This is a genomic window from Pseudoduganella flava, from assembly GCF_007830495.1.
Taxonomy (GTDB): domain Bacteria; phylum Pseudomonadota; class Gammaproteobacteria; order Burkholderiales; family Burkholderiaceae_D; genus Rugamonas; species Rugamonas flava.
In genome coordinates this window covers 1-57,671 of sequence record NZ_VLKW01000010.1, presented here as the reverse complement: position 1 = coordinate 57,671, position 57,671 = coordinate 1, and the positions used below count along the sequence as shown (strand labels likewise).

Sequence of the window (57,671 nt, the reverse complement as noted above, 5' to 3'; positions counted from 1 at the left end):
CGACCCGGCATGGGATGCGGACGCGATCGTCGCGGCACTCGACGGTACCGGTGCCGTGCTGCGCGGGATCCTGGTCACGCATGGCCACCCGGACCATACGGACCTGGCCGGGCCGCTGGCGCAACGGTACGCCTGCCCGATCTGGATGCCGCGGCGCGAGATCGCGGCGTTCAAGTACGCGGCACCGCAGCTGGTGCCGGTCGACGGCGCGCCGTGGTCCGTCGGTGCCTTGCGCATCGAACCGATCATCACACCCGGCCATACGCCCGGCTGCACGTGCTACCTGATCGGCGACGCGCTGTTCACGGGCGACGTGCTGTTTGCCGAGGGCTGCGGCATCTGCCCGGACGAGCAGGCGGCACACCAGATGTTCGACAGCCTGGAAAGGCTGAAGGCGCGGCTGGCGCCGCACACGCGGATATTCCCGGGCCATACGTACGGGCTGCCGCCCGGACAACGCTTCGACCACGTCATGCAACACAACATGTACCTGCACTTCCCCGACCGCGACGCATTTGCGGCTTTTCGGCTGCGCAAGGGCCAGAGCATGCGGCAGCTGCTGGCCTTCCGCTGAGCGGCCACCCTTAACCCGACGGAGAACAAAGTGAGCATAGTAGGAATCGAAGCGATGAATTTCTTTGCCGGCACGGCCTTCCTCGACGTGCGCAAGCTGGCCACTCACCGCGGCCTCGACATGAGCCGGTTCGAGAACCTGCTGATGCGCGAAAAGACGGTGGCGCTGCCGTACGAAGACCCGATCTCGTTTGCCGTCAATGCCGCGAAGCCGCTGGTCGACGCGCTGAGCGCGGACGAAAGAGACCGGATCGAGATGGTGATCACGTGCACCGAGTCGGCATTCGACTTCGGCAAGTCGATGAGCACCTATTGCCACGACCTGCTGGGATTGAACCGCAACTGCCGCCTGTTCGAACTGAAGAACGCCTGCTACTCGGGGGTGGCCGGTTTGCAGATGGCGATCAACTTCGTGCTGGCGCAGACGTCGCCCGGCGCCAAGGCGCTGGTGATCGCCACCGACGTGTCGCGCTTCATGGTCGAGGAAGGCGGCGACGCGCTGTCCGCCGACTGGTCTTTCGCGGAGCCCAGCAGCGGCTCGGGTGCCGTCGCGATGCTCGTCAGCGACCGGCCGCACGTGTTCCAGATCGACGTGGGCGCGAACGGCTACTACGGCTACGAAGTGATGGATACGTGCCGGCCGTCCGCCGATGGCGATGCGGGCGACACGGACCTGTCGCTGCTGTCCTACCTGAACTGCTGCGAGAACGCGTGGCTGGAATACGCCAAGCGCGTCGACGGCGCCGATTTCGTCAACACGTTCGCTTACCTGGCCTACCACACGCCGTTCGGCGGCATGGTCAAGGGTGCGCACCGCAATATGATGCGCAAGCTGGTGAAGGCCACGCCGCGCGACGTGGAGGCGGACTTCGAGCGGCGCGTCACGCCGGGCCTCGTGCATTGCCAGCGCGTGGGCAACATCATGGGCGCCACGGCCGCGCTGTCGCTGGCAAGCACGATCGACAACGGCAACTTCGAAACGCCGCAGCGGGTGGGCGTGTTCTCGTACGGGTCCGGCTGCTGCTCGGAATTCTTCAGCGGCATCGTGCGCAAGGAAGGCCAGGAGCGCCTGCGCGCACTGCGTGCCGCCGAGCTGCTGGACCGGCGCTATGAACTGTCGATGCAGCAGTACGACCAATTGCTGGAAAAGAGCCGCGCGCTGCGCTTCGGCACCCGCAACACGGTGCCGGACGCCGACTTCATTCCCGAAGCGCGCACGGTGCTCGGCCGGCCCACCCTTGTGCTCAAGCAGATCAAGGAATTCCACCGGGAGTACGAATGGCTATGAGCATGAACTACGACACGCTGCGCGTGCGGCTGGATGACGACATCCTGTTCCTGCAGATGCACCGCCCGCAGGCGGCCAACGCGATCGACGACACGCTGGTGCGCGAGATCGGCGCTGCGCTGCATGGTGCCGAGGGCGCCGCCAAGGTCGTCGTGCTGGAAGGCTTGCCGGAGGTGTTTTGCAACGGCGCCGATTTCAACGAGATCGGCGCACGGCTCGAGCGCGGCGCACCGCCGCAGGATCCCGGCCCGCTGTACGACCTGTGGCACCGGCTGGCCACCGGGCCGTTCGTCAGCGTCGCGCACGTGCGCGGCCGCGCAAACGCCGGCGGCATCGGTTTCGTCGCCGCATGCGACGTGGTGCTGTGCGACAGCAAGGCCACGTTCAGCCTGTCCGAGCTGCTGTTCGGCGTGATGCCTGCGTGCGTGCTGCCGTTCCTGGCGCGGCGCATCGGCCCGGCGCGCGCCAACATGATGACCTTGATGACGCAGCCTATCGGCGCGGCTCAGGCACTGGATTGGGGCCTGGTCGACGGATGCGAGGAAAACAGCGACAACCTGTTGCGCAAGCAACTGTTGCGGCTGCGACGCCTGGGCGCCGATGGCGTGGCGCGCTACAAGCGCTATGCGGCGAGCCTGGACGACACGCTGCGCCATGCGCGTCCGCTGGCCCTGCAGGCGAACCTGGAAGTGTTTTCCGACCCGGCCAATCTTGCGAAGATCGCGCGCTACGCCCGCACCGGCAAGTTCCCGTGGGAGGCTGATTGATGACCGAGCCGATCGTCGACGTCGCCACGCTGGAGCCGGGCATCGTGCAGGTGCGCATGCAGGACCGCGCCAACAAGAACACGTTTACCGAGGAGTTGATCGCGGGCTTGACGGCCGCATTCGCCGGCATCCGCGAGCGGGCCGACTGCAAGGTCGTGATCCTGACGGGCTACGACCATTATTTTTCCAGCGGCGGCACGCAGGCCGGCCTGCGCGACCTGTTCGAGGGCCGCTACCAGTTCAGCGACAAGGACCTGTACAGCCTCGCGCTGAATTGCCCGGTGCCGGTGGTGGCCGCGATGGGCGGGCACGGCATCGGCGGCGGGTTCGTGCTGGGCATGTTCGCGGATGTGATCGTGCTGGGCCGCGAGAGCGTCTACACGGCGAACTTCATGAAATACGGCTTCACGCCGGGCATGGGCTCGACGTTGATCCTGCCGAATAAGCTCGGCTTCGCGCTGGCCGAGGAAATGATGCTGACGGCTGCCACCTACCGCGGCGAGGAGTTGCAGCGGCGCGGCGTGCCGTTTGCCGTGGTACCGCGCGACGCGGTGGCCGGCCACGCGCTGGAGCTGGCGCGCACGCTGGCCGAAAAGCCCCGCGTGTCGCTGATGACGTTGAAGGACCACCTGGTGGCGCCGCTGCGCGCGGAACTGGCCCGCCACGTGGGGCAGGAGCTGGCCATGCACGCAGTCACGTTCCACCAGCGCGAAGTGAGGGAGCGCATCGACACCGTATTCGGGCAATGACCGCCTGGATCAAGCACAACACCGTACAACACTTACCTGAAGGAGAACCTATCGTGAGTATCACCGTGAGCACCGACGACATCGTGGAGATCATTGCCCGCCACGCGCGCGAAGTCATTCCGCGCCTGGAGACGCATGCGTTCAAGCCGACCGATTCGCTGAAGTCGCTGGGCGCCAACTCGATCGACCGGGCCGACATCATCATGATGACGCTGGAAACGCTGGCGTTGAACATCCCGCTGATCCACATGGCGAAGGCGGAAAACATCGCCGACCTGGCGCGGATCATCCATGAAAAAGCCTGACATCGTCATCAGCGGCATCGGCGTGACGGCGGCGATCGGCCAGGGCCGGGACGCCTTCACGGCGGCGCTGCTGGCCGGCGAGCACCGCTTCGGCGTGATGCGCCGGCCTGGCCGCCAGCGTCCCGCCCCGGCCGAGGGCGACGCACCGTTTATCGGCGCGGAGATCGGCGAGCTGGCGCTGCCGCCGGACGTGCCGCGAGCGCTGCTGCGCACCGCATCGCTGTCCGGCCAGGCCGCGCTGGCAACCTTGCACGAGGCCTGGCAGGACGCGGCGCTGGCACAGGTGGCGCCGGAGCGGATCGGGCTCGTGATCGGCGGCTCGAACGTGCAGCAGCGCGAGCTGGTACAGCTGCACGACGCTTACCGGGGCCGCGAGCAGTACCTGCGGCCGACCTACGGCATGTCGTTCATGGACAGCGATCTGTGCGGCCTCTGCAGCGAAGTGTTCGGCATTCGCGGCTTTGCCTGCACGGTCGGCGGCGCGTCCGCCAGCGGCCAGGTGGCCGTGCTGGAAGCGATTGCCGCCGTCGAATCGGGGCGGGTGGATGTGTGCATCGCCATTGGCGCGCTGATGGACCTGTCGTACTGGGAGTGCCAGGGCTTCCGTTCGCTGGGCGCGATGGGCTCGAGCCATTTTGCCGACGAGCCGGCCCGCGCCAGCCGGCCGTTCGATGCGGGGCGCGACGGCTTCATCTTCGGCGAGGCCTGCGGCGCGCTGGTGATCGAACGGCAGGGGACGGCGCAGCGCGGCACGCACGGGCCGTATGCCCGGCTGGCCGGGTGGGCGATGACATTGGACGGCAACCGCAATCCGAATCCGTCAGTGGACGGCGAAGTCGGCGCCGTGCGGCGGGCGTTGCAGATGGCTGGCGTGTCGCCGTCGCGCATCGACTACGTGAACCCGCACGGCACCGGCTCGAACATCGGCGACACCACGGAGCTGGCCAGCCTGCGCCGCTGCGAACTGGATCACGCGTGGCTGAACACGACGAAGTCGATCGTCGGCCACGGCTTGTCGGCGGCGGGCGCCGTCGAACTGATCGCCGTCGCGCTGCAGATGAAGGAAGGGCAACTGCACCCCTGCCGCAACCTGGACGAACCGATCGACGACACGCTGCGCTGGGTCGGCCCGCAAGCGGTGGAACACCGCATCGATCACGCACTGAACCTCAGCATGGGCTTCGGCGGCATCAACACGGCCGTCTGCCTGCAACGGATCTGACAACCAATATATGGAGTGGCAAACATGAAGATTTACATGTTCCCCGGCCAGGGTTCGCAGGAAAAGCAAATGGGCGGCGACCTGTTCGACGCCTACCGGGAACTGACGGACAAGGCGGACGCGATCCTGGGCTATTCGATCAGGGAGCTGTGCCTGGAAGACCCGCGCGACGAGTTGGGCAAGACCCAGTTCACGCAGCCGGCGCTGTACGTCGTCAACGCATTGTCGTATTACCGCAAGCTGGAAGAGGCCGGGCGGGCACCGGACTTCGTGGCGGGCCACAGCCTGGGCGAGTTCAATGCGCTGCTGGCGGCGGGCTGCTTCGATTTCGAGACGGGCCTGAAGCTCGTGCGCCGGCGCGGCGAGATGATGGCGCAGGTGACGAACGGCGCGATGGCAGCCGTCGTCAACGCCAGCAAGGAAGAGATCGAGCAGATCCTCGTCGAGAACCGGCTGACGAACCTGACCATGGCGAACCACAATACGCCGGTGCAGGTCGTGCTGTCCGGCCTGGAGGAAGAGATCGCGCGGGCCGAACCGTTCTTCACGCAGGGGAAGATGCGCTATTACCCGCTGGCGACCAGTGGTGCGTTCCACTCCGCGTTCATGAAGGACGCGATGCACAGCTTCGAGGACTATCTGGCCCAGTTCGAATTCGCGGCGCCGCGCATTCCCGTGATCGCCAACGTGACCGCGCGGCCCTACAGCGCCGACGCGATCCTCGGCACGCTGGCCGCGCAGATCGCGAGCCCGGTGCGCTGGTGCGAGACCGTGCAGTACCTGATGGCGGTCGCCGCGCGCCGCGGCCAGGCGGCGGACTTCGAGGAGGTGGGCCACGGCGACGTGCTGACCCGGCTTTACTACACGATCAAACAGCTGACGCCGCAGGACGCCGTCGACGCGCTGGCGGCGCGGATCGCGGCGGAGGAGCCGGCTGGCGAGGCCGCGAAGCCGCGCAGCGCCCACGACAAGGTCAGCGCATGGAACCGCCAGCACCCGGTGAGCACGCGCTGCAAATCGGCCATCGTGGCGGGCGTCCTGGAGACGCGCACCGCGGCCATGGTGCTGTTCGGCCACCGCGCCGCCGTCTACATGAAAGGCTACAACGGCTACTTCGACCTGGATGAATTGACGCCCGCATGAACGGGCGCGCTGGACGCTGGAGGAGATACCGGCAAACCGGCGCCGGCGCTGGGCCGGGACCACCAACTCACTGCATCGCACGAGGTGAATCATGAGCACTGCTAACTACCACGTCTTCGGCCTGGGGGCCGGCACCGACGACCTGTATTACATCGGCTGGATGGACAAGTCGCCCGACCACGAACAGGAAAAGATCTACTCCGACCTGGCGGACGACAGCCACGGCGACATCGCGCGCTGGGTGCGGCAAGCCCGCGACACCGGCAAGATCGACATCTTCGAGATCGAGACGGCCGGCACGCCGGAAGAGGCGCGCGACTCCGCGCTGTTCTGGTGCGGCTACTACCGCTCGCTCGGCCTGCAGGTGGTCACCGACCGCTGCTGAACACCGGCGCGGCACCGCTACGCCTATCAATCAGGAGTTCGCAATGAACGCCAAGACTGTTTTCATGTTTTCGGGGCAGGGTTCGCAGTACTACCAGATGGGCCGGCAACTCTACGCGGAGCATCCCGTGTTCCGGCACTGGATGGACGACCTCGACGAGCGCGCATACCGCATCGCCGGCCGCCGCGTGATCGAAGCGATCTACGGTTCCGGCAAGGGAGAGGTGTTCGACGAGACGGCGCTGACACATCCCGCCATCTTCATGGTGGAATACGCGCTGGCGCAATGCCTGATCGACGAGGGCGAGCACCCCGATCTGCTGCTGGGCGCGAGCCTCGGCTCATTCGCCGCGGCGGCCGTGGGCGGCTACCTGGGCGTGGAGGAAGCGCTGTCCGCCGTGCTGGCCCAGGTCGCGGCATTCGAGGGCGCCTGCGCGCCAGGCGGCATGATCGCCGTGCTGGCCGATCCAGCGCTGTACGACGAGGACTTCCTGCGCCGGCACAGCGAGATGGCCGGCGTGAACTTCGGCGCGCATTTCGCCGTCTCGGCACCGGCGGCGAGCCTGAACGTGATCGAGGGGGAACTGAAGCAGCGCGGAATCGCCCACCAGCGGCTGGCCGTCGGTTACGCGTATCACTCGCGCTGGATCGACGCGGCCCGCAGCGCCTTCCTGGCCCACCCGGTGAGCTGTGGCCGCGGCCTGCTGCCGTTCGTCTGCTGCGAGCAGGTGGCAACGCTGAACCGTCTGCCGGACGACTTCTTCTGGCGCGTGGTGCGGCGGCCGATCCGGTTCCGCGACGCGATCGCGCACCTGGAAAAGACAGGCACGTACCGCTACCTCGACGTGGGCCCGGCCGGCACCCTGGCCACCTTCGTCAAGTACGCGATGCCGCCTGCATCGGAATCGACTTCGCACGCCGTGCTTACGCCGTACGGCCAGGACCGGAAGAACCTCGCGGCGGTGGCGGCGGCACGCAGGCCCGTCGTGCGCATGCCGGCATACGCGGCGGCCTAGACGCCGAACAGATCGCCTTCAGTACCGGGCACCGCGGTCCATACCGTCACGGCGGGGACCGCGGTGTTTTTACGTTCAGCGCACAGCGCAAGCAGATAGCCGGGCGCCGGCCGCAGCTGCCACAGGCACCAGCGCTGTGGATCGTCGCCCAGTTCCGGGTCGATCTCCAGCCGCACCTCATCGTCCTGCGGGAAATGGATGGTGAAGCGCTCGAGCGGCAGCGACAGCCCCATGCCGCGCGCCTTGATGTAGGCTTCCTTGAACGTCCAGTATTCGAAGAAGCGTTCGTGGCGCAGCGCCGGCGGCACGGCTTCGAGCGCCGCCACCTCCGCCGCGGAGAAGAAGCGCCGGGCGATGCCTTCCGACGAATGGCGCGCCGTGACGTTTTCCACGTCAATGCCCAACGCCCGCTCGCGCGTCACCGCCAGCGCGATCAACCCTCCCGTATGCGATATGTTGAAGGCCAGGCCGGCACATTCCGGCTCGGCATTGGCGATGCGCGGCTGGCCGAATGGCGTGTCCTCGAACCGCCACTGGTCCGGCGCGACTGGAGCGTAGCGCGACAGCGTGCCGCGCACCAGGGCACGCGTGACGAGGTAGCGCATCCGGTCGTCGGCGAAATGGAAGCGCTGCTCCTTGTCGCGTTCCGCCGGGCTCAGTACCGCGCGCAACCGTGGCTGGTCCGTGAACTGGCGGTAGTGGGCGAGCCAGATGTCGATGCCCGGCGTGGCCGGTGCGTCGAACGAGTGGCTGCGCCGTGTGCAGAGGTTGGAGGTCATTGCGGTAGCGGATACGCGACGGATTGTGCATCCGAAGGCTAGCACACGCCGCACGTGTGAGCGGTGACATGCGGCACGTACGGGCTGTGCTTACAATGCGACAGATGTCATTGAAATATCGTATTGTTGAGCATGGCCGAAAATTCGTATTCCTCACCACCGACCGCGGCGCCGCCTGAGGCGCCGGGCACTCCCGACGCGCGCACCGAGCTTCCCGCGGATGCGCCGGCCGCGGGGCGGGCCGGTGCGCCGCCGGCGATGTTCCGGAAACTGGTGCTGTGGGCCGGTGGCGGGGCTGCGGCGCTGGGGGTGATCGTTGCCGTGATGCTGGGTGTGCAGTTCATCAGCAGTGAGCGGTCGATTCATCGGATCGAACGGGCGGCGGTGCGGCCTGTTGTGCCGGCGGCGGTGCCAGCCCCGTTGCCGGCTCCCGTGGACCCGACTGTCGGCGTTGCGGCGGCGAGTGCCCCGGCAGCGCAGGCCGCGGCGCAGCCGGTGGCTGGCGCTGAAGCAGCGACCGGTGTGCCGGCTACCGCAGGTCGGCTTGCGGCAGCTCCGGAACCTGCCGCGCCGGAGGTGGCGCCTGCGGCGCCGCCGACGGCCGAACCGGCCAAGGCGTCCGCACGGAAGACCAGTGCGGCGAAGCGTGCGAAGAAGAGGGCACGTTCCGAGGGCGACACGTTCAAGCGCTGCCCGCCGCTGGGCAAGCCGGGCGCCGTGATGTGCCGCTGGCATATCTGCAACGGCGGCGCGGGGAAGGAGAGGGCGTGCCAGCCGTATCTGGAGAGGACGCCGTGATCGGCTGTGCGGCTCGCACGCAAAGCCTACGTATTGATCTCGTCGAGCAGCCACTGTACGGAGCGGCCCTCGTATAGCGGCAGCCGCTCGCCTTTGTTCAGGTACACGCTCACCCGAATATCTGGTTTTGTGAGCCATCTGCCGGTCGTTGGCGCCCGGGTGTCGCTTTCCGCCACCGTCATATCCCAAACGCTGAAACCGATCGGCGGCGGTGGTAGAGCTGCATTTGGAGCGGAGAAGCGGTAGCCTGCTTCCTCTTCGGGAACTATGCCGTCCAGGTAGCGGTCATCCCGCCACAGCAAGCGCCATGTCGTTTCAACGTCGATACCCTCCTCGGCGGTTTCGACGTATATCTTCGGCGCTCCCGAACCTTCGTGGAGATAGTTCATTGCCCCGACTACTTGGAACGGCGGCTGTAGCTTGGGCTTTCGGAATAGCACATCGAGCAACGATGGCTTTGGTCCTGCGACGGGCTCCCAGATGCCGGAACAGGGCACATAGAGGCCCGACCACACGAATATGCTGTCGGAGGGCTCCGGCACCGGCGCCAGTTGTGCCGGGAACGGCACGGTTTCAAGCTCTCCCTTCAGCCAGTTCCCGTATGGCAGCCGGGCAGAATCGTTGCCGAATCTCTCCTCAAGGAGGCTGATGCCACACTCTCCCCACGCCTGTGCTGCTGAATTCACACCATCGCAAAATTCCGGCCAAAGAGGCGTGTGGTTGTTTATGCCGTTCTCGCCGATTCTGATGCGTTCGAGCATCTGCATCCAGTGCGAAAGTACCTGTCCGGCAAAGAAAAACTCGCCGCTCTCGCTGAACCGGAATACGCGTCTATCGCCCTTGGCAAGGCGATCAACGCACGTTTTGAAATGCGCGAGGTACTTCTGTAAACGGGCGTACTCCAGTTGCGGCAGCGAAGTTTCGTTACCCCAGCCCTTCTCATCGGCCAGCTGGGCGCTCTTCAGTACGACGTTTACCCAAGCTTCGTAGTATGCGAGGACGCGCCGCCATGCTGTGACAGAGCTGTTGCGCTTGAGCCAGTAAAAGATCTGCCGTCGTTCCAACTCGGAAGGCAGCATGTTCTGAGCGGGGGCTTCATTGCGAGGTTTTTTCATCGCCGAAAATTATCTCGATGCTGTTGATCTGGCGAATTGCCGAAGCATGATAGAACGTACCCATCAACGACGTGTGTCGACGGAGACCTTCAACCAGATCTGGTCGAGATGCCGCTTGAACGTTGCGTTCGCTGGCTGTAACAAGGCCTTGTCATACCGGTGTTCCCCGCCAAACGGCTCCTCTCCAGGCAAACGTACGGTCGACTCGCCACGAATCGCCAGCTTCGTGGCGCCGTCGCGCAGGATCACCTTGACGGTCGATGGCTCGATACCGCCGCCGCAAAACAAGCGGTACGGCACCGTGACCTCGGCCCTCCCGTCGCCGTTCAGATCCGTGAAGGAAACCGCTGCCGTGAAGAAGTCGGCCGCTGCGTCGAGGCCAGGGCAGTCGACGCTGTCGCGTATCGTCCATGTGGTCGTCCAACCACCTTCGCGGCGGTCGTAATAATATGCGACAAGGTCGATGTGTTCGATGCGGGGGGACTTCGGACGAGAAGGGGATAGGTCGGCGTTTCGAGTCAGGACCAGCAGATGCTCGCCGCGCTTATCCATGATACGCAGAGCGCCTATCACGGGGAAGTGCATCGCTATCCCCCGTGCCGCTAGATAAGGTGTGTCCACCAATTCGGGACGAAGCCCCGGTGTATCGGCGCGACTGTCAGTTGCGACTGCAGCCAGCACGGCGATCGCGAGCAGAAGAATCCAATTCATCAGCTACATCGTATCAGACACGTAACGTTGTCACCAATAGGACAGGCGGCTGGTTGAACTTTACTTCACGATCTCCTAGCGACTATCTCATGGCAAATGCGTATTACTAGGCCTGATCGAGGTCCCACTGCCATATCGCTAAGCCATAACGTGAATCGAGGCGCGGCATGATCGTGCCCTTGGCAAAGAATGCTCGAGATCCTGGCTTTGCAGGCGTGAAGTAATACCCCGAAACCGGACACGCTTCTCCTCCCGGTACTCGTATGGCGTCGGGCGCCTGAGCAACTTTCGAGTCTATCTCTTCGTATTCACCTTCTATTACTTCCACATAGTACCAAGCGCAGTCGACCTCAGCGTCCACATTCCGAGCTATTAAAGAAGGGGCGAGGTCGGCATCCTGCAACGACTCCTCCAAGAACGGGTCCTCCGTTAGAAGGCGGTCTCTCTTGTGGGTGCGCGCAAATTGCAGCATCTTGCCTTTATCTATCCAGAGGTCCGCTCGCCCAACCTCAGTCAGTGCATCCAAGCCAAGGCGGTTGAACGTGGAGCCCAATAGCAGCTTGCCACACGGACTGCCGTGCCACGCAAACTGTAATGTCGCGTTCTGATCACTATCAGACACATACACCCCGGTGCGCGGCGGCATCGTGCCGGTTTTCGCTTTGACATCGAAGCGTATTCTGTACTTGGGAATGCGATTGAAGCTTTCTTTGAATTGTGACCAAGCACACGTTAGGGAAAAGTCGCTCCACCCGTTTGTAGTTGAATACTTGTCCAAGGTTTGATCAATATAACGAGCATAGCTAGCCACGTTCTCAACCAAACTGTCGACCTCCAATTCCTCGTCGGGTGTGGTCCAGTTCATAGAGAATTCTGAACGAGCCCGGTCAAACTGGTTAAATCCCGTTATATTGAATTTCTCAAAGGCACGCTCGGCAATCTGGCGGCGAGTTGTGAGCTGCAGGTCTTTTAAAAAAGGCCATGCGTTGTTTGTCCAATTTTCGGACGTGTCGCGGCTTCCCCAGCGCGGGCTCTTGAGATGCCGATCCCGTCCTTGGGTTGCCGCCAGATCAAGGATGCTCTCGACATGTACGGCTAGCTCATCCATTGCATTCTGCATACCTTTTAAGAAGTCGAGTGAGGCGAAGTGATAGAGCAGAGTGGCCTGAATAGCCTGCCAGCGGGAAAGTTCAAGTTCCATTGTGACATTGGATAAAGCTGGCATATGGCGCCACCACAGTCGTCAATTTACGGTCTCAATCCCGATCCGTGCGACCCTTTGAGAACGCGAACCCGCTATCTACTCCAGAAGCATTCTCCTGCGTGAAACGACGCAGCTCCTTTGCCCTTCGCGCGGTGAGATCCAAGATACAGCTATCGTGCGCCACACCAGCGCACACACCATTATCGCAATTCGCTTCCACTTCCTCAGTCTCACACTGCTCGTCACGCCACATTATCCACTCGCGTTGAGCCTTCTGCAGGGACTTTCTGTCGATCAACTTCAGTTGCTGAAAAAGACGACGATACTCCTCATTCAATATTGCGTCAGATTTCATGAACTGGCGATACCCACCACAGCGGGATAGAGGCGTTTTATTGAGGTCGCAGTTCTGATCATCGCTACGACTTAGTATGACGCAACCGTCGGAGCACTGTCCATCTTCCGATGCAGCAGAGGTGCCGAGTATTATATAACAATACAAGGTGAAGGCAGCACGAATTCGAATTCTACGCATAGGGTGATAGAGCACAGTGGCCTGAATAGCGTGCGAGCGAGAAAGCTCAAATTCCGTTGCCACGATCAGTATCCGAATTTAGTAGTGTGCCCGGGGAGTCAGCTGCATCTAAAACCGCAGATACTTGCTAACTCTGTCGCCCAAACTAGAGCTCGAAGATGTTCATCGCGTAAGCTACTCAGGGGCCACAGGATCTTTATAACCGGTATCAATGTGAACGCCTCGTATGGACAGTTGTCGCTCAATGTTCTTGCGTTTTACTGCAAGTTCGTCTAGCTCCGCTTGCAATAAAGTCTTCCACTCTCCACGATGGAGCGGATCGACGAAGCCTCTGAAATAGTTAACATCGGAAGTAAGTTCATAGGTTATAAGGTAGATGTCTAAGCCGGCAGGATCCCCACTTTTGGACTGACGCTTGAAGCTAACCTTGAGAAACGCACGGTCTCCGTGCAGTTCCCAAATCGTGAGGTCCTCAAGCTGGAGCCATTCATCGAGCGTGGGCACGTAGTCAGCGTCAAGCGTCGTGAATTTCCCCGACTCAGCCTTGTACATCAACATTTCCCTTCCGCGGAGCCTGGGTGCGCCAAAGGGAATAGTTGGCGCCCAACCGGCCTTTCTCAGCTTCGCAAGTGCAGAAAAGAGGTAGTCACGCGCTCCCAGATGCGATATCCCGTTGGGACCGCTAATGCCACTGATCACATTTATTGTCGCTATGCCTTCGTTCTGGAAAGCCTCATCCTGGGCAGCCGAAAGATGAAGAACATTGTCAACTTCCAGAGTCGTTGATCCCGCATTGATCTTGACGGCACCTTTTTTGCCGGACGGCCACTGCACATTGTAGAAGGTGACCCCGACCGGTTGCCGTAATGCCTTTACCAGCTCAGAATAGCGGGACTTGAAGGTGTCGCCACTCTCGCGAAGGTTAAATTCGACTTTATTTCCCTGTTTCATCGGTGTCTGCATACTATTCGAATAGTCGCACCCTAAGAGTTGCGATCCGATCGTTAAGATAAGAAGAGCTGAGCAGAGACGAAAGAAACTCATCTGTCTGAAACGTCCCTTGCTTTTTGTATGTGCCAGCGTCCAGGGCATTGCCCACGATTTTCTGCGTCAGAGCCGGGGTATCCTTAAAGAGCAATAAGGCGCCTAAATAAGCTTATAGGAACCTATTGAGTCTTCAGGGATACTATAAGATGCGACTTTTCGTCGAAATTCGCGTAGATGGTAACGTTTATCCGTTCATCGACACTCGAAGCAACCCACGAGGCATATTTCCTTGATCGAGAGCCGTCGGGAGTGACGCTCAGTACTACAGTGCATGCCGCACCTGGAGAAATGAGGCCTGATGCGCAGGTATTTTCTTTCAATTCAATGCCTGAGTTTGACCCATCAACTTTTTCCCAGTCGCGCAACTGAACGTGTCGATTTCCTGTATTTCTCACTGAGTACCTCAACAGTTGCTGTCGGTCGCCGCTCGTGCTTTTACTCGAAACTTGGTTGCGTGTTATTTCTTGAATTTCCAACCACGGCATAAGAACCGTGCCTTTTACCAGCCTTCCAGATAGCAGATCGAGGTCGAGCGGATAATCCGATTTTGGATCCTCCGGCGTAAGCACCGTGTCCGTGGAGAACGGGCCGGGCCCAAATTTTGACGGTAAGACGCCCATTTTTATTTCGTACTCGGAAGTGTCTGGGCATCGCGGTTGAATTTTCTCAGCCTCAATGCAAAGGCTGAGTGAGCACGGGTATGTGACAGTCAAGCGGCTTGGAGACAATATTAGGTGATAGAGGTTTTCAGCTGGCACATACTCTTCCGCGCCGTGATCACCAGTTTTGTCGATACGTCCTAAATCAATATCTCCACTGATGGGAGCTCCCTGCGCGGTCGTCCAAATGGCGGCAGGTTGCTTCTGCTTCTTTATCAGGGCGCAGGCCAGCACCGGCGCACCCCGACCGGGTTGAGCCGCAATCGTAGGTGCGGATACTGCCGCTGCCACTAGAAGAAGTGGGGCGCAAGAATTTCGAAAGATGCGTTTATTCATAGCTGATTCATGAAGCGGTCCCACGCTTCGATCATTTTCTCGACAGTGAATCCACGCGTCTGGATCCAGGCTGCGAGGAGTTGTAATCGCAGGTAGGCCGCGTCACGGAGCAGGATCGTCTATTGCCCTCGGTAAATCGATCTACGCACGTTTTGAAACGTGCCAGATTTCTCCAAATCGAACGCCTCAGTATGATTAAACGCTTTTCTTTTACTGAGTGTGGTCCCACTGCCAAATTGTCGCGCCGTAGGCTCCGCCCACTTCAGGCATGATCTCACCTGCCGCGAACATCCGTCGCGACCCGGGCTGTGCCGGGGTGAAATAATAGCCAGAGGTCGGACACGGAGACCCAGCTACCACGCGCGGGCCTTCAAACGAGCTGGGCTCATGCTCGTCCTCATCCAGGGAGACCATTTCGCCGTGTATCTGCTCAACAAAAATCCACTTGCAAGGGCGCGTCGTAAATGCGTTGCGCGCGACGAGGCTCGGCGCCAAGTCGGGGTCTTCGACGCTATCTTCAAACAGCGGATCCGCTAGCAACCGCGGATCGTTCATGCGTTTCTGGACGAACTCATACATACGTTCTTCGTCAACCCAAAGCGAGTTGCGACCAACCTCTGCAAGCGCCTCCAAGCCGAGATCGTTCAACGTGTTCGATTCGAGAAGCACACCGGCGGGTTTTCCAACCCAGCAGAATTGCGGAGCGCCGTTTGGATCATCAATAGGCAGGTAGACGCCAGTCCGCACTGGCGTCTGGCCAGTTGCAGCCGTAATGTCTGCACGCAGCCGCAGCGCAGGCGCAGATCTGAGCACCTCGGGGAAAGCCTTACCAGCCATAGCAAGCCCGAAATCATCCCAACGACCAGCGACTTCGTGCTGACTCATTGTGTTGTCGATGTAACCTGCGTATTGGACGATTTTATCGAAACGGGTTTCGAAGTCAGCCTGCTCATCGGGTGTCATCCAGCCTAGCGACAGCTCGGCAAGTCCGCGAGCACATTGGTTTGCGTCAGTGATCGAGTATGCTTCATACGACCGCTTGGCTATATCTCTTGCAACGGAGAGCTCGAAGTCAGCCAGCAACGGCCAACCATTATTCGCCCAGTTGCCGGACGTGTTGCGTGCACCCCAGCGAGCGTCTGTTAACACGCTGTCACGGGCCTGAAGTTTGGCTAAGTCAAGTGTTGGATCGACGAAAGCCATGAGCTCATGGAGATTTTTCTGCAATCCTCTCAGGTAATCGAGCGAGGCAAAATGATAAAGAAGAGTAACTTGCCTTTTTTGAGCCTGAGTAAGTTCGATAGGGATATTCTGCATATGATTCTCTTTAATCTGCCAACTTTGTTGTCTGTCCAGGGAGTGCTGGCAGACCGATACGATCTACGAGTCCTGCGCCGTCGAAATCTTCATATCGCCAGCCTGTTTCAAACGGGCCGCTAATGTTAGGGTGATTGATGCTCTCCCGTATGCTGACATAACGTGCTTGCTCATCTTTTGGGAGCTTATAATACTCTCCCTGACTGATGGCGCCTTCCAGCCGATTCTTCTTTCCGCCATTGAGTTTATAGAACCGCATAGTATCATTGCGGGCGTCGCTATAGTCCAGTTTGAAGATAATTTGTTCCCAGCCACCCTCCAGATGACGGTCGGGTAAACTCTTCTTAAACTGGCTCGACGCCTTGCCGCGCCATACCTTCAACGTCTCGCCAGGTTTGACGTCGTATACCACGAACTGTCCGTTAACGTTCCAGTCTGGCCAGACAGCGAGGTGCCGGCGCCAAGCGGCGCGCGGATTCTCTGCAGCCTTCAAAGCATTGAAAACCTCCTCTGTCACCCAGCAATCGCTCATCGCCCGGCTATTGGGCGAAAGGATACGGTATAGCCGAGCAGGCCCCGAAATTTCTCCTTTCAGAATATTTGCAAACGACTCAATATTGTTTTGATTGAGTGGTGGCCATCCCTTGGCGACTTGTTTGGCGACGTAGTCTTTATAGCGATCGTATTTCAGCGCAGGATAATTTCCAGTTTTTCCTTTGCTCATCCATTCCGGGAGAGGGTTTGGCTCCCCCATCAACCTGACCGCAGCCGCTTCTGGAAGAGTGCCGCGGAAGTGAACGTTCTTGACATTTACGATGCCCGGCATGTTCTCGAGCGCTGCACGGTCTAGCCTCAATGCAATCCGATCGAAGATATCAAAGAGAGGCTTTAACTGGTCAGCAAGGTAATCATTGGCTGCCAAGCGAACTTTCTGAACATCTTCAAGATACCCGCGCGCCTTCTTTCCGATTAGGGGAACATACGCCACCTTATCGACCATTCCCTCCAGGACCTTGATACCTCGATCGAATGCGTTTAGCAGAGCCGCGACGTTAATCCGGCCACGTATGGATCTGATCTCTTTCGCCAGCCAGTTGAAGACGTCGTCGATTTTGTGCAGCCTCAGGTATTTCTGCACGTCCCGACGGCGCAGGAACGTAATCACCCAAGTCATCGCCAAGTCAACGGCTTTGAGGATCGCAGCCCCACCCATCCGGCGTACGAATGCAAAGAAGATCTTGAGCACGCCTTTGACCAGGGAGCCCACAAATGGGAACAGACCGATCAAAGTCAAACCTAACGAGACCCACGCCCAGCCGTCTGTAACGTCCTTGCGAAGTTTGACACAGTTTGCGATGAGATCCCTTGCGTCGCAAACTTGGTCAACCAACGGTATCATCGAAATTGCTGCGTCCATCACTAATTGACCAGTGGAACGGTCTTCGTTGAAGTCGCCCTGTATTGCTTCCCAGAACCATTCAAAGGGGTTTGTGCTCGGATCGTCTGCTTTCTTTTGGTCGTTTGTTAACCACGCCAGTGCATCCCGCATCTGCGTAGTGTTGATCTCAGCCATGGAGCCCCTTGCGTTTTTGTCCCTCAACCATTTGCTAAATCCTCAAAAGGCGCCGCCGGTTTTTCGCTTTCCGGAGTGCGCGGCTTGTAAATCACCTTCGTTACACGCTTGCGTTCGACATTGTCGTGATGAGCCTGGCCTTGGTCGTCGAGCTTACCGTTAAGGACGCGGCCGCCCTCAAAGTGAATTTCATACTCGGCTGCGGCAATGCCCTCACCGACATACGGGTCGAGATAGTGCAGGGCGATCCAGTTCTGTTCAGTCGTCAGTTGACCTGGTAACGAGCGGAGGTTGGCGGTTTTGCGCGCGGCTCCATCAAACACATGCTGCCCACCCTTGACACTAAACTCCCCCGGGCAAGCAAACGTAATATCCCCACCCTCGAGCGTCACAGAGGACTGCCCCGCCTGCAGCACAATCTTCTGATTGGCCTTAATCTCGATGGAATCCGACACGGAAACCACACTGACCGACTTGTCAGCCAAAATCTCCAGCTGATCCGTATGCGCCTGCACCGACACCGGCCCCTGCGCCGCGATCGCCTGGATCCCGCCGGCGTGCGTGAAGAACGACGCGGCGTTGGCGGCGACGGTGGACACCGTGGCACCGGCCGCGACGTGCACATCCCCTTGCGCGATCCATTGCAACTGCTGGCCGGCGAACAGCACAGTCGACGCCTGCGTCGCCCAGTTGATGATCGAAGGAGCGTCCATCACGACCAGCGGCGCGCCGAATTTTTCCACTGGCTGCTCCGCATCGAGTTCGCGCGAACCATCCTGCGCCTTCTGCGCCGCATGACCATTGACGTCGCCGTCGAACTTGCCCTTGTCCTCCGGATCGAGCAGGGCGATCGTGTCCGCATGCGCCTTCAACGCTTCGGCGCTGGACAGCGCGTGCTGGTTCACCGCCGCTTCGCCGATCGTCTTCGCCAGCTCGTGCGCCGATTTCAGTGACCCCAGCGCTTCGGCCGCGTCCATCTGGGTGGAGACGGCGCCGGCCCGGGCGGTCGTCGTCAGCAGCACGCCGTCGCCGCCGCGCACCACGGCCCAGGCGTCCGTGCGCAGCTCGAAGCCGCTGCCACGGTACGATCCGCGCCGCGCGGTGCCGGGCGTCTGGGCGATCAGGTAGCCCAGGTTCAGCTGCGTTGCGGCCGCGCTGGTGGCCAGGCGCATGCGCACTTGGCCGCGCGTGTCGTCAAGCTGCCACTGGTTGTAGCCGGCGCCGTCGAATGCGTTGGTGTGGATGCCGGACAGCGTGCCGGGGTGGTTCGCCTGCGAGTCGACGCCGGCTGTGAACGGCGGCAGGTCGCTGCCCGTGTACAGCTGCGCGACGACGATCGGGCGGTCGATGTCGCCTTCGATGAAGTCCACCAGCACTTCGGTGCCGATGCGCGGCGTGAACTGGCTGCCCCAGTTCGGGCCGGCCAGCGCTTCGGCCACGCGCACCCACGTGCCGGACCGTTCGTCGCCAGGCGCGTTGCCTTCTTCGTCCGTGTCGTGTGTCAGCCCGCCCGGGTTGGCGCCGGTGCCGCGCTGCCACGCGAACTGGATCTTGACTTGATGGTCGCGCGTCGTCGTCGCGACAGCGTCCGGCAGGCCCACCACCAGCGCCGTCTGCGGGCCGGGGGCCGTGACCGGCTGCGGCGCGGCGATTGCGCGCGGCACGATCGCCACGGCGTCGCGGATGCAGGCGAAGCGGTTGCGGTAGGTGCCGTTTTCCACGCCGTCGCGGTGCGTGCGGATCTGCGCCGTGAAGTTATTGCGGGCGTCGTGCTCCACCCACAGTACCGTGAAGCCGTTCTGGCCTTCCGGGTAGCGGTCGTGCTGCGCCAGGTGGAAGCCGTGGCCGGGCGCCAGCCGGCGCACCGCGCCGGCGCCGTCGAACAGCTTGTTGTCCTGCTCCAGCGCCTGCAGCATCAGGCGGCTGTGCAGGTCGGGCGTGGCGCCGTTCTCGAAGCCGCTGGCGATGCGTTCGCCGCTGCCGTCGTGGATGGCCAGGGTCGGTACTTCGCCCAGGTCGAGCGACGATTGCTGTTCGGACGCCGGCGCGAGCAGTTGCGCCGGGTCCCAGCTGCTGATCGTCACCGCGTTCGGGGCGATGCGCCGCTGCGCGCCGAATTGGTCGATCGCGTCGTCCGTGTCCGTCGCGCGCATGCCGTGGAAGCGCAGCGTGGCGTCGTCCGGCATCTCGGGAATGCGTGCCTGGCTGTCGAAGATCACGAGCTTGTGGCGCGCCTGGCCGTCCTGGCTGTCGTCGTCCGGCTGGGCGTGTTCGAAGCGCCACGACAGGCCTTCCGAGGCCAGCAGGCGCGTGACGAATTCCAGGTCACTTTCGCGATACTGCGTGCAGACGGCGCGCGGCGCCAGCTCCTGCGTCACGTCGAATTCGAAGCGCACCTGCGGGTAGTCCGACAGCAGCTCCGTCACGATCTGGCGCGCGTCCTTGTCCTGGAAGACGTAGCTGTCGCGGCGCAAGGCCAACAGGGCGAGCGCCGGTTCCAGCTTCAGGCGATAGCGGGCCACGCCGCCGTCGGCGCCCAGCCAGGCCGCCTGCGTGCACAGGCCGTGCCATGCGCGGCGGCTGCCGTCCGGCTGCTGCAGCGTGACGGTCAGCTCTTCGCCGATGAACGCGGACAGGTCCAGGTCCGTCGACACGGACAGCGCATCGACGTCGAACGCGAACAGCTCATTGACACCCTCGCGGCCGGTGAACCGTTCGGCCATCAGCGCTTCGGGCAGCGCCGTGTCCTGCACGCTTGCCAGCGTGATCAGGCGAGCATGCTGCGACAGGCCGGTGCCGAAGAGTTGCGCCGCCGAAGGGAACGGCAACGACGCGCCCATCAAGGCAGCGTGATCGTCAGGTTGGCCGCGCGGGGCGCCATCTTGACGACGTCGTTATAGGCGTTGATGCGCTGCTCCGTCGTGTGGCCCAGCGACGTGCGCAGGCCGATGAAGCCCAGCACGCAGATCAGGCCGAACACGGAATACAGCGCCCACAGCGGCACGTCGCTGCGCAGCTTGTGGCGGATCTGGTCGGGGCGCTCCGCATGCGGGGCGAAGCCGCCGCGTTTGCCCTTCATGTGGGCGATCTCGTCGCCGAGGCGCGACGTCAGGTAGTTCAGCTTTTCCGAGCCTTCCAGGATGTAGCGGCCCTGGAAGCCAAGCAGCAGGCACATATGGAACACTTCCAGCGCCTGCACGTGCACGCTGCCGCGGGCGCGCAGCTGTTCCAGGCGGTTGAAGAAGTTCTCGCCGGCCAGCTGGTCGCCGAACATCAGCAGTTGCAGCGGGCGGCGTTCCCACGCGTCGCGGATCGGGAAGTCCGAGCGCAGGATGATTTCGTCGACGGCCGCGCAGAATGCGTACTTCGCCGCGTCCACGTCGTCGGGCGATGCGTTCTGCTTCTTGGCGTTGCGGCCGAAATCGTCCAGGAACTGGGCCAGCTTGCGGGCGAATGCCGCATCGTCCTGCGGCACGCTGCCGTTCTTCAGCATGAACAGCGCATAGAAGCCGTCGTACATCAGGTCCAGCAGGGTCTGCGGCGCGGTCGGCGCGGCGGGGGCGGCATTGCCCATCAGCGAAGGGGCGGCGGCGTTACTCATTTCGGGTCACTCATCTGGAATGGATAGTTTTACTGCGCGGTGTTTACTGTGTCACTGCCACGAGGTCCAGCTTCACGGCCGGCATATTGCCCGGCACGTAGATGGAGATCGATTGCGCCTGCAGCATGCGCTCGTACATCTGGCCTTTCGCCTCGACGGAGAAGTACAGCGCATCCGGGCGCACCGGCACGGCGGCCGGCACCTGCGGCGCATGCGCCAGGCGCACGCCCGGCATCGCCGACAGCACGAATTTCTCGACGTCGTCCGGGGCGCCGACCTTGAAGCGCAGCGGCACCACGTCCAGCAGCTCGGTCGCCGGCAGGTCGGCGGAAACGGCCAGGTAGAACGTCGTGCGTTCGTCGATCTTCTGCGAGTCCAGCATGCCGTGGTGGTACGACGGCTTCACTTCGCGCAGCGCGATCGCGAAGTACTTCGACGAGATCACCGTGTCGAGCAGCTCGCGGATGATCTGGTGCAGCGTCGCGAACGCGGGACCGGGATCGGCGTGCTGGTAGACGGGCAGGTCGGCCAGTGTCCAGCTCTTCGAGAACGTCATCAGGCTGCCCGCCAGCGACAGCAGCTGTTCGTACAGCCGCTCCGGGTGCAGGGCAGGGTGGTGGAAGTAATGCGCCAGCGCGGCGGATGCGGTGCTGGCCGTGTGCAGCAGCCAGAACGACGACATGTCGCCGGAGCGGAATTCGATCACGTGCTTGCTCGGTTCGCGGTGGTGGCCGTACAGCGCGCTGACCTTCGCCTGCAGCGCGTCGAGCAGGCGGCGCAACTGCTGGAACAGCAACGGCGCGCTCTTGATCGTCAGGCTGGGCGGCACGAACGCGGCATCGAGCTCGAAGCCGCCCGTCGCCGCGCGGCGCAGCCGCATCAGCGGGAAATGCACGTACGAGTCAAGCGGCTCGGCGTCCGACACCAAGCGTACCGTCTTGCGCAAATACGCAAGCTGAGCTGGCGCAGCTTGCGTGTACAGATCCGGCGTATCCTGGTTGTTTTGCTGGTAACGCACGGCGCTGCCGGCTTCGCCGAAGTTGGCACCGAACGGCTTGAACGCGGGCAGGGCGACGTGGAACGTCACCGCCTGCGCCGACTGGGGCAACTGCGACAGGTCGATGGTGTCGGGCAGCTCGTCGGCGCCGGGCGCGTTATACAGCTCGCCGTCCGGGAAGCGCACGCCCAGTTCCAGCAGGCGCAGCGTGTTGTTCGCCAGCGCGTCGCGGTCCACCTGCAGCGTGCTGACGCCCCAGGCGTAGGGGTGCAGCAAGCCGACGTTGCGGTGCAGCCGCTCCTCGTGGTACCGATCCTGCTGCTGGAAATGCTGGGGGCGCAGGAACAAGCCTTCGCCCCATAAGATTTTGCTGCTCATGCTGTGTACATCCTCGTCAGTCTTGCGTGCTGCCAGTCATCAAATGGCAGAAGAGTAACATTTCTTCGGGATACATTGCACGCACTTCAGGAGAACTTCGGGAGAATGTGGCCGATGTCGTGACAATTCGTGAGATTTAGCTTCTTCGGCAAGTCACTTAATACCCGCGCACAATTCAGTAACAAATTGAATGCATGCAATAATGTAGATCTGATATTATTCTGCTTGCCGAGTTTATTATAGTATAAGCATCATCTTTAACACCAGTTTGAGGACAGCATGACCTTGGTAATTCCGTTTGGCCGTATGGGCCGGTTTGTGGGCGCCGCCGTTTGCGCCGTTTCTTTGAGCGCCTGCACCACGACCCCGCCGGTCGTGCAAAAGCCCGCCGTGCCGTCGATGGAGGAGTTCCTGGCCAATGCGAGCCAGGCCAGCACCAGCGGCCAGAAGGAGCAGGCGGTCGCGCTGTGGAAGCAGGCTGCCGAAGCCTATCCATCCGATAAAACCCCGTGGAGCAATATCGCGCAAACCCGTTACGACGCCGGCCAGTATGGCGAAGCGATCGTCAACGCCCAGGAAGTGCTGGTGCGCGATCCGAACGACCGCCTGGCCAACAGCATCATCGCGATCAGCGGCCTGCGTCTCTCCACCCGTGCACTGGCCGATCTGAGCCGCCAGAACAACCTGTCCGGTTCGATCCGCACCGAGTCGCAGGATCTGGCGAAGCTGCTCCGTGAGAGCCTGGGCGAGCAGGTGCTGGTTCCGCCCGCGCCGGCTGCCAACACGACGCCGGCGAAAGCCACCGCGGCCAAGGGCCGCAAAGGCAAGAAAGCCGACTCCGGTTCGGCCGCGGATCCATTCGGCGCACTGAAATAAGCCCGTTCCAACCCACAGGGGACTCATATGTCTAAAAACTCCAGCGTTCAGAAAAAGCTCCAGAAAATCCGCCCGCCACGCGTGCAAATGACTTACGACGTGGAAATAGGTGATGCCATAGAGAATAAAGAGTTGCCTATGGTAGTAGGTGTGGTCGGCGATTTCGGTGGCAATTCCGACGTGCCGCAAAAACGCCTGAAGGAACGGAGTTTCGTCGGCGTCGATCGGGATAATTTCGACGAAGTGATGAAAGGCGTGGCGCCGCGCGCGTCTTATCGCGTGAAAAACGAATTGTCGGCCGAAGGCGGCGAATTCGCCGTGGACCTGACCTTCCGCTCGATGGACGATTTCCGCCCCGAGGCGGTGGTGCAGCAAATCGAGCCGCTGCAAAAGCTGCTGGAAGCGCGTACCCGCCTGGCGGACCTGCGCAACAAGCTGGCCGGCAACGACAAACTGGAAGACCTGCTCAACGACGTGTTGAACAGCACTGAGAAATTGGCCGAACTGGGCCAGCAAGCAACGAAAGAATGACCATGAGCACCCAACCGAATGCCGCCGGGGCCGCAGCGAGCGCGACCCATACCGAAACGGGCCTGCTGGACCAGATCGTCGAGCAGAGCAAGGTTGCCAAGTCGAGCGCGGAGCATGCCCGCGCCAAGGACCTGATCTCGGAACTGGTGAACCAGGTGATGGAAGGCACGGTCGTCGTGTCGAACAATCTGGCCGCGACGATCGATGCGCGCGTGGCCGAACTGGATCGCCTGATTTCCGCGCAGCTGTCGGCCGTGATGCACGCGCCCGAATTCCAGAAGCTGGAGGGCAGCTGGACGGGCCTGAACTACCTGGTGCGTAACACGTCCACCGGCCCGAACCTGAAGGTCAAGATGCTCAACGCGACCAAGCGCGAGCTCGTGAAGGACTTCCAGAGCGCCATCGAGTTCGACCAGAGCACGATGTTCAAGAAGGTCTACGAAGAGGAATTCGGCACCTTCGGCGGTGCGCCGTTCGGCGCGCTGCTGGGCGACTTCGAGATCACCCGCCAGCCGGAAGACATGTACTTCATCGAGCAGATGTCGCACGTGGCGGCGGCCGCGCACGCGCCGTTCATCACGTCGGCGTCGCCCGAGCTGTTCGGCCTGGAGAGCTTCTCCGACCTGGGCAAGCCGCGCGACCTGTCGAAAGTGTTCGACACCGTTGAATACGCGAAGTGGAAGTCGTTCCGCGAGTCCGAGGATTCGCGCTACGTGGGCCTGACCCTGCCGCGCTTCCTGGGCCGCCTGCCGTTCAACCCGGCCGATGGCGCCACGACGGAAGGCTTCAACTTCGTCGAGGACGTGGACGGTACCGACCACCAGAAATACCTGTGGTGTAACGCGGCCTACGCGTTCGGCACCAAGCTGACGAAGGCGTTCGAGGACTACGGCTGGTGCGCCGCGATTCGCGGCGTCGAAGGCGGTGGCCTGGTCGAGGACCTGCCGACCCACACCTTCAAGACGGACGAAGGCGAAGTCGCCCTGAAGTGCCCGACCGAGATCGCGATCACGGACCGGCGCGAGAAGGAACTGTCGGACCTGGGCTTCATCTCGCTGGTGCATTGCAAGAACACGGATTACGCAGCCTTCTTCGGTGCCCAGTCGGCGCAGAAGGCGCGCAAGTACAACAACGATGCGGCGAACGCGAACGCTGTGCTGTCCGCGCAGCTGCAGTACATCTTCGCCGTGTCGCGGATCGCGCATTACATGAAGGCCATGATGCGCGACAAGATCGGCAGCTTCGCCGCCGCGTCGAACGTGGAGGACTTCCTGAACCGCTGGCTGACGCAGTACGTCCTGTTGGACGACAACGCCAGCCAGGAACAGAAGGCCCAGTTCCCGCTGCGCGAGGCTTCCGTGCAGGTAACGGAGGTGCCGGACCGGCCAGGCGTGTACCGCGCCGTGTCGTTCCTGCGCCCCCATTTCCAGCTCGACGAGCTGTCTGTTTCACTCCGGCTGGTCGCGGAGCTCCCGGCATCGACCAAATCCTGATGCAAAACGTAGTCTATCAATAATACTGAAAGGAACAACATGGCAATCGACGTCTATCTGCAAATCGATGGTATCAAAGGCGAATCGGCCGATACCTCCCACAAGGACTGGATCGAGTGCAAGAGCGTCCAGTGGGAAGTTCTGCAGCCGAAGTCGGCCACCGCCTCCACCGGCGGCGGCCACACGGCGGAGCGCACGGAACACAAGGACATCGTGATCTCGAAGCTGGCCGACCTGGCTACGCCGGTTCTGCTGCAAACCTGCTCGTCCGGTAAAACGATTCCGAAGGCGAAGTTCGAATTCCTGCGCGCCGACGGCCAGGGCGAACGCGTGAAGTACTTCGAAATCGAACTGGAAAACGTGCTGATCTCCAGCGTGTCCCCGTCCGTCGAACCGGGCAACATCCTGACCGAGGATGTGGCGATCAAGTACTCGAAAGTGAAGTGGAAGTATACGCAGCAGAAGGTCGGCGGCGGCACCGGCGGTAACACGTCGGGCGGCTGGGACCTGTCCGCCAACAAGGTCGCCTAAGGCGCCTTGTCGGGATACCGATGAAAGGGTTCACGCCGGGACTGTTCGACCGGCTGATGGAAAGCCCGGGCCACGGCCCGGGTGGCGGCACGGTGCCGCGCGTGTCGCTCGAGGAGATGAAGGACTCGGTGGCACGCGATCTCGAGGCGCTGCTGAACACCCGCCTCGTCCTGCCGGAAGGACTGCTGAAACGGTATCCCGAATGTGCGCGCTCGATCGTGACGTATGGCCTGAACGATTTCGCCGGGCTGTCGCTGTCGAGCGCGGACGATCGCGCGTTCATCTGCCGCTGTCTCGAGCAGGCGATCGCGCGCCATGAACCACGCCTGCGCAATGTGCAGGCACGGCTCGAGCTGCGCGACGATACCGTCAACCGGCTCAATTTCGCGATAACGGCGCTGCTGGTGCTCAGCGAAGCCCACGAGCCGGTCAATTTCGACGCAGTCTTGCAGCCGTCCAGCCTGCACTACACGATAAGCAAGGCGCGCCGCGCGGCGGCGCCAGGAGCCTGAGTTGGACCAGTTGTTACCGTATTACGAGCAGGAGCTCGGATTCCTGCGCCGCTACGCGCGCGAATTCTCCGAGCGTTATCCGAAGATCGCCGGCCGGCTGCTGATCGGCGGCGAGGTGTGCGAAGACCCGCACATCGAACGCATGATCGAATCGTTTGCGCTCCTCAATTCGCGCATCGCGAAGCGCCTGGACGACGATTACCCCGAATTCACCGAAGCCCTCTTCGAGGTGCTGTACCCGCATTACCTGCGGCCGTTCCCGTCATGCTCGATCGCGCGGATGGACTTTTCCGCGGCGGCCGCGCAGCTGACGGCCGCCAGCGAAATCGGCCGCGGCACGCAGCTGACGGCGCGCCCCGTGCGCGGCGCCGTCTGCACGTTCCGCACGGCGTATCCCGTCACCGTGGCGCCGGTCGCGCTGTCGCAGGCTGTCTTCTCGCCGATCATCGACGCGCCGGAGGCGGTGCGCCCGCCGCCGCAGGCCACGTCCGCGATCAGTATCAAGCTGGCCAGCACGTCGGCCCAGGTCACGCTGGCGCAGCTGCGCCTGCCCCGGCTGCGCGTGTTCATCGACGGCGAAGCGTCGTTCTGCGCCGCGCTGCGCGATGCGCTGTTCATGCGCGGCGTGTGCGCCTACGTGGAAGCGGATGGCGATGGCCGCTGGGTGCCGTTGCCACGCATTCCCGTCACCCCCGCCGGCTTCGGCGAGGACGAGTCGCTGATCGATTTCCCGGCCCGTTCGCATGCCGCGTACCGGCTGCTGACGGAATATTTCTGCTTCCCGGAGAAGTTCAACTTCTTCGATATCGATATGGCCGCGCTGACCGCGGCGCTGCCGTCCGGCTGCCGCACGATCACGTTGCACCTGGCCCTGTCGGGCCTGCGCACGGATTCGAACATGGCGCGCATCCTCGGCATGCTGTCGGCGAACAACCTGCTGCTGGGCTGCACGCCGGTGGTCAACCTGTTCCGCCAGCGCGGCGAACCGATCCGGCTGACGCACGCTTCCGCGAGCTACCCGGTGCTGGCCGATGCGCGCCGCGCGTTCGCGTACGAGGTGCAGGCGATCGACTCGGTGCGCCTCGTGCGGCAGACGCCGCAGGGCGAATCGATCGTCGAATTCCGGCCGTTCTATTCGCTGCGCCACGGCCAGGCGCCGGACAAGAACGGCCATTACTGGATCATGCGCCGCGACGGACTGCTGGCCGAGCGCAGCCCCGGCTACGAAACCCAGATCTCGCTGGTCGACATCGACTTCGACCCGGCCGAGGTGGAGACGGATACGCTGAGCCTCGAGCTGACGTGCACCAACCGCGACCTGCCGGCATCGCTCAGCTACGGCGTACGCGGCGGCGACCTGTTCCTGGAAGGCGGCTCGAGTGTGCGCAGCATTAACTTCCTGCGCAAGCCGACGGCGTCGCACCGCTTCGAGCGGGGCCGCGGCGCGCACTGGCGGCTGATCTCGCACCTGTCGCTGAACCACCTGTCGCTGTCCGGCGCCGGCGTCGACGCATTCCGAGAGATGCTGGCGATGTACGACCTGCCGCGTTCCCCCACGTCGCAGCGCCAGATCGGCGGCATCGTGGCGGTGGCGCACAAGCCGGCGACGACGTGGTTGCCCGGCAATCCGTTTGCCTGCCTGGTGCGCGGCATCGAGGTGCGCCTGACGATCGAGGTGGAAGCGTTCGTCGGCAGCGGGATCGATGCGTTCGCCCACATCGTCGAACGCTTCCTGGGCCTGTACGTGCATGCCAACAGCTTCACGCAGCTCGTGATCGTATCGAACAAGACCGGAGAGGAGCTGCTGCGATGCACGCCACGAAGCGGCGATTTGAGCCTGCTGTAATCGAGCGGCTGTTCGCCGAGCCGTACCGCTTCCAGTACTTCCAGGCCGTGCGCATGCTGGAGCTGTGGCTGCGGCGGCGCGGCGTGCCGGAAGAGGGCGCGATCGCGAACTACGTGCGCTTCCAGAACTCGATGTCGCTGGCGTTCCCCCCCAGCGAGATCGAAGCGCTGGTAGCGGAGCCGCGCAACGTGGCGCCGACGGCGGCCACGCTGGCGGCCGCGCTGCAGTCCACCGAGCTGCGCTACGTGCGCCTGACGCCCGCGTTCATGGGCTTCCTCGGCAGCAGCGGCGCGCTGCCGGCGCACTACACGGAGCGCATCGCCGCGCATGCGCTGTACGAGAAGGACGACGGCCCGCGCGCCTTCCTGGACGCGTTCTCGAACCGCTCGCTGGCGCTGTTCTACGAAGCGTGGCGCAAGTACCGGCTGGAGCTGAAGTATCACGGCGCCGGCAAGGACGCCTTCCTGCCGTTGCTGCTGTCGCTGGCCGGCACCGGCCACGAATCGCTGCGCCGGCGCCTGTCCGACCATGGCGAGGGCGTGCTGGACGAGTCGATCGCGTATTTCGCGACGGCGATGGCGCACCGCCCCGCATCGGCCGTGCAGATCGGCCGCGTGCTGGCCGAATATTTTGGTCAGCCGATCCGCGTCGAGCAATTCGTCGGCTGCTGGTACGACGTGCCGGATGCGCAGCAGACCGTGCTCGGTATGGGCAATTCGGTGCTGGGCGGCGGCGCGATGGCCGGTGCGCGGGTGTGGCAGCGCGACCTGCGCGTGCGCCTCGTGATCGGCCCGCTGGATCTGGCGGCCTATGAATCGTTCCTGCCGGGTGGGCGCGCTGCGCGGGCACTGGCCAGCATGGTGACGATGTTTACCGGGGTGTCGCTGGAATACGAAGTGCAGCTGGTGCTGCGCGCGGCCGACGTGCACGGGATGACGCTCGATGCACAGCGCACCGGCGGCCGGCTGGGCTGGGACAGTTTCGTCGTGGCGGGCGCGCAGGACCAGGATCGCGCCGACGTGCGCTACGCCATCCACGCGGTTTGACGCAATTTTAGAAAATAAGGGATCACAGAGATGAGCATCAACCTGAAAACGCTGATCGGCAAGCTGAACGACACCAGCCGCGCCGCCGCCACGCGCGCTGCCGGCATCTGTGTGTCGATGGGCCAGTTCGAGGTGGACATCGAGCACCTGTTCCTGGCGCTGCTGGAGCAGCCGTCCAGCGACTTCGCCGTCGTCGCGCGCCAGTGCGGCGTCAGCACGGACATGCTGGTGGCGGACCTGCAGGCCGAGGTGGCCAAGTTCAAGAACGGCAATACGCGCACGCCCGTGTTCTCGGAGCGGCTGCCGAAGCTGTTCGAACACGCGTGGCTGCTGGCGTCGCTGGATGCGACGCCCGAGCGGCAGGCGCAGATCCGCAGCGGCCACCTGCTGCATGCGCTCCTGACCACGCCGGAACTGGCGCAGCTGGCGCACCGCGCGTCGAAGCAGTTCGCGAAGATCGAGCCGGACCAGTTGAAGCACCACTTCGACAAGCTGACCAGCGGTTCGCAGGAAGCCACCTCTCCCGCCGCCGCGGCGGGCGCGGAGGAGGGCGCCGATCCGGTCGGCGAGCTGACGCAGCGTACGCAGTCGCCGACGCCGGCGCTGGACCAGTTCACGACGAACCTGACGCAGCGCGCCCGCGACGGCAAGGTCGACCCGGTCATCGGCCGCGACCAGGAAATCCGCCAGGCGATCGACATCCTGATGCGCCGCCGCCAGAACAACCCGATCCTGACGGGCGAGGCGGGCGTCGGCAAGACGGCCGTCGTCGAAGGCCTGGCCCTGCGCATCGCGCAGGGCGACGTGCCGGACGTGCTGAAGGGCGTCGAGGTGCACACGCTGGACATGGGCCTGCTGCAGGCCGGCGCCAGCGTCAAGGGCGAGTTCGAGAACCGCCTGAAGAACGTGATCGACGAAGTGAAGAAAAGCCCGCATGCGATCGTGCTGTTCATCGACGAGGCGCACACGATGATCGGCGCCGGCGGCCAGGCCGGCCAGAACGACGCGGCGAACCTGCTGAAGCCCGCGCTGGCACGCGGCGAGCTGCGCACGATCGCCGCCACCACGTGGGGCGAGTACAAGAAGTACTTCGAGAAGGATGCCGCGCTGGCCCGTCGCTTCCAGGTCGTGAAGGTCGAGGAGCCATCGGAAACGCTGGCCTGCGCGATGCTGCGCGGCATGGCGCCTTTGATGGAAAAACACTTCAACGTGCGCGTGTACGACGAGGCGATCACCGAGGCGGTGCGCCTGTCTCACCGCTATATCAGCGGCCGCCAGCTGCCGGACAAGGCGATCAGCGTGCTCGATACGGCCTGCGCGAAAGTGGCGCTGGGCCAGAACGCGACGCCGGCCCGCATCGAAGACCTGACGCGCCGCCTGGAACGCCTGGCGGCCGAACAGGCCGCGCTGGAACGCGAGCAGGGCGCCGGCAATCCGACGCATGCGGCGCGGCTGAAGGAACTGGCGGCCGAGCGCAAGGCCACCGACGAGGAACTGGCGACGCTGGCCGAGCGCTGGGAGAAGGAAAAGACGCTGACGGCGCAGATCCAGGCCGCCCGTACGCAACTGGAAGCCGGCGGCGACGCCAGCCAGGCGGGCGACGTGCAGGCGCTGCAGGCCGAACTGAAGGCGCTGCAGGGCGAGACGCCCATGGTGCCGCTGCAGGTCGACGGCCACATCGTCGCCGAGATCGTCGCCGCGTGGACCGGCATCCCGCTCGGCAAGATGGTCAAGGATGAAATCAAGACAGTGCTGAACCTGAAGGACCTGCTGTCGCAGCGAGTGCTGGGCCAGCCGCACGCGATCGAGGCGGTGGCGCAGCGGGTGCGCACGGCCCGCGCCAACCTGGACGACCCGAACAAGCCGAAGGGCGTGTTCCTGTTCGTCGGCCCTTCCGGCGTCGGCAAGACGGAGACGGCGCTGGCGCTGGCCGATGCGCTGTACGGCGGCGAGCGCAAGCTCGTCACGATCAATATGAGCGAATACCAGGAAGCGCACAGCGTGTCGGGCCTGAAAGGCTCGCCGCCGGGCTACGTGGGCTATGGCGAAGGCGGCGTGCTGACCGAGGCGGTGCGGCGCAATCCGTACAGCGTGGTGCTGCTCGACGAGGTCGAGAAGGCGCACCCGGACGTGATGGAGCTGTTCTTCCAGGTGTTCGACAAGGGCGTGATGGACGATGCGGAAGGGCGCGAGATCGACTTCCGCAACACGATCATCATCCTGACGTCGAACGTCGCCTCCGGCACGATGATGCAGGCATGCCTGAACAAGACGCCGGAAGAAATGCCGGCGCCGGACGCGCTCGAGGAGATGATCCGCCCGGCGCTGATGAAGCAGTTCAAGCCGGCATTCCTGGGCCGCCTGAAGGTGATCCCGTATTACCCGATCCCGGACGACGTGCTGGAGGACATCATCCGCCTGAAGCTGGACAAGATCGGCCGCCGTGTGGCCGCCAACCACAAGGCCGACTTCAGCTACGACGACAGCGTTGTCGAAGCGGTGCTGGCACGCTGCACGGAAGTCGACTCGGGAGCGCGCAACGTGGACAATATCCTCAACGGTACCTTGCTGCCGGAAATCGCCGAATCCGTGCTGGCGCGGATGGCGCAGGGCGAGCCGATCGCGAAGATCAAGGTCGGTACCAACAAGCAGGGGGCTTTCCGCTATACAGTCAAATGAGGGGCAAACGACGGTGAAGCGAAGGTCAAGTGATGCCTGGCGCGCGCCCGCGTCGCGGGCGCTTGATCTGCCTCCAACGCGGCGGCTTGCCCCGGGCGGGGCGGGCCGTTACGCTGGTGGTCCGCCCGATCGTTCAACAACCTATTTCCGCGTGCAACCATGTCCACCCACATTCCGCACCCTGAACTCGTGTTGTGCATTCCCGGCCCGTGGAAGAGCTACAAGGCGCTCGGCGCAGCGGTGGCCGCGCTGGATGCGGGCTACGTGACGTTCGGCCTCGTGCTGATGGACACCGTGTCCGGCTTCGGCTGCGACATCCAGCTGGAAAAGCGCGACAAGCGGATGCAGGGCGCGTTCAGCGCGGCCGGCGCGCACTGGCAGGGGACGCCGGCCATGCAGGCCGTCGGCAAGCACGCGTCGGTCGTCTACCTGATCGGCTATGGCGGCACGCCGGCCAACGTCGATGCGATGATGAAGGCGGCGGCCACGCTGGTGAAGGCGGGCGGCCTGGGCGTCAAGGTGGAAAGTTCCGGCATCGCCCATGCGCCGGACGAGTGGCTGCGGCTGTGCGACTACCTGCACCGCTTTGCGGCGCACCGCGCGATGGTGGTGTTCGTGACGGGGATGGAGACGTATTCGTGCGGCATGCACTGCTTCGGCCTGAAGGACGCCATCACGGCCGAGGCGAACAGCGTGGAACTGCTGCGCGCCTTCACGCATTACCTGCTGACGGAAGCGCCGGAAGTGCGCGACGGGCAGACGTTTGCCGTCAGCGAGGATGCGCCGGTGTATTTGGTGCGTGCGCACCCCGGCGTGCAGTACGACGAGGGTTCGCTGTTCGCGAACCCATATGGCGCCTGGTACCTGGTGCCCCGCGCCGCCGCGGCCCTGCACTGACGGCGCCGAGGCGGGCGTTCAATTCGACGGCGGTACGCCCAGCAATTCCTCGATATGGGCCAGCGAGCCCTGGTCCTTGATCACGGAGCGCAGCCACGTGTGCAGGTCCTGCTCGCCCGCGTTGGCCGCCTTTTCGGCGAAATAGGACACGGGGCTGTGCGGCTCCGTCTCGCGGAAGAAGCGGGCCACGTCGCGCAGCTGGGCGATCGCTTGCGCGCGCGTGCGGATCGGGCCGGTGGTTTGCTGTGCCGGGGTCGAGGCCGTGGCGCTGCCGGCATCCGTGCCGGCGGGCGTCGCTGCGGCTTCCTGCGCGGCGGGACTCGCGGCGACTGCCGGCATCGCGTGCAGCATGCCTTCCAGTGCGTCGCGCGCGGCCGAGAAGCCCGGGCTGTCGTGGCCCAGCTTCGCATCGGACACCCGTTCCAGTTCGCGCAGCGCGTCAAGGCAGTATTGCGCGTCGGCGTTGAACGCGGCGACGAAGCTGGCCGACGTGGCGCGCTTGGCCGCTTCCATGTCCGCCAGCTTCGGCTGGCCGTCCGTCTCCTGGCCGGCGCTGGCACGCTTGCGGGCCGCTTCGAAGTCCACCGTCGACCAGGCTGTGTGGCGGCCTTCCGTCAGCGGTATTTCGCGCACCAGCGAGCGGGTGCGCGACAGGATCCACGACAGGTTGCCGATGCGCTGTTCCTGGTCGCCGTCGTCAGCCTGCGGGTACAGGCCCAGGTCCCAGTACTGTTCGCACAGCCCGGCCAGCAGGCGGAAGCCTTCGCCCAGGCCACGCAGGTGGTACTGCTTGGCCGCCGCTTCCGTGAGCCAGACGGCCACCTTCAGGTCCTTGCTCTGCTGCGTCAGCAGCGCCACGCAGCGCTGCACGACGAATTCCCAGTCGGCTTCCTTCAGCTCCGTCACCCATTCGCCCTGCGCCAGCGACGGATCGTCGAACTTGCGCGCCTGCGCGATCGCGTCCAGCTCGGGCGAGAACGAGATGTCGATACCCGACGGATTCGACGAACTGATGGGGATGAGCAGCTGTTCTGCGGTAAACATGGGTTCTCCGTGGTGTTCTTGCGGCCTTACTGGGCCAGGCGGAATTCGATGCGGCGGTTGCGCGCGCGCCCGTCCGCCGTGTCGTTGCTGGCGATCGGGCGGTCCGGGCCCTGGCCGCTGGCGCTCAGCAGCTCTTCCGGAATGCCGTGCGCCGCCAGGTAGCTCTTCACGGTGGCGGCACGCGCCTGCGACAGGTTCACGTTACTGGCGCGCAGGCCGGCGCTGTCGGTGTGGCCGATGATCTCGATCTTGCGGCCTTTCAGCTTCTGCATCGCCGCGACCATCTCGTCGAGGATCGCGCGGCCGGCCGGCGTCAACGTCGCCTGGCCGCTTTCGAATTCGATCGTGCGGTTGGCCAGCGTGCGGTCCAGCACGGCCTGGTCGGCGGCCGACACGCGCAGGCCGTTGTTGACGGTGTAGGTCGGGTTCAGGCTCGCCGCTACCGTGCCGGCGATCTTCTGGCGCACGGCCTCGTTGGCCACTTCGCCGCGCAGGCTGACGGTATTGCCGTCGATTTTCAGCTGGCCGCGGCTGATCTGCCGCAGGTCGGGCGTGATCAGCTTCTGCACGTAGTCGTTCCAGTTGGCCGGCATCGCCACCGGACCGACGGCGATCTGGTCGACGACCTTGTCGGCGCCGTACAGCTCGCGCAGCTTGGCCAGCACGGCGGCCTTGGTCGCTTCGTCGGGCACGGTGCCGCTGGCCAGCACCTGGCCCGGTTCCGGCGCGGCCGGCGCCGGTGCCGTGTTTTGCGCCGCCGCCGTGATGGCGAGCAGGCCGGCCAGCACGCCGGTCGTCAACCTGGCGGCGAGGAGGGGTTTCAATCGCATGTTCATGTTCCGATAAATGCCGTGCCGACGGATTCCAGCGCGGACTTCAATGACAAATCGCCGCGCGCGAGGTAGGTCGACAGCTTCTTCACCGCGTAGTCGGTGTCGATCTGCTCTTCGACCCAGTCCAGTTCCTCGAACGCGATGTGGTGATCGAGCCCGGCCTGCGGGTCCATGATCGCGCGCAGCGTCTGCGCCGATGCGCCGGAAAAGCCCAGCACCAGCATCGGCCGGCCTTCGATGCGCGTGACGAACAGCGCCAGTTCGAAATCGGCGCGCGCCAGGAACGGCGTGATCAGGTGCATCCAGAACGCGGCCACCAGGTTGCGGTACATCGGGTCTTCCGGCAGCGGCAGCACCAGGCTTTTTTCAAGGCGGCTGGAACTGCTGGCCAGCACCGGCTGCAGCAGCATGCCGAGCGCCAGCAGCACCTGGCGGGACGTGCCCGCAAAACCCGCCTGCGCCAGCATCGCGTCGAGCGCCGTCAAGGTCTGCAGTTCGAGGAAGTCCTCGAATGCGGCATCGTAGGCGGCGGCGCGCAGGTCCAGTTCGATCGGTTTCGCGGCGGCCGCCTGCAACGGCACGGCCGGGTCGCTGGCGTCGCGCACGCCGGCCGCCAGCGTTTCAAGACGGCTCCACAGGCGGGTGAACACCAGCGGCGCGTTCGGCACGAAGGTGCCCGGTTCCGCGACTTCCATCGCGCCCACCATCAGGAACGGATAGCGGCGGCTGGACTGGTCACTGCTGGCCAGGATATGGCCGCCGATCGCATGGCGCCGGCGCGGACCGACGAACGCGAAGTGCAGCGGCGCGACGGCGTCGTACGCCAGCTTCCAGCGCGCGTTCGCGCTCATCAGCTCCATCGCCTGCGACAGCCAGTCGTCCAGCACCTGCATCAGGGCCGGGCTGGCGCTGCCCTTGACGAAGTCGCCGCGGCTGGGCAGCTTGCCGAAATAGCCGACGTTCACGGGAGTGACGGCGCGGCTCATTGCATTGCTCCCACCGGTGCGGCGGCCGCCGTGCTGCGGGTCGGTGTCGGTGCAGCCGGTGCGGGCGCTGCGGGCGCCGCCGGTGCGGATGGGGCCGAAGGTGCCGGGGCTTCCGGCGCGCGGGCCGGAGCCGGTGCGGTGATCGTCTCGGGCAGGCGCAGGCGCTTGAAGCCCTGGCCCGGTTGCGGGGCCTGGGCCTGCGGCGCCGGCGCCGTCGTCGCCAGCACCTTCAGGTTCGCCATCACGGTCACGCCGCCGTTCTGCCAGCTCAGTTCGAACACGCCATTGTCCTTGCGCTTGCGCTGGGCCGCTTCGATCATCTTCTTCAGGCCGAAGTGGCCCGGCTCGTCCAGCACGACGACGTTGCGGCCTTCCGGCGTGATCGCCGTGATCTTCGCGCCCGGCACGCCGCGCGCGTTCGGCCACGTCATGTGCACCCAGGGCTGCGGCTGGCCGCGCCAGCGCAGTGCCTGGCCGTCGATCTCCATCGTGAACTCGGTGCCGCCGACGGCACCCAGCGCCTGCACGTCGAACTGCGTCTGGCCTTCGCCGCCGCTGGAGGCGGCCGCGTTGGCGACGCCGCCGGCGGCCAGCGGTGCCACCCAGTTCGGGAAGTTGGCGACGACGTTCGGTGCCAGCGTGATGCCCATGTCGGCCCACGTGCGGGCGGACAACGCATCGCCGCGGCGCACGACCAGCGGGCCGATCGTCGTGTTGAAGAACTTCGCGATCGCGCCATCCGGGCCGAAGATCTCGCCGATCTCCGCATTGCTCGCTTCCGAACGGGACTCCGTCGAGAACGGATACTTCAGCGCGAGGCCGCGGTTGAACGGCTGCAGCACCTGGGCCGCCCACACCTTGTTGATCTCGGCCTCGGTGGGCTTGACGATCACGGCGAACGTCTGCATCAGCGGGCGCACCAGCACCGGGCGCAGGGCCTGGCGCTGCGTGTCCGTCATCCCGACCAGCATCTGCTCGTCGACGTATTTCAGCGCATCGGCCAGTTCGGAACCGCTGCCGTCGAGCGTCTGCTGCATCAGCTGCTTGGCGCCCGGGCCCGGGTCGCCCTGGTTCTTGATTTGGTTGAAGCGGGCGCGCAGCTTGGCCAGGCTGTCGATGTAGCCGCGCATCAGCGACGCATCCTTGTCCTTGGCGACGACGAGGCGTGCAACGGCCGAGAACTCGCGGCCCACGGGGCCCATCGGCAGCGCCGCGTTCTGCGCCGTACCGCCGGCCGGGATGTTGACGTTCACCTGCGAGGGTTTCTGGCGCAGGATCGTCTCGCGGAACCAGCCGGCGATGCCGCGCTGGGCGCGCTCCAGGCTCGTGTTCAGCAGCGACGGGTTGTCCCACGACGTCTGCTCGTAGACGGTCGCCATCAGCTTCGTCAGCGGCGAATTCTGCGGGTCGCCCAGGCGGTTCATCGCGGCGGCGGCGCCATCGAACGTCTCCAGGTCGCGCACGGTCACGCCCTGCATGAACTTCTGCCACTGCGCCGCGTATTCGGCCTTGTACAGGTCCACCAGTGATTTCTGGATCTGTTCCGGGCTGCCTTCCAAGGTCAGGTCGTCCTTCGACGACGTCTTCAGCACCCAATCAGCGCTTTGCAGCTCGCGGTTCGCGGCTTCGCGGAACGCCTGCTGGATGAAGCCTTCCCACGCCTGGCGTGTGAAGCTGCCGGAGACGGCATAGCTGCCCAGCACCAGTTCCTTGTCCTGCTCGCCGACGATGCGGGCCACGGTGACGGACGGGTAGCGGGTGGCGGCGCGCGCCTTCACGTCCGCATACACGCGGTCGCGCGCCGGCATGCCGCGCACGACGCGGCGCAGGTTGTCGCGAGCCTGGTCGACGAGGGCCAGCTTGCCGTCGATGACGGGCCACGACGGGTCGTTGACCTGGGCCAGGTAGAACGAAATCATCCGTTCGGCGCTGCGGATCATCTGCTCGCGCGGCATCGTGCCGCGGTTGCTGTCGAGCCAGACGCGCCAGAAGCGGGTCAGCTGGTCGTTCAGGTGCGCCGACTCGGCGCGCGATTTATCGGCCAGCATCAGGTACGTCTTCAGCGCGTTGTACGCATCCTCGGCGCTGGCCGGCGACGCATCCTTGAACTGCTGCGCGCCGTTGTTGATGGCGGCCGCATCGGCCGTTTGCGCAGGAGCGGCACCGCCGACCGGCTTCGTCATCGGCTGCAGCTGGCCGGCGTTGGCGTTGACCTCGGCCAGGAACGCTTCCAGCGATTGCGCCACGGGCTTCAGCATCACTTCGCGCACGCCGTTGAAGTATTCCTCGCGCAGCTTGCGGTTCAGCAGCTCGCCCTGGTACAGGCCCAGCGACAGCGACAGCGGACGATCATCCTCGTAGCGGTCGAGCTGCTCGATGCGGTCCTGCAGGATCTCCAGCGCCTGGAAGCGCGATTGCAGGTCGAGGTTCTTCGCCTGCACCTTGATCGCCTGGTCCAGGTCCGCCTGCACGTTGGCCACCAGCTGGCGGTTGTTCATGTACGACCAGCTCCAGCCGGCCAGCGCCAGGCCGACCAGCGCGGTGGCCGCGAAGAAGGCCGCGTAGCGCAGCCGGATCTTGGCCGGGCTCGCGTACTGGGCGACCAGTTCCTTGTCCGCGAAGATCACCTTGCGGAACAGGTTGAGCAGGAAGTAGCCCTGCTGTTCATGGTGCTCCTCGTGTTCGACGGGGCCCAGCTTCAGGTCGAAGCGCTGCGCCACGCGGGCCGACGACGCCGACACGGCATCGCCTTCCTGCAGCGCGCTGGTGAAGTAGAAGCCGCGGAACACGGGCTTGAACTGGAACGGGTTTTCCTCGAACAGCGTGGCGATGAAGGCGCGCAGCGCCGGCTTCACGGACGAGAATTCAAGCGGGAACGTGAATACGCCGGCCGGCATGCGCTCGCGCGCCAGCGACATGTTCGCGAGGCTCAGGTCCTTCAGGCCGTCGTACAGTTCGTCGAAGCGGGCGTCGAACTGGTCCAGCAGCTGTTCGCTCGTCACGTTCTGGTCGTACGGCAGCGTGGCGCCCCAGACTTTTTCGCGCTCGTGGCGGTCGCTGTCCTGGAAGAATTCGTTGAAGCCCGTGATCAGGTCGGCCTTCGTGAACACGACGTATACGGGCGCATGCACTTCGAGGCGCTCGGTCAGTTCCTGCACGCGCTGGCGCAGGTTCTTCGCCAGGTTGATCGCGAACTCCGGCTTGTTGCGGGTCAGCTCGGCCAGGCTGACGGCGATGATGACGCCGTTGATCGGTGCCTTGCGGCGGTACTTCTTCAGCAGGTCGAGGAAGCCGAACCATTCGCCGCGGTCTTCGTCGACGACGGAATAGCGGCCCGCCGTATCGAGCAGGATGCCTTCCGTGGTGAAGAACCAGTCGCAGTTGCGGGTGCCGCCGACGCCTTGCACGACCTTCGTGTCGGCGAACGGGAATTGCAGGCCGGAGCTGGCGATCGCCGTGCTCTTGCCGGCCGCCGGGTTGCCGATCACCATATACCACGGCAGCTCGTACAGCGCCGCGTTACCGGAGAACTGGCCCAGCTTCGAGCCCTTGATCGTGGCGATCGCATCCTGCAGGCGCTTGCGGATCACTTCCGTTTCCTGGCGCGCGGCCGGATCGGCCTTGCCCACCTGCTGTTCGAGCATATTGCCCAGATTGCCCGCGGCGCGCGCGCGGCGCTGGCGGCGCCACAGCCACAGCACGGCGCTGATCAGCAGCGCCAGGCCGAGCACGATCCACAGCACGCTGGCCGGCCACTCGAGCAGGCGGGCGACGATCAGCAGCAAGGCGGCGAAGGCCACCCAGCCGATCGCGATCAGGCTGGTACGGGTGGTCAGGAATTGCCAGATTTTTTGCATGATGAAGAAGAGGTGATAGCTTGAGAGGTATACGCTTGTGACTCAGGCCGCGGCGGGCGGCGCGATGACGGCCACGTCGCGGCGGTAAGGATCGAGATTGCCGACGCACAGGACGGGCGCGGCGCGCTCGTGCGCTTCGACGGCGGCCAGTGCCAGCGCGGCCACGAACGGCACGGGGGCACAGGCGCCGCACGCGCTGCCGGCCGATACGATGTCGGTGGTGGCGTCCAGCTGCGGCATGCGTTCGGGCAGCACCGCCATCAGCTCCATCACGCGGCCCGTGCGGTGGTCCGTGTCGGCGGCGATGAACGCCACCTGGTCCGGCGTCACGTGGGCGCGCTCGAGCGCCTGCGTGCAGGCTGCCTGCAATGCCTGCGCGTCGGTGCGCCGGGCGGTATCGGCATCCTGCTCGCGCTGGCCGCTGGCGACGGCGCGCAGCACGCCAAGGCCGTTGTCCGCCGCGCCAAGCAGGGCGCCCTGGGCCGCATCGGCCACCAGCAGCGCGGCCGCACCTTCGCCGGGAATGCGGCCTTGCTGCTGGCGTGCCGTGAACAGCTTGCCGCCGGCGGCCAGGTGGTCGACCGTGGCGGTGTCGAGCTGCGAGCCGCACGCCAGGAGCGCGGCCAGCACGCCTTGTCCGTCGGCCGGGAACAGGCGGGCGAGGGTAGCCGCCGCATCGTCGGTGACGGCGGCGGCGATCCGTTCGGCCGGCCAGCCGGCGGTGTGCGCGACCACGTGGGCGAACCAGCCGGCGGCGGCGTCACGCTGCGGCGGCGTCCAGTCGGCCGGTAGTGCGAAGTGGAGTTGCAGCTGGGGCAGCGGCGACGGCTCGCGGGTGTCGACACGGGCCGCATGCTGGGCCAGCGCCGGATGGTCCGCCAGCGGCGCGGCCAGTTCGGTGGCGACGGCCTGGCCGGCGGCCAGCGCGCGCCATTGCGCGTCGTCGAACGGCACCGTGCGGCCGGCCAGCCACGCGGTGACGGCTTCGCGTACCGGCTCGTCGTCAAGGTCCGCGATGCGCGCGGCCATTACCGGGTAGCCGTAGTCGTCGATCAGTTCATCGTCGAGGGCAGGGCGGGCGTTGCCTTCGGCCAGCGCATCGCGCCATGCGTGCACCGAGGCGCCATGGGGCACGTGCACGGCCGCCGCGACGATCGCCAATGGCGCGACAGCGGCGACGTCGGCGGCTTGCGCGGCCGCTGCCGGCGTGGCGGCGGCGTTGGCGGACGGGGTGGCCGGCGCGGCGTTCATCCGCTCGCGCAGCTTGGCGATGCCCAGGGCGGACAGCAGCAGCACGGTCGGCACGACGAGCAGGTACAGGGCCAGGTCGCCGGAGCCCGGCGCCACGTTGTTGGCGCGCCAGTACCACACGGCGCCCGCCCAGGCGGCGCCGAACGATGCGCCGGCCGCGATCAGAGTACGGAACCAGGACAGCATGTCAGCAGATGTCGATGCTGTGCTGGGCGCTGGCGATCAGCGTCGCGCCGCAGGAAGTCTTGTCGCCGTGGCGGGCGGCCGGGCGGCCGTCGACGAGCAGCGTCGGGTCGCCGGCCACGATCGTCACGTTCTGGTGGCGCGGGCAGCTCACCTTGTCGCCGACGCGGGCGATCCCCTTGCCGCCGCTGTCGCTGAGCCGGGATGCTTCCACTACGGTGCCGTCATGGGAGGTCTTGTCGCCCAGGCGGATCAAAGGTGCTGCCATCGTCGTACTCCTATCGTTTCATCACGCCGGGCATGCGCAGTTCCGTGTGCCCGAAATCCATCATCTTCCACCGTCCGCCCCAGGTCAGGCCCAGCGACTCGGCCACCTCGCCATACAGCTGGTAGCCGCGCATCGCCCACGGGTCCTTCTCCGAGATCACCAGTTTGCCGTCGCGCACGAACGCGCAGTCCGCCGCCAGGCCGTACTGGTGCCAGCTCTGGAACGCGGCCGCATTCGTCACGGACGGGCCCAGGGCCGCCAGCTTGTTCTGCCGCTCGGGGCTGCGGTAGCCTTCCAGGATCGCCATGTCGTAGCCATGCCGCTCCTTCATGATCTTGAAGACCATCAGCAGCCGCTGGGTGAACACGGGATGCATCTGCGCCCAATCGCGGCTTGCCGACACGAGCATCGGCCGCTCCTGCGCCACTTCCGCCGACGCGAACACCAGTGGCGGCAACGGCGGCGGCGGCACCAGCTGCTCGCCCTGGAGCAGGTCGGCGACCTGGGTGTTCACCTCGCGCGTGGACGGCTCGTAACCGCTCAGCGTCGACCGGCTGGCCAGCAGCACCGCAATGAGCGGCGGCGCGCACAGCAGGACCAGGCCACCCAGGCACAGCAGGTAGTGGCGGCGCAGGAATGCGCCCAGCGCGCCCGCCGACGCGCGGCCGCTGGCGCCCAGCGCCCCGGCGTCGCGCCATTGCCGGCGCACCAGCTGGCCGGCCCGGCGCTGCAGCCGCTGCCCCGCGCCCGCCAGCGCGTTCCACACCATCTCCCGGGCGGACGGGAACAGAATCACCCAGCTGACGACGCAGGCCAGCACGAAATACAGGCCTACAGCCAGCAGCCACATCGTGGACTCCCCCAGCGACAACAGTGCATCGTTCGTATCTTTAAAGCATTGCCTGCAAGTATAACTTACTTGGTGCGCACGGTTGAGTAAATAGTTGAAATATTAATTGTGGTGCGCGACACCCGATACCGCAAAAAGTTGCAGCAAGTTTCTCTTGATTCTAGTAAAGTACGGGCAAATTAATAAGGAGCTAATGTTGCAAGAGCAAGGCGATCGCCCGGCCCGTCCCGGCCGGCCAAGTCTGATCGCGCCGGGCGGTAACGCGGAACCGGCGCGCCAAATTTTGAGTTCGCTGGATGCGAAACCGGCGGCGAAGTCCGCCCCTGCCCGCAAGACGTCGCGCACGCTGCTGTGGGGCGGCCTCGGTGCCGCCACGATCGCCGTCGCGGCCGGCCTGTTCACCCTCTCGGGGCGCGAGAGCGACGACACCACGGTGGCGCTCGCCTCGGCACCGGCGCCCGCGGCGGCGCCGCGCGTTGCCGCCGCGCCCGTGGCGCCGGCGCCCACCCCGGTGCCCACACCGGCCCCAGTCTCCGACGCTGCCGTCGTGCGTGACGCGCTGGAGGCGACCCCTGCGGCGCCACAGCCGTCCGTCACCGAAGTATTAGCAGCGCCAAGCAAGCCGGCGGCAAAGAAGGACCAGCTGACGCAGGCGCTCGAGCGCCCCGCGCAGAAGAAAGCGGCGGAAAGCAAGGCTGAAAGCAAGCCGGAGCACAAGCCCGAACACAAGGCGGAACGCTCGACGGAACACAAGGCCGAAAGCAGGTCCGAAAGCAAGGCCGAGAATAAAAAGGCGGAGCGCAAGAAAACCGCGGCCGATAAACCGGCCAAGGCCGCGCCGAATCAGGCCGACAGCGATGCGGCATTGCTTGCCGCGCTGATGACGCATGTGCGCGGCAAGAAGTCGACGCCGGCCGAGCAATTAAAAATCTGCAAGCAATATAATGCGGCCGGCGAGGCCCAGTGCCGCGAGCGGCTGTGTGCTTCCGTGGCCAGCAAGGAGCCGGCCTGCAAGACGGCGCACAAGAAACCGGCGGACTCCCAGCCCGCCTCATGACCCGGCCCGGCGGGCCGGATCGTCACTTCGCCAGCACCACCAGCGGCTTGCCTTTCTCGACGACATAGGTGGCGAGTTCCTGCGACTCGCCACCGCCGATATTGCGCGCCGAATGCACGGCGCCGGCCGGAATGAACAGCGACTGGCCGGCGTGCAGCGTGACGGGCGGCTGGCCGTCGATCTGGTATTGCAGGGTTCCCTTCAGGACAAACGCGATTTCCTCGCCCGGGTGCGAGTGGCGCGGCGCCAGCGCATCGTGGCCGAAGTCCACGCGCGCCTGGATCAGCTCCTTGCCGGGGATGGCGCTGTCTTTCTGCAGCAAATCGACCCGGCCGACGCCCGTCATCGCGGTCTGTGCGGCCGCGCTCAGCGACATGGTCAATGCCAGCACAGTGGCGGCAACGGCGGTGTGGCGGTGGTTCATGGTAGTTCCTTTCGTGGTGTGGTCGGTGAGCCCACAGTAGGCCACGCCCATGTATGCGCGGTATGTCGCCGTGTAGCGCACTAGCGCCGGAACGTGTACGGCAGGCCCGCGGATACATGCGGATACACGGATGTGCCGGCCCGCCATTCGCGGCGCGATGTCAATGCCAATCCTGCACGCCCGCGCCGCGAAGCGCGCCAAGTTTGACGGCGGCCGCATCGCGCACCGCCGCCGCTTGCATTCCGCGTGCGGCCCGCGATCATGTGCCTCACGGATGCCGGCCATCGGGGCCGGCAGTGCTAACGGAGGCCGCCATGTGGACGCTTTCACGCAGGGAATTCATGAAGACCGGCATGCTGGCGGCGGGAGCCGTCTTGCTGCCGCAGTCCGACCCCGCCTCGCGGGCCTGTACGCGCATGCGCTACAGCCTCGCGACGGATCGCGGGCGGCGCATGTTGACGACCTATGCCGACAGCGTGCGGCGCATGAACAGCCAGCGCTGGTATCCCGAATCCAACCCGCTGTCGTGGACCTTCCAGTGGTACACCCACATGGTGCGGGGCGACCGCACGAAGGCTGCCGAGCTGGCGCGCATCTATCCGGCCGGCGGCGCCACGATGGCGCTGGCCAACGATATGTGGAACACGTGCCAGTCCCACCTCGGCCAGCCCCAGGAGTACTTCCTGCCGTGGCATCGCCTGTACCTGATCTGCTTCGAAGACCTGATCCGCGCCGTCTCCGGCGACAACTGCTTCACGCTGCCGTACTGGGATTACACGGATCCCGCCCAACAGGCGCTGCCCATTCAATTCCGCCAGCCCGGTCATTACACGTGGGGCGCGCTGTACCGGGCCGACCGCTATGCCGAGATCAATGCCGGCACGCCGCTGCCGGCGGGCCCGGTCCGTCTCGCGCTCGACCTGGCGTGCATGAAGTCCGGCAGCTACAATCCGCAGGACGGCGACGCGGGCTTCTGCGCCAACCTGGACAGCCTGCTGCACGGCGCCGTGCATCTCGACATCGGCACCAAGCTGGGCATGGGGGCCGTGCCATGGGCCGCTAACGATCCCGTGTTCTGGGTCCACCATTGCAATATCGACCGCATCTGGGCCAGCTGGAACGCGGCGGGCGGCAGCAATCCGTCGGACAGCGCGTTTCTCGACAAAACGTTCACGTTTGCCGACAGCCGCGGCCAGCCCCGCATCGGCCGCATCGGCGACGTGCTGGCTGCCGTGCCGGCCGCCTACGATGCCTACCTCGACCGGCCGGCCGGCAGCTTGCCGTTCCAGGGCGCGTCGGCGCAGCGCGCGGCGCGCGACGTGCTGGAATCGAATGCGCCGGACGAGGACGGCGACATCCGCCTCGGCGAGCTGCCGGCGGCCGTCGGGCTGCACGGGCCCAACGGCGCGCCGGCGGGCGGGCCGCCGTGGCTGCGCAGCGCTGGCCACCTGATCCTGGCGATCGAGGGCCGCAGGGCGATGGAGTTCGTCGGCGCCGCGTTCAATGTGTATGTGCACGGCGTGCGCCGCCCGGAGCTGACGCCGGACAGCCCGGCGTTCGTGGGCCAGCTGAACTTCTTCGGCCTGGAGAGCATGCACGGCCATGACGGCGATGGGCACGACAGCGAGGGGCACGACAGCGATGCAGGCAAGGACGCCAGCTTCGTGCTGCGCGACGAGACGCGCGCCTTCCTCGCCGGCTTGCACACCGGCGCGCTGGTGGTCACCTTGCAGCCCACGGCGCCGACGGCGGGCCTGGAAGTGGCGACGGTGCGCCGCATCGCGCTGGTGCCGCGCTAGCGCGAGCGGTCAGGCGCCGGCCGGTTCGCTGTCCGGCAGCGCGGCGTGCGGCTGCGCGACGGCGCTCGCGCGGCCCAGGTAGCTGTACAGCACCGGCACGACGACGAGCGTCAGCAAGGTCGATGCCAGCACGCCGCCGATGATCGCGCGGCCCATCGCCGACTGCAGCTCGCCGCTCTCGTCGAGCGCCAACGCCAGCGGCAGCATGCCCAATACCATGGCCGCCGTCGTCATCAGGATCGGCCGCAGGCGCGTGGTCCCCGCCTGCTGCAGCGCCTCCGTCACGCCGGCGCCGGCCCGCCGCGCCAGGTTGGCGCAGTCGACCAGCAGGATGCCGTTCTTCGTGACGAGGCCCATCAGCATGATCAGGCCGATCATCGAGAACAGGTTCAGCGTCGACCCCGTCAACAGCAGTGACAGTACGACGCCGATCAGCGCGAGCGGCAGCGTGGCCATGATCGCCAGCGGTTGCAGGAAGCTGCCGAACTGCGATGCCAGCACGATGTAGACGAAGATCACCGACAACGCGATCGCCCACGCCACGTCGGCCAGCGCCTCGTCCTGGTCGCGCGAGCTGCCGCCCACGTCGAAGCGGTAGCCGGGCGGCAGCACGATCGTTTTCAACAGTGCCTTCACGTCGGCGTTGACGTCGCCGGCCGCGCGGTCGCGCACGTTCGCATGGATCACCTGGCGGCGCTGCAGGTCCTGCCGGTTGATCACTTCGGGGTTGAAGATGGGGACGAAGCGGGCCACGCTGTCGAGCTGGATCGGCGTGCCGTTCGCGGCATAGGCGACAGGCAGGCCGGCCAGATCCGTCAACGCCGTGCGCCGGTCGCGCGGCAGCCGCACCTCCACCTCGACCTGTTCACCGTCCGGCGCCGTCCAGTACGTGGCGATCTCGCCGTTGACGTAGCTGCGCATGCTCACCGACAGGTCGCTGGCGGTCAGCCCCAGCTCCTGCATCGCCAGCGGCCGCAGGCGCACGGCCTGGGCCGGCAGGCCGGGCTTGACGGACGTCTCCAGGTCCACCACGCCGGGAATTTCGGCGATGCGGGCCGCCACGCGGGCGGTCTGCGCGGTCAGCGTGTCCGGATCCGGCCCGAGCAGCGCCACGTTCACGGGCCGGCTGCCGATCGACACCTGCAGGCCGGGAATCGTGGCCAGCCGGTCGCGGATCGCGTTCTCGATCTCCTTCTGGGTGCGGCTGCGCTGGGCGCGTTCGCGCAGGCGGATATCGAGGTTGGCCGTGTTGCGGCCTTCGCCGAGGCGGCCCAGGCCGATCGTCGTGCTGACCAGGCTGACCTCGGGGTTGGCGCGGATGGCCTGTTCCGCCTGGGCGATCTTGCGGTCCGCCCGTTCCAGGCTCGTGTCGATCGGCAGCGTCACGCGCACCGAGATGAAGCCGTTGTCCGTCTCGGGCATGAACTCGGTGCCGACCAGCGGCGTGAGCAGCAGGGCAAGGCCCAGGCTGGACGCGGCGATCCACAGCACGATGCCGCGCGGCGTCAGCGTCGCGCGGCGCGGCCGCAATGCGGCAAGGCGGCGTTCGCGCACACTGCGCCACAGCCCGATCGACGGCCACCACAACCGGTAGCGGCGCGCCGAGAACACCCAGCGCAGCAGCCGCGCGTAGCCCGTCTCGAGCCGTGCCATGCTCCGTTCCATGCCGGCCGTGAGCCGGCCGAGTACGGGCCAGCGGGCCGCGGCCGGCGGATCGTGCCACACGCTCGACAGCATCGGGTCCAGCGTGAAGCTGACGAACAGCGAGACCAGCACCGCGGCCGCCACGGTGACGCCGAACGAGGCGAAGAACATGCCGACGATGCCCTTGGTGAAGGCGATCGGCACGAAGACGGCGCAGATCGTCAGCGTGGTCGCCGTGACGGCCAGGCCGATCTCCTCGGTGCCCAGCAGCGCGGCGCGCCGATGGGGCACGCCCAGCCGCGTGTGCCGCACGATGTTCTCGCGCACGATGATCGCATCGTCGATCAACAGGCCGATGCACAGGGAGAGCGCCATCATCGTCATGAAGTTCAATGTGTAGCCGAAGGCATGCACGGCGATGAAGGAGGCGATCACGGAGATCGGCAGCGTCAGCGCGGTGATCACGGTGCTGCGCCAGCTGTGCAGGAACAGGAACACGATGACGACCGTCAGCAGCGCGCCTTCGACTAGCGTGCGCTTCACGCCGTCGAGCGAGTCGCGGGTCCAGTCGCTGTCAGCATAAATCACCTTCAGGTCGATGCCGGGGCCCAGTTCCTTGCGCAGCTCCGCCAGCGCGTCCTTGACGCCTTCGCCGGTGTCGATGATGTTGGCGTCCTGCTGCTTGTAGATGTCGAAGTTCACCGCGGGGATGCCGTCCACGCGGGCGATCGTCGTCGGCTCGCGCTCGCGCTCGACGACGGTGGCCACATCCATCAGGCGCACGGCGCGCCCTTGCGCGCTGGCCACGACGACGTCGCGAAAGTCCTTCGCGTCCGCGATCTTGCCCTCCACCTGCACGATCGCATCGGCCTCGGCGCCCTGGATCAGGCCCACCGCCATGTCCGTGTTGGTGCGGCGCAGGGCCGTGACGATGTCGGCCGCGGTGAGCTGGCTGGCGATCAGCCGCTGCACGTCCAGCTCGATGCGCACCTGCCGCACGGCCATGCCGCCGACGTCCACGCGGCCGACGCCGCCCACCCGTTCCAGGCGCCGCAGCACGACCTGCTCGGCCAGCATCGACAGCTCCCTGGGGCTGCGCTCGCGCCCCAGCATCGACAGGTAGACGACCGGCAGGTCGTTTTCCCAGCCCATGCGCGTGACGGTGGGAGGCTTCGCTTCCTCGGGCAGCGCGGGCGGCAGCATCGCCACCTTGTCGCGCACTTCCTGCACGGCGCGGTCCATGTCGGTATCGAGCGTGAATTCGACGAACGTCTGGCTGCTGCCTTCCCGGCTGGCCGAACGGATCTGCTTGACGCCGGCGACGCCGTTGACGGCCCGTTCGACGACGCGGGTGACGGAAGTCTCCACCGCGCCCGGCGAGGCGCCCGGATAGGCGATGGCGATCGTCACGATCGGCGGCGCCACGTCCGGCAGGCGCTCGACGCGCAGCTGGCTGTACGAGAACAGGCCCAGCACGAGCAGGGCGAGCATCGCCATCGCCGCAAGTACCGGGTTGTTGATCGAGACGCGGGTGATCCACATGGCTGGCTTCCTGTCTGGTTGGGCAAGCGCGCGGGCGCTGTGCAGTGGGCGTATGCGGCGCCGCCGCGCCGTGCCGGGTCAGCGCGCGGCGGTGGTGGACGCCTGGGCGGCGGCCGTGCCGGCGAGCCGCGCCGCCGTGCCTTCGCGCAGATTGTCGAAGCGCACGGCGAGCACCTGGGCCTGCGGCGCCAGGCCGTTCAGCACGATCACGCGGCCCGTGCCGGCCAGGCCGGAGCCGGTGATGATGGCGCGGCGTACCAGCTTGCCGTGCTCGATCACCCACACGTATTCCTGGCCGGCCGAACGCAGCACGGCCGTGGCGGGCAACGTCATGCGCGGCTGCGGGTCGGCGATCTCCAGGCGCGCCTGCGCATACTGGCCGGCGCGGTAGCGTTCGTCGGCATTGGGCAGTACCACCGTCACGCCGATGCCGCGCGTGCCCGGCTCGGCGTGCGGCGCGATGCGCTGGATGTGGCCGGCCAGCGCCTCGCCGGCGCCATCGACGGTCAGCGATACGCGCTGGCCCGCGCGCAGTTGCGCGGCCTCGTGGGCGGGCACGGTGCCGGCCAGCTCCAGCGTCGCCAGGTCGACGATCGTGAAGATGGTCTGGTGGGCCGACAGGTTCTCGCCCGGGACCGCGTGGCGCCTGGCGATGATGCCGTCGATCGGCGCCACCAGCGCGGCCTGCCGTTCGTTGACCTGCGCGGTCGCCAGCTGCGCGCGGGCGGCATCGAGCTGGGCCTGGGCCACTTCGAGCTTGCCGCGGGAGGCGCGCAGCGCCGTCGACGAGATGAACTGGCGCTCGGCCAGCGTTTCATTGGCCTTGTGGTGGCTGGTGACTTCGTCGAGGGTGGCGCGGGCCAGCGCGACGGCGGCGCGGCGGTGGTCGATCTCGGTGTGCAGGTCGGCCAGGTCGAGCCGGCCCACTACCTGGCCGGCGCGCACGCGGGCGCCCTCGTTGACCTGCAACGCCAGTAGCGTGGCGGCGACGTCGGTCTTGACGACGGCCGTTGCCGGCGCCACGAGCGGACCGGAGAACTCCAGCACGCGGCCGACCGGGCCGACGCTGGCCGTGACCACTTCCTGGGCCGTGAATTGCAGCGTGGGGGCGCTCGCCGGTGCCGCCGGCGCTTCGTCGCGCCATGCGAACGTTGCGGCTAGGCCGATTGCGACAATGCCGCCCGCCAGCGCGGCGCCGCGCCTGAATATGAATCGCGTCGATTGGGAACTGCGTGTACTCATGGGGAAGGAATCCGGCTGATGAATGCACGGGGTGCCAGACCGTGCAGAAAGACGCCTGTACGAAATGCCGCCCAATCATATATGACGCCGTTTGCGCCTGTAAACGATTTTGCGACGGCTATTGAATTAAAAGTGATCGGCACCCTTATAAATCAAGCTCATCCATTCCAACAAGCTTGCACGAGTGTCGTAAATTTGTAAAAAGTAAATTTTTTTCGATTACATCCGCGCAGCGCAAAAAATCGGTGCTAGACTCCATCGCATGTTTAAAAGGGCTGCCATTTTTCTTCAATGCTTCGTCTTCGCTGCAACGCTGGCGGTGCTTGCAATAGCAAGCGCGTCGGCGGCGGGACCGACCCATGCACGGCTGCCGGCCGCGGCGGCCGGTGCCGTGGCGCAGCCGGTCACACTGAAGATGGCGGAAGCCGCCGTGGCCGCCGGTGCCAGTGCCGGCCGGCATACGGGGGCGCCGGGCAGCGGCAGGCCCGATGACACCACCGAGGGCGAGCCGGATAGCGATGGCGACGTCCCGGATTTCACTGCGGATACGAGTGATTCCAAGCTCGCGTCCGTTTCGACGGGCTCCGTGCCCGAGACCGCTCTTGCGTTGCCGGCCCAGCGATCGCTCGGCCCTCTCTTGCCTCCGCCGAGGCCTCGTTCCACCCGCTGATCGCCGTTAGCCGGCGCCACATTGGCGGGGAACACAAGCAGCCGGGTTCCGCGTGAACGCGGCCGGGTGGCCGTGCGCCTGCCCGCTCATTGATTACCTTCGCTATATCAACAGGGGGATGTCATGTCTCACGTCAGCTTTCAGGAATCCTATAAGGTCGTCGTAAATGACGAAGGGCAATACTCATTGTGGCCTGCCGGCCGCGAGAATGCGCTGGGCTGGCATGACGCGGGACCGGCGGGTGATAAGGAAACCTGCTTGCGTTATATAAGCGAACGTTGGATCGATATGCGTCCAATCAGTTTGCGCGCCAAGATGAGCACGAATTAAATTCGGCCCGCGTATTAATTTTATTTGGTGAGTTCGCTATGGCGCAGCCGTGGTTTGTTTCATTCAATCCGGGAATCGAGCCGGAATTGCGATTAATCTGCATTCCCTTTGCCGGCGGTGGCGCTTCCGCATTCCGGCCGTGGGGCGCGGCGCTGTCCGCCCGGCTGGAGGTGGTGGCCGTGCAGCCGCCCGGCCGCGAGAGCCGCTTCCGCGAAGCGCCGCTGCGCGACATCGCAACGATCGTCGAGCAGCTGGGCACGGCCCTGGCGGCGGGGCTGGACCGGCCGTTCGCGCTGTTCGGCCACAGCATGGGTGCGCTGGTCGCCTTCGAGCTGGCGCGCTGGCTGCGCCGGCAGGGCCTGCCGTTGCCGCGGCACCTGATCCTGTCCGGGCGGCGCGCCGCGTCGCTGCCGCTCGACCGCCGGCCCTACCATGACCTGCCGGACGCCGACCTGCTGGACGAAATCCGGCGCATGCGCGGCACCGACGACGGCCTGCTGCAGAACGACGAGCTGATGGCGCTGCTGCTGCCGACGATCCGTGCCGACTTCGCGGCGCACGACACCTACCGCTACCGGCCGGAGCCGCCGTTGCCGGTGCCATTGTCGATCTTCGGCGGCCGCGACGACGTGACGACGCCGCCGGAGACCGTGGCGGCATGGGCCGAACACGGCACCGCCGGCGCGCGCGTGCACCTGTTCGACGGCGGCCACTTCTTCATCAACGACGCGCGCGCCGCCGTGCTGCGCACGATCGAAGACGAGCTGGCGGCCGCCGGCCATATCCGGCGCAGCGAGGATCTCGTGATGTAAGCGGCGGCAAGCGGCGCCCGCGGCGCCGCGGTGAACAACAATCCCCTTGTACCGACGACCCAGCGGACTTTCGCCCGTCATGGGCAGGGCATGCTCATGCCGGCTGCCGGCGCAGGGGAGGGCGTATCTGCAAGGCCGCCCGCGGCGCGGGCGGAACATGAACGGACGAAGTCCACGGTTGCTGGAGAATGATCATGCTGGAATCGCTGACCAACGAGCACGCAACAGAAGTCCAGGCGGGGACGCTCCCCGCGGCCACCCGTCCCGCGGACCGCCCCGCGCATTTCGTGCACGTCGTGCAGCGCCGCGCGGCCGAGCATGCGCACAAGGTGGCGTTCACGTTCCTGAAGGATGGCGAAGAGGCCGTGGCGAGCCTCACGTATGGCGAGCTGGATGCCCGTGCCCGGGCAATCGCCGCCGCGCTGCGCACGGTGGCGGCACCGGGCGAGCGGGCGCTGCTGATGTTCCCCGACGGCCTGGACTTCGTGCTGGGCTTCCTCGGCTGCCTGTATGCCGGCGTGATCGCGGTACCCGTGTATCCGCCGCACGCGCGCACCGAATACTGGCACCGGCTGGAAGGCCTGGCGGCCGACTGCGATGCGCGCCACGTGCTGTGCATCAGCGACTATGCGCCCGAGCTGGCGCGCCACAGCGCGGGCCTGGCAACGCTCGAGCGCTGCGCCTGCACCCGCATCGACGACCTGCCGGCCGATGCGCCCGCGTGGCAGGCGCCCGCCATCGACGCCGACACGCTCGCCTTCCTGCAATACACGTCGGGGTCGACGTCGCTGCCGAAGGGCGTGATGGTCACGCATCGCTGCCTGCTCGACAATATGGAGATGATGCGCGACGGCTTCGGCCACGATGCCGACAGCGTGCTGGTCTCGTGGCTGCCGATGTTCCACGACATGGGCCTGATCGGCAACGTGCTGCAGACGATCCACGTGGGCGGCAGCTGCTACGTGATGGCGCCGGCCGCGTTCATCCAGAACCCGATGCGCTGGCTGCGCGCGATCTCCACCTACCGCGGCACGTCGGCGTTCGCACCGAACTTCGCCTACGAGCTGTGCGCCCAGCGGGGCAGCGAGGAAGACCTGCGCACGCTCGACCTCTCCAGCTGGGGCATGGCGCTGAACGGCGCCGAGCCGGTGCGCTACGACACGCTGCGGCGCTTTGCCGACAAATACGCGCCGTGCGGTTTCGATGCGCGCAGCCTGTATCCGGCCTACGGCCTGGCCGAAGCGACGCTGTTCGTTTCGGGTGGCGGCCGCGGCACCGGCGTGCGCTGGTACGACGCGGATGCCGAACAGCTGGACCGGGCCGCGCTGGTGCGGCCGGCGGCGCCTGGCGCACCGGTGCGGCGCCTGGTCGGCTGCGGCCGCGCGTGGCACGGTACCGCGCTGCGCATCGTCGACGGCGCCACCGGCGCGGTGTGCGCGGACGGCGTGATCGGCGAGATCTGGATCGGCAACGACAGCGTCGCGCACGGCTACTGGGGCCGCGATGCGGAAACGGCGCGCACGTTCGGCGCCACGCCGCAGGGTGAAACGGGATGCTACCTGCGCACCGGCGACCTGGGCTTCCTGCACGAGGGCGAGCTGTATGTGACGGGCCGCGTGAAGGAGCTGATCATCCTGCGCGGCGTGAACTACTACCCGCACGACATCGAGCGCGCCGTGCAGGATGCCGTGCCGGCATTGAAGGCGGGCGCCGGTGCCGCCTTCGCGATCGAAACCGACGGCGCCGAGCAGCTGGTGCTGGTGCAGGAAGTCGAGCGCACGCACCTGCGCACGCTGGACCATGACGCGGTGTTCGCGGCGGCGCGCGCGGCGGTACTGCGCACGCTGGGCGTGGCGCCCCATGCGATCGTGCTGATCCGCCCGGCCACGCTGGCGAAGACGTCCAGCGGCAAGATCCAGCGGCAGCTGATGCGCAGCCGCTTCCTCGACGGCAGCCTGGCCGGAAACACCGTTGCCGAGCGGCGCTGGCAGCTCGATGCCGCGGCCGGAGCCGACGTGGATGCCGGTACGCCCGCCGATGCGGCGGGCTGGACCCGGCTGCTGCGCACGTTGGCCGCGCGCCAACTGCGGGTGCACCCGGACGAAGTGGATTCCGCCGCCAGCCCGGTCGCGCTGGGCCTCGATTCGCTGGCGATCGCCGGCATGCAGCATGCGGTGCAAGCCAGCGGCGGTGCCGCGCTGCCGCTGGCATTGCTGCTGGGCGATGCGAGCCTGGCGGCGCTGGGCGAGCATCTCGCTGCGCAGGACGGTGCCGCTGGCACGGACCATGCCGCCTTGGCCGCCGACGACGAGGAAGGGGACGCATGGCCGATGAGCGACCACCAGCGGCAGCTCTGGCTGTTGCGGGCACAGGCGCCCGACAATGCGGCATATCACGTGCCGCTGTGCCTGCAGGGGCGCTTCGAGGCGGCACCGCTGCGCACCGCGTTGGCGACGCTGCTGGAGCGCCACCCCGTATTGCGCGCCGCTTACCGCGACGACGACGGCGAAGCGGGCCTGCACGTGCTGCCGGCCGCCGCGCTGCCGCTGACCGAGGTCGAGACCGATGGCGGCGATGGCACGTTGACGGCGCTGCTGGCCGAGGCGTGCGCCCGGCCGCTGGCGCTGGAGCGCGGCGAAGTGTGCCGCGTCGTGCATTACCGGGCGTCCGCCGGGCTGGAGCACCTGCTGTTCGTCTTCCACCACATCGCCGTGGACCTGCGGTCCGTGCAATGCCTCGTCGCAGAATTCGGCGACCTGTATTGCGCTGCCGCGGCTGGCGACCCGGCGCCGCCGGCGCGGCCCGACCCCGGCTACCGCCGCTTCGTTGCCTCCCAGGCGGCCCACGCGAACAGCGCCCACGGCCGCGCCGCGCGGGAATACTGGCAAGGCCGGCTCGCCGCGGCGTTGCCCGTGCTGCAGCTGCCCACCGAGCACAATCGGCCACCGCTGCGCCGGTTCCGTGGCGGTTCGGTGGACTTTGCCATCGATGCGCGCTTGGGCGGGCGGCTACGGCTCACCGCGCGGCGCCATGGTGTCACGGCCGGCAGCCTGCTGCTGGCCGCCTGGCAGCTGCTGCTGGGACGGATGTCGGCGCAGGACGAAGTCGTCACCGGCGTGCCGATGGCGGGGCGCCACTTGCCGGGCTTCGACAACACGGTCGGCTATTTCGTCGAGCCGGCCGTGATCCATACGGCATGGCAGCCGGAGCTGCCGTTCGCCGCGCTGGCGCAGGGCGTGCACGCGGCGCTGGCCGCCGCACTCGATCACCAGGGCGGCGTGCTGGACGCGCTGCACGCGGCGGCCGGGCGCCATCCGGACCGCAGCGTTCCGCCCGTGTTCCAGGCGCTGTACACGTACTACCCGGCGACCGCCACGGGCCTGCAGCCGTTCCACGGCAGGCCTGAGCCGCGGCAGGTCCAGGCCGGCGCACTAACGTGCGCGCTGCGGCCGCTGCCGAGCCCGGGCGCCCAGCTCGACGTGGCCTTGCTGGTGGCGGACGGCGGCACCGGCTTCGGCGCCCGCATCGAGTACGACGCCGACCTGTTCGACGCCGCCGCGATGCGGCGCTGCGCGGCGCGCCTGCTGGTGCTGCTGACGGCGCTGGCGGACGATCCCGATGCGAGCGCCGGCGAACTCGCGCTGCTGCCGGACGCGGAGCGGGACCTCGTGCTGCGCGGCTGGAACGATACCGCCTGCGACTACGGCGACACGCGGACCATCCACGGCATCATCGGCGAGCGTGCCGCCGCCCAGCCGCACCTCGTCGCCACCCGCTGCGACGGCGCCGTGCTGACGTATGGCGAACTGGCGCAGCGCTCGGACGCGCTGGCGGCCCTGCTGGCCGCGCGCGGCGTCGGTCCGGACGACCGGGTCGGCATCTGCCTGCACCGCTCGCTGCCGCTGCTGGTCGGACTGCTGGCGATCCTGAAGGCCGGCGCGGCATACGTGCCGGTCGACCCGGATTACCCGCCCGAGCGCCTGGCGCGGATCGGCGCCGATGCGGGCCTGTCACTGGTGCTGACGACGAGCGTGCTGGCGGACGCCGCGGCCTGCGCCGGCGCGCCCGTGGTCTGCGTCGACACGCTGGACCTGGATGCCCCCGTGGCCTGGACCGCGCCACTATTGGACGACGCGCACCTGGCGTACGTGATCTTCACGTCCGGCTCCACGGGCCGGCCGAAAGGCGTGATGAACACGCACGGCGCGATCCGCAACCGCCTGCTGTGGATGCAGGAGCTGGGGCGGCTGCGCGTGGGCGAACCCGTGCTGCAGAAGACGCCGTTCAGCTTCGACGTTTCCGTGTGGGAGTTCTTCTGGCCGCTGATGACCGGGGCGACGGTGGTGTTCGCGCGCCCGGGTGGCCACCTGGAGGCCGACTACCTGGACCAGGTGCTGCGCGACGAGGCGGTGACGACCTTGCATTTCGTGCCGTCGATGCTGCAGGCATTCCTCGAGCACGACGGCGCAGCCTTGCCGGCGCTGCGGCAGGTGTTCTGCAGCGGCGAGGAGCTGCCGGCCGACCTGGCGCGCCGCTTCCTGGCGCGCTACCCCGGCGTGGCGCTGCACAATCTGTACGGACCGACGGAAGCGGCGGTGGACGTCAGCCACTGGCATTGCACCGACGCGCGGGCGCGCGTGCCGATCGGCCGGCCGATCGCCAATACGCAGCTGTACGTGCTCGATAGCGGCATGCGGCCGGTCGGCATCGGCGTCACCGGCGAGCTGTATATCGGCGGCGCCGGTCTGGCGCGCGGCTATCTGGGCCGGCCCGACGTGACGGCGGAGCGCTTCGTGCCCGACCCGTTCTCGGCCGTGCCGGGGGCGCGCCTGTACCGCACCGGCGACCTGGCGCGCTGGCGCGCCGATGGCGCCCTCGAATACCTGGGCCGTACCGACCACCAGGTCAAGCTGCGCGGGCTGCGCATCGAGCTGGGCGACGTGGAAGCGGCGTTGACCCGGCTGCCCGGCGTGCGCGAAGCGGTCGCGCTGGTGCGCGGCGACGGTGCGCACAAGGCGCTGGTGGCGTACGTGGCCGGCGACGGCCTGGACCCGGTCACCCTGCGTGCCGGGCTCGAACAGGCGCTGCCGGCCTACATGGTGCCGGCCGCGCTGCAGGTGCTCGCTGCGCTGCCGCTGACGCCGAACGGCAAGGTGGACCGCGCCGCGCTGCCGGCGCTGGTGCCCGTGCGTGGCGGTGCCGGCCGGGTCCCGCGCACGCCCCGCGAACGCGCTCTGGCCGAGGCCTGGTGCGAGGTGCTGGGCTGCGACACGGTCGGACTGGACGACAGCTTCTTTGAACTGGGCGGTCACTCGCTGCTGGCGGCCCGCCTGGTGGCAAGGCTGCGCGCGGCCGGCCTGGGCTTGACGGTGCGCGACGTGTTCGAGGCGCCGACGATTGCGGGCCAGGTCGAGCGGGCGGCCGGCGTGGCCGAGGCCGTGCCGGCCCTGCTGCCGGTGGCGCGGGACGGCGCGATGCCGCTGTCGTATGCCCAGCAGCGCCTGTGGTTCCTGGCGCAGCTCGAGGGGATCACTGCCACGTACAACATGCCGCACGCGGTGCGGTTGCACGGTGCGCTCGATATCGCGGCGTTGCGCACGGCAATCGAGGGCATGGTCGCGCGCCACGAAGTGCTGCGCACCGTGTATGCGGAAGGACCACGGCAGGAGGTGCTGCCGGCCGATGCGTTCACGGTCGGCTGGGAAGACTGGAGCGGGCATACCGATGCCGGCGCGCTGGCTGCGCGGGCGGAGGCGGACAGCCGGCGCGGCTTCGACCTGCGGCATGAGCCGCCGCTGCGCGTGACGGTCATCCGGCTCGCCCCCGACGAACACGCGCTGCTGCTGTGCCTGCACCATATCGCCGGCGACGGCTGGTCGATCGAACTGCTGTGGCGCGAGCTGGAACAGGGCTATGCCGCCGCGCTGGCGGGTACCGCGCCGCCGGCCGCGCCGGCCCTGCAATACATCGA

At 65.9% G+C, this 57,671-nt stretch carries 47 protein-coding genes (1 of these 47 running past the window's edge); 24 read left to right on the top strand and 23 right to left on the bottom strand.

What is annotated here, in order from left to right:
- From IP92_RS22570 to IP92_RS22530, 9 genes are all read left to right on the top strand, one after another.
- A protein-coding gene (locus IP92_RS22570) for an MBL fold metallo-hydrolase (RefSeq protein WP_145879439.1) crosses the window boundary here: on the top strand, positions 1 to 574 show its 3' portion. Its footprint begins 182 nt before the window's first position; only the last 574 of its 756 coding nucleotides appear in the window; its start codon lies off the left edge, out of view; its stop codon occupies positions 572 to 574.
- Positions 575 to 604: 30 nt separating this feature from the next.
- A complete protein-coding gene (locus IP92_RS22565) occupies positions 605 to 1,861 on the top strand; it encodes a hydroxymethylglutaryl-CoA synthase family protein (protein ID WP_145879437.1) in 1,257 nt (418 codons plus the stop codon).
- Positions 1,852 to 2,628 (top strand): enoyl-CoA hydratase/isomerase, encoded by a 777-nt coding sequence (locus IP92_RS22560; protein ID WP_145879435.1) that lies wholly within the window; start codon positions 1,852 to 1,854, stop codon positions 2,626 to 2,628. Before IP92_RS22565 ends, IP92_RS22560 begins: the two co-directional genes overlap by 10 nt.
- The gene (locus IP92_RS22555; RefSeq protein ID WP_145879432.1) at positions 2,628 to 3,377 is read left to right on the top strand and encodes a polyketide synthase; all 750 of its coding nucleotides are present in this window, start codon (positions 2,628 to 2,630) and stop codon (positions 3,375 to 3,377) included. Before IP92_RS22560 ends, IP92_RS22555 begins: the two co-directional genes overlap by 1 nt.
- A gap of 53 nt (positions 3,378 to 3,430) precedes the next feature.
- Entirely contained in the window at positions 3,431 to 3,682 is a 252-nt protein-coding gene (locus tag IP92_RS22550; protein ID WP_229418925.1) for an acyl carrier protein, read from the top strand.
- Complete coding sequence (locus IP92_RS22545; protein WP_145879429.1) at positions 3,669 to 4,904, top strand: beta-ketoacyl synthase N-terminal-like domain-containing protein; 1,236 nt, start codon at positions 3,669 to 3,671, stop codon at positions 4,902 to 4,904. The genes IP92_RS22550 and IP92_RS22545 overlap by 14 nt, the downstream gene beginning before the upstream one ends.
- Positions 4,905 to 4,928: 24 nt before the next feature.
- A complete protein-coding gene (gene fabD, locus IP92_RS22540; protein WP_145879427.1) occupies positions 4,929 to 6,047 on the top strand; it encodes an ACP S-malonyltransferase in 1,119 nt (372 codons plus the stop codon).
- Positions 6,048 to 6,138: 91 nt separating this feature from the next.
- Positions 6,139 to 6,432 (top strand): hypothetical protein, encoded by a 294-nt coding sequence (locus IP92_RS22535; RefSeq protein WP_145879424.1) that lies wholly within the window; start codon positions 6,139 to 6,141, stop codon positions 6,430 to 6,432.
- 43 nt (positions 6,433 to 6,475) lie between these two features.
- Complete coding sequence (locus IP92_RS22530) at positions 6,476 to 7,447, top strand: acyltransferase domain-containing protein (RefSeq protein ID WP_145879423.1); 972 nt, start codon at positions 6,476 to 6,478, stop codon at positions 7,445 to 7,447.
- On the opposite strand, the gene IP92_RS22525 is transcribed toward IP92_RS22530, so the two are convergent.
- On the bottom strand, positions 7,444 to 8,226 hold the full coding sequence (locus tag IP92_RS22525) for a 4'-phosphopantetheinyl transferase family protein (RefSeq protein WP_145879421.1): 783 nt from the start codon (positions 8,224 to 8,226) through the stop codon (positions 7,444 to 7,446). The two genes, IP92_RS22530 and IP92_RS22525, sit on opposite strands and share 4 nt — an antisense overlap.
- 126 nt (positions 8,227 to 8,352) lie before the next feature.
- On the opposite strand from IP92_RS22525, the gene IP92_RS22520 reads away from it, so the two are divergent.
- Entirely contained in the window at positions 8,353 to 9,024 is a 672-nt protein-coding gene (locus tag IP92_RS22520) for a hypothetical protein (RefSeq protein WP_145879418.1), read from the top strand.
- A 26-nt stretch (positions 9,025 to 9,050) separates the two neighbouring features.
- Here IP92_RS22520 and IP92_RS22515 read toward each other — a convergent pair whose 3' ends face one another.
- The 11 genes from IP92_RS22515 to tssK all read right to left on the bottom strand — a co-directional run bounded on the left by IP92_RS22515 (position 9,051) and on the right by tssK (position 22,497).
- Entirely contained in the window at positions 9,051 to 10,139 is a 1,089-nt protein-coding gene (locus tag IP92_RS22515; protein WP_229418924.1) for an Imm71 family immunity protein, read from the bottom strand.
- Between the two features lie 63 nt (positions 10,140 to 10,202).
- Positions 10,203 to 10,850, bottom strand: a complete 648-nt coding sequence (locus IP92_RS22510) for a M949_RS01915 family surface polysaccharide biosynthesis protein (RefSeq protein WP_145879416.1) — start codon at positions 10,848 to 10,850, stop codon at positions 10,203 to 10,205.
- 106 nt (positions 10,851 to 10,956) lie between these two features.
- On the bottom strand, positions 10,957 to 12,075 hold the full coding sequence (locus IP92_RS22505) for a hypothetical protein (RefSeq protein WP_145879414.1): 1,119 nt from the start codon (positions 12,073 to 12,075) through the stop codon (positions 10,957 to 10,959).
- Positions 12,076 to 12,106: 31 nt separating this feature from the next.
- Positions 12,107 to 12,652 (bottom strand): lysozyme inhibitor LprI family protein, encoded by a 546-nt coding sequence (locus IP92_RS22500; protein ID WP_145879412.1) that lies wholly within the window; start codon positions 12,650 to 12,652, stop codon positions 12,107 to 12,109.
- Between the two features lie 111 nt (positions 12,653 to 12,763).
- On the bottom strand, positions 12,764 to 13,540 hold the full coding sequence (locus IP92_RS22495; protein ID WP_145879410.1) for a hypothetical protein: 777 nt from the start codon (positions 13,538 to 13,540) through the stop codon (positions 12,764 to 12,766).
- A gap of 215 nt (positions 13,541 to 13,755) precedes the next feature.
- Complete coding sequence (locus tag IP92_RS22490; protein WP_145879408.1) at positions 13,756 to 14,631, bottom strand: hypothetical protein; 876 nt, start codon at positions 14,629 to 14,631, stop codon at positions 13,756 to 13,758.
- A gap of 210 nt (positions 14,632 to 14,841) precedes the next feature.
- Positions 14,842 to 15,948, bottom strand: coding sequence for a hypothetical protein (locus tag IP92_RS22485; RefSeq protein WP_145879406.1), 1,107 nt, complete (start codon positions 15,946 to 15,948; stop codon positions 14,842 to 14,844).
- 10 nt (positions 15,949 to 15,958) lie between these two features.
- Positions 15,959 to 17,521: a hypothetical protein gene (locus tag IP92_RS22480; protein WP_145879404.1), complete on the bottom strand. Its 1,563-nt coding sequence runs from the start codon at positions 17,519 to 17,521 to the stop codon at positions 15,959 to 15,961.
- A 23-nt stretch (positions 17,522 to 17,544) separates the two neighbouring features.
- Positions 17,545 to 20,361 carry a type VI secretion system Vgr family protein gene (locus tag IP92_RS22475; RefSeq protein ID WP_145879402.1) on the bottom strand — a complete coding sequence of 939 codons (2,817 nt, stop codon included), beginning with the start codon at positions 20,359 to 20,361 and terminating at the stop codon, positions 17,545 to 17,547.
- Complete coding sequence (gene icmH, locus IP92_RS22470) at positions 20,361 to 21,122, bottom strand: type IVB secretion system protein IcmH/DotU (protein ID WP_145879400.1); 762 nt, start codon at positions 21,120 to 21,122, stop codon at positions 20,361 to 20,363. Before icmH ends, IP92_RS22475 begins: the two co-directional genes overlap by 1 nt.
- A gap of 43 nt (positions 21,123 to 21,165) precedes the next feature.
- A complete protein-coding gene (gene tssK / locus IP92_RS22465) occupies positions 21,166 to 22,497 on the bottom strand; it encodes a type VI secretion system baseplate subunit TssK (RefSeq protein ID WP_145879398.1) in 1,332 nt (443 codons plus the stop codon).
- A gap of 345 nt (positions 22,498 to 22,842) precedes the next feature.
- On the opposite strand from tssK, the gene IP92_RS22460 reads away from it, so the two are divergent.
- The 9 genes from IP92_RS22460 (at position 22,843) to IP92_RS22420 (ending at position 32,908) form a co-directional block, all read left to right on the top strand.
- Entirely contained in the window at positions 22,843 to 23,373 is a 531-nt protein-coding gene (locus IP92_RS22460) for a tetratricopeptide repeat protein (RefSeq protein ID WP_229418923.1), read from the top strand.
- A 27-nt stretch (positions 23,374 to 23,400) separates the two neighbouring features.
- A complete protein-coding gene (gene tssB / locus IP92_RS22455) occupies positions 23,401 to 23,904 on the top strand; it encodes a type VI secretion system contractile sheath small subunit (RefSeq protein ID WP_145879394.1) in 504 nt (167 codons plus the stop codon).
- Between the two features lie 2 nt (positions 23,905 to 23,906).
- Positions 23,907 to 25,397 carry a type VI secretion system contractile sheath large subunit gene (gene tssC, locus IP92_RS22450; RefSeq protein ID WP_145879392.1) on the top strand — a complete coding sequence of 497 codons (1,491 nt, stop codon included), beginning with the start codon at positions 23,907 to 23,909 and terminating at the stop codon, positions 25,395 to 25,397.
- A 39-nt stretch (positions 25,398 to 25,436) separates the two neighbouring features.
- Entirely contained in the window at positions 25,437 to 25,928 is a 492-nt protein-coding gene (locus IP92_RS22445) for an Hcp family type VI secretion system effector (RefSeq protein WP_145879390.1), read from the top strand.
- 20 nt (positions 25,929 to 25,948) lie between these two features.
- The gene (tssE, locus tag IP92_RS22440) at positions 25,949 to 26,440 is read left to right on the top strand and encodes a type VI secretion system baseplate subunit TssE (RefSeq protein ID WP_145879387.1); all 492 of its coding nucleotides are present in this window, start codon (positions 25,949 to 25,951) and stop codon (positions 26,438 to 26,440) included.
- A gap of 1 nt (position 26,441) precedes the next feature.
- Positions 26,442 to 28,286 carry a type VI secretion system baseplate subunit TssF gene (gene tssF, locus IP92_RS22435; protein ID WP_145879384.1) on the top strand — a complete coding sequence of 615 codons (1,845 nt, stop codon included), beginning with the start codon at positions 26,442 to 26,444 and terminating at the stop codon, positions 28,284 to 28,286.
- The gene (tssG, locus tag IP92_RS22430; protein WP_145879381.1) at positions 28,250 to 29,332 is read left to right on the top strand and encodes a type VI secretion system baseplate subunit TssG; all 1,083 of its coding nucleotides are present in this window, start codon (positions 28,250 to 28,252) and stop codon (positions 29,330 to 29,332) included. The genes tssF and tssG overlap by 37 nt, the downstream gene beginning before the upstream one ends.
- A 30-nt stretch (positions 29,333 to 29,362) precedes the next feature.
- Entirely contained in the window at positions 29,363 to 32,011 is a 2,649-nt protein-coding gene (tssH, locus tag IP92_RS22425; protein WP_145879379.1) for a type VI secretion system ATPase TssH, read from the top strand.
- Between the two features lie 159 nt (positions 32,012 to 32,170).
- Positions 32,171 to 32,908, top strand: coding sequence for a DUF4261 domain-containing protein (locus IP92_RS22420; protein WP_145879376.1), 738 nt, complete (start codon positions 32,171 to 32,173; stop codon positions 32,906 to 32,908).
- An 18-nt stretch (positions 32,909 to 32,926) separates the two neighbouring features.
- Here IP92_RS22420 and tssA read toward each other — a convergent pair whose 3' ends face one another.
- The 7 genes from tssA to IP92_RS22385 are packed head-to-tail and all read right to left on the bottom strand — an operon-like array spanning position 32,927 to position 42,180.
- A complete protein-coding gene (gene tssA / locus IP92_RS22415; RefSeq protein WP_145879374.1) occupies positions 32,927 to 33,952 on the bottom strand; it encodes a type VI secretion system protein TssA in 1,026 nt (341 codons plus the stop codon).
- A 26-nt stretch (positions 33,953 to 33,978) separates the two neighbouring features.
- Positions 33,979 to 34,782 carry an OmpA family protein gene (locus IP92_RS22410; protein WP_199271867.1) on the bottom strand — a complete coding sequence of 268 codons (804 nt, stop codon included), beginning with the start codon at positions 34,780 to 34,782 and terminating at the stop codon, positions 33,979 to 33,981.
- Between the two features lie 2 nt (positions 34,783 to 34,784).
- Positions 34,785 to 35,771: a type VI secretion system-associated protein TagF gene (gene tagF, locus IP92_RS22405; protein ID WP_145879369.1), complete on the bottom strand. Its 987-nt coding sequence runs from the start codon at positions 35,769 to 35,771 to the stop codon at positions 34,785 to 34,787.
- Complete coding sequence (gene tssM, locus IP92_RS22400; RefSeq protein ID WP_145879367.1) at positions 35,768 to 39,628, bottom strand: type VI secretion system membrane subunit TssM; 3,861 nt, start codon at positions 39,626 to 39,628, stop codon at positions 35,768 to 35,770. The genes tagF and tssM overlap by 4 nt, the downstream gene beginning before the upstream one ends.
- A gap of 42 nt (positions 39,629 to 39,670) precedes the next feature.
- Complete coding sequence (locus IP92_RS22395) at positions 39,671 to 41,065, bottom strand: hypothetical protein (RefSeq protein ID WP_145879365.1); 1,395 nt, start codon at positions 41,063 to 41,065, stop codon at positions 39,671 to 39,673.
- A gap of 1 nt (position 41,066) precedes the next feature.
- Positions 41,067 to 41,330 carry a PAAR domain-containing protein gene (locus IP92_RS22390; protein WP_145879363.1) on the bottom strand — a complete coding sequence of 88 codons (264 nt, stop codon included), beginning with the start codon at positions 41,328 to 41,330 and terminating at the stop codon, positions 41,067 to 41,069.
- A gap of 10 nt (positions 41,331 to 41,340) precedes the next feature.
- The gene (locus tag IP92_RS22385) at positions 41,341 to 42,180 is read right to left on the bottom strand and encodes a M15 family metallopeptidase (protein WP_145879361.1); all 840 of its coding nucleotides are present in this window, start codon (positions 42,178 to 42,180) and stop codon (positions 41,341 to 41,343) included.
- A 283-nt stretch (positions 42,181 to 42,463) separates the two neighbouring features.
- On the opposite strand from IP92_RS22385, the gene IP92_RS22380 reads away from it, so the two are divergent.
- Positions 42,464 to 43,237 (top strand): hypothetical protein, encoded by a 774-nt coding sequence (locus IP92_RS22380; protein WP_145879359.1) that lies wholly within the window; start codon positions 42,464 to 42,466, stop codon positions 43,235 to 43,237.
- Between the two features lie 22 nt (positions 43,238 to 43,259).
- Here the strand turns inward: IP92_RS22380 and IP92_RS22375 are convergent, their stop codons facing one another.
- Positions 43,260 to 43,661, bottom strand: a complete 402-nt coding sequence (locus tag IP92_RS22375) for a cupin domain-containing protein (RefSeq protein ID WP_199271868.1) — start codon at positions 43,659 to 43,661, stop codon at positions 43,260 to 43,262.
- Between the two features lie 314 nt (positions 43,662 to 43,975).
- On the opposite strand from IP92_RS22375, the gene IP92_RS22370 reads away from it, so the two are divergent.
- Positions 43,976 to 45,460 (top strand): tyrosinase family protein, encoded by a 1,485-nt coding sequence (locus IP92_RS22370; protein WP_158206631.1) that lies wholly within the window; start codon positions 43,976 to 43,978, stop codon positions 45,458 to 45,460.
- 9 nt (positions 45,461 to 45,469) lie between these two features.
- On the opposite strand, the gene IP92_RS22365 is transcribed toward IP92_RS22370, so the two are convergent.
- The 3 genes from IP92_RS22365 to IP92_RS22355 all read right to left on the bottom strand — a co-directional run bounded on the left by IP92_RS22365 (position 45,470) and on the right by IP92_RS22355 (position 50,449).
- On the bottom strand, positions 45,470 to 48,646 hold the full coding sequence (locus IP92_RS22365) for an efflux RND transporter permease subunit (protein ID WP_145879353.1): 3,177 nt from the start codon (positions 48,644 to 48,646) through the stop codon (positions 45,470 to 45,472).
- Positions 48,647 to 48,724: 78 nt separating this feature from the next.
- Entirely contained in the window at positions 48,725 to 49,888 is a 1,164-nt protein-coding gene (locus tag IP92_RS22360) for an efflux RND transporter periplasmic adaptor subunit (RefSeq protein WP_145879351.1), read from the bottom strand.
- A gap of 288 nt (positions 49,889 to 50,176) precedes the next feature.
- Complete coding sequence (locus IP92_RS22355) at positions 50,177 to 50,449, bottom strand: hypothetical protein (RefSeq protein WP_145879348.1); 273 nt, start codon at positions 50,447 to 50,449, stop codon at positions 50,177 to 50,179.
- 232 nt (positions 50,450 to 50,681) lie between these two features.
- Between IP92_RS22355 and IP92_RS22350 the strand changes: the two genes are divergently transcribed.
- The 3 genes from IP92_RS22350 to IP92_RS22340 form a co-directional block, all read left to right on the top strand.
- Positions 50,682 to 50,888 (top strand): MbtH family protein, encoded by a 207-nt coding sequence (locus tag IP92_RS22350; RefSeq protein ID WP_145879347.1) that lies wholly within the window; start codon positions 50,682 to 50,684, stop codon positions 50,886 to 50,888.
- An 86-nt stretch (positions 50,889 to 50,974) separates the two neighbouring features.
- A complete protein-coding gene (locus tag IP92_RS22345) occupies positions 50,975 to 51,700 on the top strand; it encodes a thioesterase II family protein (RefSeq protein WP_158206632.1) in 726 nt (241 codons plus the stop codon).
- A 194-nt stretch (positions 51,701 to 51,894) separates the two neighbouring features.
- Positions 51,895 to 57,671: non-ribosomal peptide synthetase (locus IP92_RS22340; RefSeq protein ID WP_158644360.1), on the top strand; the 5,777-nt coding region annotated here is incomplete at its 3' end.

What these genes read in the sequence shown, in the direction of transcription:
- IP92_RS22560 (WP_145879435.1), top strand. Translation starts at nt 1,852, where the DNA reads ATGGCTATGAGCATGAACTACGACACGCTGCGCGTGCGGCTGGATGAC.
- IP92_RS22555 (WP_145879432.1), top strand. Translation starts at nt 2,628, where the DNA reads ATGACCGAGCCGATCGTCGACGTCGCCACGCTGGAGCCGGGCATCGTG.
- IP92_RS22545 (WP_145879429.1), top strand. Translation starts at nt 3,669, where the DNA reads ATGAAAAAGCCTGACATCGTCATCAGCGGCATCGGCGTGACGGCGGCG.
- fabD (WP_145879427.1), top strand. Translation starts at nt 4,929, where the DNA reads ATGAAGATTTACATGTTCCCCGGCCAGGGTTCGCAGGAAAAGCAAATG.
- IP92_RS22535 (WP_145879424.1), top strand. Translation starts at nt 6,139, where the DNA reads ATGAGCACTGCTAACTACCACGTCTTCGGCCTGGGGGCCGGCACCGAC.
- IP92_RS22530 (WP_145879423.1), top strand. Translation starts at nt 6,476, where the DNA reads ATGAACGCCAAGACTGTTTTCATGTTTTCGGGGCAGGGTTCGCAGTAC.
- IP92_RS22525 (WP_145879421.1), bottom strand. Translation starts at nt 8,226, where the DNA reads ATGACCTCCAACCTCTGCACACGGCGCAGCCACTCGTTCGACGCACCG.
- IP92_RS22515 (WP_229418924.1), bottom strand. Translation starts at nt 10,139, where the DNA reads ATGAAAAAACCTCGCAATGAAGCCCCCGCTCAGAACATGCTGCCTTCC.
- IP92_RS22510 (WP_145879416.1), bottom strand. Translation starts at nt 10,850, where the DNA reads ATGAATTGGATTCTTCTGCTCGCGATCGCCGTGCTGGCTGCAGTCGCA.
- IP92_RS22505 (WP_145879414.1), bottom strand. Translation starts at nt 12,075, where the DNA reads ATGCCAGCTTTATCCAATGTCACAATGGAACTTGAACTTTCCCGCTGG.
- IP92_RS22495 (WP_145879410.1), bottom strand. Translation starts at nt 13,540, where the DNA reads ATGAAACAGGGAAATAAAGTCGAATTTAACCTTCGCGAGAGTGGCGAC.
- IP92_RS22490 (WP_145879408.1), bottom strand. Translation starts at nt 14,631, where the DNA reads ATGAATAAACGCATCTTTCGAAATTCTTGCGCCCCACTTCTTCTAGTG.
- IP92_RS22485 (WP_145879406.1), bottom strand. Translation starts at nt 15,948, where the DNA reads ATGCAGAATATCCCTATCGAACTTACTCAGGCTCAAAAAAGGCAAGTT.
- IP92_RS22480 (WP_145879404.1), bottom strand. Translation starts at nt 17,521, where the DNA reads ATGGCTGAGATCAACACTACGCAGATGCGGGATGCACTGGCGTGGTTA.
- IP92_RS22475 (WP_145879402.1), bottom strand. Translation starts at nt 20,361, where the DNA reads ATGGGCGCGTCGTTGCCGTTCCCTTCGGCGGCGCAACTCTTCGGCACC.
- icmH (WP_145879400.1), bottom strand. Translation starts at nt 21,122, where the DNA reads ATGAGTAACGCCGCCGCCCCTTCGCTGATGGGCAATGCCGCCCCCGCC.
- tssK (WP_145879398.1), bottom strand. Translation starts at nt 22,497, where the DNA reads ATGAGCAGCAAAATCTTATGGGGCGAAGGCTTGTTCCTGCGCCCCCAG.
- tssB (WP_145879394.1), top strand. Translation starts at nt 23,401, where the DNA reads ATGTCTAAAAACTCCAGCGTTCAGAAAAAGCTCCAGAAAATCCGCCCG.
- tssC (WP_145879392.1), top strand. Translation starts at nt 23,907, where the DNA reads ATGAGCACCCAACCGAATGCCGCCGGGGCCGCAGCGAGCGCGACCCAT.
- IP92_RS22445 (WP_145879390.1), top strand. Translation starts at nt 25,437, where the DNA reads ATGGCAATCGACGTCTATCTGCAAATCGATGGTATCAAAGGCGAATCG.
- tssE (WP_145879387.1), top strand. Translation starts at nt 25,949, where the DNA reads ATGAAAGGGTTCACGCCGGGACTGTTCGACCGGCTGATGGAAAGCCCG.
- tssG (WP_145879381.1), top strand. Translation starts at nt 28,250, where the DNA reads ATGCACGCCACGAAGCGGCGATTTGAGCCTGCTGTAATCGAGCGGCTG.
- tssH (WP_145879379.1), top strand. Translation starts at nt 29,363, where the DNA reads ATGAGCATCAACCTGAAAACGCTGATCGGCAAGCTGAACGACACCAGC.
- IP92_RS22420 (WP_145879376.1), top strand. Translation starts at nt 32,171, where the DNA reads ATGTCCACCCACATTCCGCACCCTGAACTCGTGTTGTGCATTCCCGGC.
- tssA (WP_145879374.1), bottom strand. Translation starts at nt 33,952, where the DNA reads ATGTTTACCGCAGAACAGCTGCTCATCCCCATCAGTTCGTCGAATCCG.
- IP92_RS22410 (WP_199271867.1), bottom strand. Translation starts at nt 34,782, where the DNA reads ATGCGATTGAAACCCCTCCTCGCCGCCAGGTTGACGACCGGCGTGCTG.
- tagF (WP_145879369.1), bottom strand. Translation starts at nt 35,771, where the DNA reads ATGAGCCGCGCCGTCACTCCCGTGAACGTCGGCTATTTCGGCAAGCTG.
- tssM (WP_145879367.1), bottom strand. Translation starts at nt 39,628, where the DNA reads ATGCAAAAAATCTGGCAATTCCTGACCACCCGTACCAGCCTGATCGCG.
- IP92_RS22395 (WP_145879365.1), bottom strand. Translation starts at nt 41,065, where the DNA reads ATGCTGTCCTGGTTCCGTACTCTGATCGCGGCCGGCGCATCGTTCGGC.
- IP92_RS22390 (WP_145879363.1), bottom strand. Translation starts at nt 41,330, where the DNA reads ATGGCAGCACCTTTGATCCGCCTGGGCGACAAGACCTCCCATGACGGC.
- IP92_RS22385 (WP_145879361.1), bottom strand. Translation starts at nt 42,180, where the DNA reads ATGTGGCTGCTGGCTGTAGGCCTGTATTTCGTGCTGGCCTGCGTCGTC.
- IP92_RS22375 (WP_199271868.1), bottom strand. Translation starts at nt 43,661, where the DNA reads ATGAACCACCGCCACACCGCCGTTGCCGCCACTGTGCTGGCATTGACC.
- IP92_RS22370 (WP_158206631.1), top strand. Translation starts at nt 43,976, where the DNA reads ATGTGGACGCTTTCACGCAGGGAATTCATGAAGACCGGCATGCTGGCG.
- IP92_RS22365 (WP_145879353.1), bottom strand. Translation starts at nt 48,646, where the DNA reads ATGTGGATCACCCGCGTCTCGATCAACAACCCGGTACTTGCGGCGATG.
- IP92_RS22360 (WP_145879351.1), bottom strand. Translation starts at nt 49,888, where the DNA reads ATGAGTACACGCAGTTCCCAATCGACGCGATTCATATTCAGGCGCGGC.
- IP92_RS22350 (WP_145879347.1), top strand. Translation starts at nt 50,682, where the DNA reads ATGTCTCACGTCAGCTTTCAGGAATCCTATAAGGTCGTCGTAAATGAC.